This is a genomic window from Tengunoibacter tsumagoiensis (assembly GCF_003967535.1).
Taxonomy (GTDB): Bacteria; Chloroflexota; Ktedonobacteria; order Ktedonobacterales; family Ktedonobacteraceae; genus Tengunoibacter; species Tengunoibacter tsumagoiensis.
Window position 1 is genome coordinate 2,133,844 of record NZ_BIFR01000002.1, and the last position, 57,671, is coordinate 2,191,514.

Here is a 57,671-nt window from a genome sequence, read left to right on the forward strand (position 1 = left end):
ATCACCTTTGCGGGTGATGATGGTATGCTCAAAGGGCAAACGTATCGTGCCCGCATCGAACACCGTCTCTTTTGCGATCTTGCCAGCCATGAAGAGCGCACGAACGCGAGCCTGTGGCTACGCTTGAAAGCTCCCGATGAGCAGCACAAGTGGGCGTGGGGAGCATGGAGCGTCGAGATCCCCTTGCCAGAGGTGGTCTGCGGGTATCTCGATCAAGGAGCTACGACACAGGCACCGACCTTGCGCGAGGTGCGAGGCGATGACGGGCAACGTCTGGTCGTGCTCGATCTGATCCTCGAAGTTCCCGCAAAATACGTCTCCGATCTGGTACAGGAAAAACGAATTCTAGGTTTTGATTGGGGGGTGCGCTCGCTCATCACCGTCTCCATCCTCGAAAAGCCTGATGTCGATGGCGAGCCTCCCAGGCAGATGAGCCGTCCTGTGTTTCTTGATACTGGAGCCCTCGATGGCAAACAGGCGAGACTGCGCCGGGAAATCGATAGGCTCAAATCCTGTAAACAACGCTACGATACACTCATTGAACAGGCTCAGCAGGCGTCTAAGAAGCAGCGCATACCACTCCCCCCACACTTTGCAGAGTGGCAAACACGTACAGAGGGATACGAGAAGCGCATTGGGCAGTGTTGGGACATGTATGCCCGTCGGAACCAGGAAGTGGCCCACCTGGCGGCAAATCTGCTGATCCTGCTGGCGCTCCTCTTTGATTGCCGCATTATCTGTGGCGAGAACCTGACCACCCTCAAAACGATTGGACGGGGCAGAGGCGTGCGTGGGCGATTCCGCAACTGGCGGAACAACACGACGGTGCGGGGAGAATTGTGGCGCGTACTGAAATACAAGTGCTACCTTGCTGGGATACGGACGCGCACGGTGGAACCTCGCGGCACAACGCACACGTGCCCACGGTGTCACGAGCCCGCTCGAACGTTTGCCTCGCCAGCGTCAGCAGATCGGCGCAAGGCCATCGACTGGGGAGCGTGGCTGTGCTGTGAAAACCCGGCATGTGGCTGGAACGGGGCACGCGACTATGCAGCGAGCCTCAACATTGCCGCATTAGGCATCGCTTTTCTTCGGACCTATTGCGAAACCGGAACCTATCGAGGGTTTCGCATGACCTCTCAGGAGGTTAAGCCTTGCTCATACATTGGGCAAGGTGCGACACAACTGTTGCTGTCGCAGGGTTTCACCACCCGCCCTATCAAGGGCAAACACGTTTACTATGCTGGTTGGTCCTATTCCATTCGTCTTTGCACTTCTCATCCCGCAACAACGCTTGCCATTCTTTCAACCTCTCAACTCAGGAAGAATGTGCTCAGAAGTGCGTAATGTTCGCATAGTATCGTGTTTTGGCAACGGTTTCTAGCTATCGTATGGCTGCCAGAAAGAGAATTGCAGGGCAGTATACAGACTAGTTGTATCACAGTGATGAGGGTATAGTGGAGTGAAAGGGAGGGGAATGGATCACAGCAGGTGTTGTAACAGCGAGCCCTGCATGGCCTGGTAATAAACCGATACGTTATGCAGGGCTCGCTGTTACGATAGGTGCTGCAAGATGGGGGGACTTCTCTCTGAACACCAGTGCTTTTTTCTTCGCTTTACAGAAATTGGGACAGATTCTCCAATGTGGTCACTTCAATTCCGACAGCTGAGGCATATTCCTCACTACAGTGCATGCCGCAACGATTGATCCAGATACCACGCATACCACACCGTTGGGCTCCGATCATGTCTCGTGGTAAGCTATCGCCAACCATGACGGCCTCGGACGATGTGACTTTTAATCCATCCATGACAACCTGGAATACTTCACGCTCTGGCTTCCCAACTCCGACTTCGCCAGAAACAACAATCGTATCAAAATAGTGTTCTAACTGGATCTGAGCAACTTTTTCACGCTGCAAGTCTGGCGCACCATTGGTTAACATGCCAAGTTTATACTGTGGACGTAATTGCTGTAAGAGCGCCTCAACTTCTGGAAAAGTGGTGTATCGGCGACGCTCTTCACGGAAGATCGACGCCAGATGCTCAGCATTTGAACGACTCTCAATTCCCTGCTCGGCAAGGGCTGATAACCAGAGTTGGCGCTGGTAGACGGGAACCCATTGCGCGAGCGCACGCAAGTTTGGATCATCCCCCGCAAAATATCCCCACATTCCTTCTGACGCGCTAATCCCAATATTGTTGCAATATGCATACGTTGGAGCAGCCTTCCAAAGTTGTCTGGCATGTTGATAGGCAGCCTGCTCTAACTGCCTGGCATCAACCCCCCATTCGTTTTGGGCATAGGTCCCCGCCTTCACTAATGCTCGCTTCGTAGCCTCACTATCTTCGATCAGCGTCTCATCAAGATCAAATATAATCGCCGTTATTGTCATATTAGAGCCTGCTACCTGGCTTTCTTTTGCTAGCACGATTCAAGAGCATTCTTCGCTCGTACAGCGGCATAAGCTACCTGGCTTATAGCTACCCGAGAATCGTTGCACTTCTTTCTCGTTTGCAATCTGGTTCGCTGCGCAGAAAAAAATAATTTTTCTTTCTCGTGTGTGATCTGATCCGCTGCGCAGAAAGAATACCTCTTCCCTCTATAGTATGCCTCATAGACTCGTTTTTTAGCCTACCATGAACTATTCTCTAGAGCAATGGTACCTCTTCCCACAAATAACTGGACGATATGGATGCTTTCCTCGCTCTCCTCCCAAAACTAAATTTTGCAAAGTAGCTAATTATATGTTAGTATATAAGAAGAGAAGTCTCCTGACTACTACCTCCCTGTAGGTTCTCTCCTGAGAAGGCTTTCTCACATCTTTCTACTACTTAAAGGAGAAGCTCTTGCATCCAGAAACCCATCTCTGTCGACGCTATCAACAGGCGGCACATATGTTAAGCAAACGTTGGACCAGTCTGATTGTAAAGGCTTTGCTTGCTAGCCCTCTTCATTTTAATCAGATTGCGGAACAATTGGAGACAATTAGTGATCGCGTTCTGTCTGAGCGTCTTAAGGAATTAATTACTGAGGGCATTATTGAACGCAAGGTATATGCGGAGTGTCCCGTTCGCATTGAGTATGCTTTGACCACAAAAGGAAAGGATCTCGCGCCTATTATTGGCGAAATTGAAAGATGGAGCCAGCGTTGGATTGTGCTTCCAACAGAAGAGGTTCCATCAGCTGATCCTCTCCTGTTGGAAGAGATGAACCTGTGTGAATAGAAAAGGCACTCGGTTGCCTGTTCTATTGTACTGGTCTCTCTTGTCAATACAGTTGTTTGAAGATATCCTGGGTGGCAGCGGTGATATCCTCTGCATTCACAATCGCTGTGATGACAGCAATGCCAGCTGCACCAGCCTGTCTGACCTCATGAGTATTTGCAGCCGTAATGCCCCCAATAGCGATCAAGGGCGGAGTATACAATGGTGCTAATTCGCGTAAGAGTGCAAGGCCTATGGGTGCCCCTGCATCAGCCTTGGCTCGGGTTGCATAGATAGGTCCCACCCCTAAATAATCTGCCCCGCCTTCAACCGCGAGACGTGCTTCGTCTAAGCTCCCTACTGAGACACCCAGGATGCGTTCGTGACCCAATAATTGACGGGCAGATCCTACAGGCATATCTTCCTGTCCCACATGGGCTCCATCCGCATCAATTGCCAGCGCGACATCAATACGATCATTCACGATCAAGAGCGCTCCATATTCTTTTGTCAACGCACGTAAGGCCAGGCCTTCGGTTACAAGATCACGAGTGTTCGCATATTTATCTCGTAATTGGATCACTGTCGCGCCTCCAGCAAGCGCTGCACGAGCAACCGTGAGCATATCTCGTCCTCGTGACCAATCCCGATCAGTTAAGACATGCAAGATGAGCCGTTCTGCCAGACGCTCGAAGCTCATGCCTGCCTCACTCTCTGACTCTGCTGAAGCTGTTGAGCATCCAGATTCGCGACGGCATCTAAGAGATGAGATCGAAATGTCCCTGGTCCGCCAGCCTTCAATGCAGCGACCTCACCAGATACTCCCATGGCCACAAGAGCCGCTGTGGCAGCACGCAGTCCATCAGACTCTACAGCGAGAAAAGCTCCGACTAAGCTGGTGGACATACATCCACTCCCAGTAATTGATGCAAGCAACGGATGACCATTCTCAACTACTAATACACGTTGTCCATCGGTGATGACATCTGTGGCTCCCGTGATAGCTATGGTACATGAGAAAGTCTGCGCAGCCTGGCTCGCAACCAATGTACGGTCAGCGTTTAAAGAGATCGACTCTACCCCTCGCGTCTCTCCTGCAACACCTACCAATGCTCCAATCTCTGCTGCATTACCACGCACAACAGCTATCTGGAGCTCTTTCAGTAATCTCAATGCACTTTCGGTTCTTAATCGCGTGGCCCCAGCTCCAACTGGATCTAAGACAATTGGAATCCCTCTGGCGTTTGCCCGCTTTCCCGCCAGAAGCATGCTCTCTATCTGAGTTGGTGTGAGGGTGCCGATATTGAGAACGAGGGCTCCTGCTAATGAAACCATCTCTTCGACCTCTTCAGCCGCATGCGCCATTACCGGCAAAGCGCCAATTCCCAATGTTATATTAGCGGTATCGTTCATCACAACTAGGTTGGTAATGTGATGAACCAGTGGTTTGTGTGCGCGAATGCTCGTGACAAGTTCGCCAATCCAGGAGAATGGTGTGCTCATAAGACCTCTTTTCTTTTGAAGATAAAAAACAAGAAGGAAGTTTTCAACATATTATTCGTTGTGTGTTTGATCCCACAACCAGAAGTGATCAATCGGACCATGTCCCTGGCCAATACCAGGCGCATGCTGGATAGCTCCCGTGATGTATACTTTGGCTCGGCGCACTGCCTCTTCTACAGACCAGCCACGTGCCAGAAAGGCGGTAATAGCCGCCGAAAAAGTACAGCCGGTGCCGTGGGTGTGACGTGTGTTGATCCGCTTCGCGGGTAGCTCGATAAATTGTTGACCATCAAAGTAGAGATCTGTTGGCTGATCCTCGCTATGCCCACCTTTGATTACGACATGCCGTGGCCCCAATGCATAAATTGCCTGGGCGGCAACTTTCATCCCTGCCATGTCTGCAATTTTTACAAGTGAGAGCACTTCTGCTTCTGGAAGATTCGGGGTGACGACTTCAGCCAGCGGCAAAAGAACGGTTCGTAACGTCTCAATTGCCTCTGACTGAAGCAATGTTGAGCCGCCTTTGGCAACCATCACAGGATCAACCACTAACCGAAGCTGCCAGTGCTGCACACGCCTGGCAACAGCATTGATAATCTCAGAACTTGACAGCATCCCTGTCTTAGCCACATCGACTCCAATATCCTCCATGACGGCATCGATCTGAGCCTCAATGATCGGAATGGATTGCTCCTGAATGGCCCGCACACCCAGCGTATTCTGGGCCGTGATGGCTGTAATGGCGGAGATGCCATAGACGCCAAGCGCTGCAAAGGTCTTCAGATCCGCTTGTATTCCGGCTCCTCCACCCGAATCAGAGCCAGCGATAGTTAAGGCTCGAGCGATAGCAGGCCCCTGTAGATTCTCTGTCATAGTGTCTCCTGTACAGACTGTTGACGAAAACGCGTGCGCCCCAGGTAGTAGTAGAGTCCGCCGCTTACTAGCGCACCGACGATCCCACTGACATCCATGCCACCTAACATATGAGCCAGCGGTCCCTGCCAGGGCTGGGCTAACCACGGAAAAGGGGCGGAACTAATAAAAGGGATGGTAACCACAAAACCAATCAACCAGGAGCAGAGAGCAGGCCAGAAGATACCTGAGCGAAACCAGTAAGGACCAGCTGCTCCTCTTGTTAATCCTTCTACATCATAGCTCCCTTGATGCAAGAGAAAAAAATGTACTAATAAGACAGCTGCCCATGCAGGGACCCAGAGATAGGTTAAGAGCAGAAAATCTTCATAAAAGCCCAGAAAACTGGTAGTCAGTTCAGTGTACGTCTGAGCCTGGGTAAAATGGGAGAAAAACCCAATGCTATAGACACAGAGCGCTCCAATAATCCCACAGGCGAGCGCAGACCACCAGCGCTTTAATGGAATATCCATTGCCAGAGCAACAAGGCCAGCAGTATAGACATCAAAATAATTGGCCCAGATCTCTCCTAACACGACAAAGAGCAGAAAAGGGATCGTTAACCACTGTGGCGTTGCCATCGTAATAGCGCTCAAAAGATCGATATTCTGGGTATGAATAGTGGAAAAAAGCACTCCTGATATCCCCAGGATGATGGTCGTGCCCCCAATTCCCAGTGCAGACCAGCCTGCCAGCCGCGCCGATGATACGTTTGCTGGCTGATAACGCGAATAATCGCCTGCGAATGGAAGCCAGGAAGCAACCAGGGCATAGATATAGCTGGCTCCTAATACAATTGCAGCAATGCGCGGAAAACCATGAACGGTGGTCGGAAGATTCCAGCGTATCTGTGGTAAGAGGATGACAAAAAGGAGCAGGCAGAATGCGATAAAGAGAAGGGCTCCAAATTTCTCAAATAGAAAAACGGTTCGATGCCCATAAACAGCGACAACTATCGATAAAAACAGAATCAACGTGATCGAGCCCATTGCAACTTCCGTTGTTTTTGGGACGCCGAAGAGGCTTAGAAGCTGCACTAAGGCCCAGCCGCCAATAACACAATCGACGGCAAACCAGCCTACCGCCATAATCCAGGTAAACGCTGCTCCCAGATACGCTCCCCGATGTCCAAACACGGCTCGCGCAAAGAGCATCTGTGGCATTCCCGTCCTGGCTCCTGTGACGTTTAATAAACCATGCAATATAGCAGCAAGACTGGCCCCAATTATAATTGCAATGCAGCAATCGACTAAACCTAATTGTCCCTGGCCTACGACAAGGGCAGCAGGAGCCCCAATGACCAGAGCACCGGTAAACAGCGAAATATAATTCGACATGGCTCCAGACCAGACGAGAGCCAGTTCACGAGGCGATCCTTTTCTTGCTGTGAGTGGAACCGCCTCCAATCCAATGCGCTCAACTTTCAAAAATTCGGTGGAAGCATCTTCTTGCGATCCTACCAGGCTGGGAAGATCGTTTTGCATCAATCAATCCTTTCAGTATCCAGAAAAGAAGGAGACAACACAAAGGGCACCGGCGCATGGTGCCAGTGCCCTTGAAGACGCTTCTTGTGAAGTGTTGCTCCCTGCGCTGGCATTATCCAGTATCAGGTTCAGACGGTCGGTGACGAATCCTTAGGCCACCCTCTCAGCCTGGCTTACCCAAGCTCCCGTTGTTACAAGAGAATCGTATTAGCTTCTTGTGTGGTTATAGCATATTTTTATACCACTGTCTACTCTGCTACCTGGAGATCTTTCCCATGGAGAGATGAATGCAGCAAAAATGATCATAGCCCGAAAAAACCACCAATGGACGCGTCCAGGCTAGCGACAAATGGATGACGAAATGTCTGCTCTATGGACTAAAACTTTCATAAATGTTACAGTGCAAAAGCTACTTTGTCGATACTTTCAGGGCCTTACCCATAATGGGCTGGAAGATCGTATATCAATCAGGATTGCACAATTATCCTCAGCCGTTATGATCCATTTGAAAAAGAAAGCTTAGTTATGCCAAAACATATTGTTGTTGTCGGAGCAACTGGTGAAATCGGACAGGCTATTACTCGACGCCTGCTAGAGCGTGGAGAGCGTGTCACCATCGTCTCACGTGATCCCCAGGCGGCTCAACGTTTATTGCCAGGAGCTACAGCCTATCAACGCTGGCAGATGGATGAGGTTGCTCCATGGCAGGCAATTTTACAGGGGGCAGATGTGATTATGAACTTTGCTTCTGCACCTGTCTTTGCCCAGAAGTGGACCCCCGCTTATAGAGAACAGTTGAATACTATCCATATTCAAGGGACAAATATTATTGTTCGTGCCATGCAAACAATAGACAGGCCGCCAGCGGTCTTTATCAATGCCTCAGCAGTTGGTATCTATGGCTACTCTAAAGCGAGCAATGAACCCTTTAATGAGCAGGCCGTACCAGATGATGATGCGTTTACCAATGAATGCTTTTTATGGGAGAAAGCAGCCTTTGCAGCAGAGGCATTTGGAGTTCGCGTCGTGCTTCTGCGCACCAGCTTTGTGCTCGATTATCAGTTGGGAGGCCTACCACCTATGGCTCAAGCAACACGCAATTATGTAGGTGGCCCCATTTTGGGAGCTCATTGGACGCCCTGGATTCATATTAAAGATGTTCAAGGGCTTATTGAATTTGCGATGGATAATCAAAATGTGCGCGGTGGACTCAATCTCTGTGCCCCTGATGTCGTTTCACAACGTGATTTTCAAGCAACTTTATCCCGTGTCTTACATCGGCCAGCTCTCTTTGCTAAACCCTCCTGGCTCTTACGGCTTTTTATGGGCGAGGCCGCTACCATTCTTATTCACGGAAAACGTGTTATCCCTCAAAAAGCTCTCGATCTGGGCTACCAGTTTCGTTTTCCAACGCTAGAGGCGGCTCTGTACGATCTCCTCTCTGAAAACACTCGTCTTACCACCCCTCGCGAAGAGAGATAGTACTCTCTTTTCTTATTGCAAAAAGAAACTTAAGCTTGTATGATACAAAGATCAGAAGATCAATGCTTTTTCTTCTTTTCAAAAGTATCATGACATTGTTGAAAAAAGAGGAAATATGAACACAGCTAACTCTGAAGATAGTCCGTTGGCGGCCTCCCATTCCAGTCAAGAATCCAGTCTTCACGAGCCTACAGTAGAGACCCGGCTTCGCCTTGCTGGATTGATGAAAGATGTTGGACTGGCGCTCATTCAAAGTGAGCATCTCCAGGATATGGCCCAACGCTGTACAGAGGCTTTTGTTCATTATTTCGATGCAGCATTTGCACGCATCTGGGTCCTCAATCAGGCTACAGAGATCCTGGAACTGCAGGCCAGTTCAGGACTGTATACGCATCTGGACGGCCCCCATAGCCGTATTCCCGTTGGAATGTTCAAAATCGGCAAGATTGCTGCTGAGCGAAAACCTCATCTCACTAATGCGGTGATTGGCGATCCACGCGTCAGCGATCAAGCATGGGCCCGGCAAGAGGGTATGGTGGCTTTTGCGGGATATCCTTTGCTCGTCGACGATCAGGTCGTTGGCGTTATGGCCATGTTTGCTCGCCATCATCTCTCAGCCTCTGTGTTGGAGGCCATGGCCTCAACCGCCAATGCCGTTGCAGTAGGCATTGATCGCAAACGCTGGGAACTTGAGCGTCTCCATTTACTAGAGACCGCTGAGAAAGCTCGCGCCGATGCGGAACGCGAAAAACAACGCGCCACGGATATCCTCGAACGCATCAGTGATGCCTTCTTTGCACTGGACCGCAACTGGATTTTTACGTATCTTAATAAAAAATCTGAACCTCTTTTACAGCGACGCCGGGAAGAACTCCTGGGACACAATATCTGGGAAGAGTTTCCCGATGCAGTTGGGCTTAGTTTCTATACTCATTATCATCTGGCTCTCGAGCAACAGATAAATATTAATTTTGAGGAGTTCTATCCTCCCTTAAACACCTGGTTTGAGGTCCACGCCCATCCCGCTCCTGACGGCCTCTCAGTCTATTTTCACAATATTAACGATCGAAAGGCCATGGAACAGGAGCGCGAGCGGCTCTTTCAGATTGAGCAAGAGACCCGCTCTCAGGCTCAAATTGCTCTTGCGATTCGCAATCGCTTCCTCACCAGTATCTCCCATGATCTAAAAACTCCGCTCACAACGATGAAGGTAAATGTACAGCTCGCTCAACGCCAGCTCGCTCGCGTCCCCATTACGGATCCCAATCCTCTCAGCAAACGGCTAGGAGCAATTGAGGGGGCCACAAAAAAGATGACGGGGATGATTGAGGATCTTCTTGATCTTGCCCGGAACCAGACTGATCCAGCGATTGACCATGTCTTTCAATCACTGGATCTCCTCCCCCTGGTACATCAAGTGGTCGGTGAATTTCAAGATACCAGCAAACGCCATCAGATACTTATCATTGATAAGGTTGATACCTTGCCCATCAATGGAAATCCCGCCCGTATGGATCGTGTCTTGAGTAACCTGCTGAGTAACGCGATTAAATATAGTCCACAAGGTGGGCAGATTATTGTGGAATCAGATCGTCAGGCAGATGGTGAGACATGCTGGGGAATTATCAGCATCCAGGATCAAGGCATCGGGATTCCTCATGCCGAAATTCCATCTATCTTTCAGCCGTTTCAACGTGCAAGCAATGTGATCGACTCTATCCAGGGTACAGGAATCGGACTGGCCAGCGTGGTTCAAGTGCTTGAGCAGCATGGAGGATCAATCTCCATCCAGAGTGAGGAAGGCAAAGGCAGTACATTCACGATCCGCCTCCCTCTTCTTCTGGAAACAGCCATCTAGCTTCGCTTTTATCGACCTGCAAGCTGGCCGATCACAGGCGCGACAGCTCCTATATCTGCCACACGGAACTCGATAGAGGAGAAACCAAAGTGTTCACGCCGATAGTAAAGTTCCTCTACCATCTGATCAATTGTACCGATAAGCACATGGTTGCATTGTAAGGTCTGCTCCGGCGTCAATCCTAACTTTTGCCCTACACCATAAGCTACATGCTCACGATCATTGGTAACAACGGCGATAAAAATAGTATTGCTCAGTTCAATGTGCTCAAAACGTTCGCCAGCAGCTTCACGAATCCAGGTCAATTTTTCATCATTGTACTCATACAGACTACTTGTCCAGTTCAGACCATGCTCGTTATTTTTAGCAGCCAGGCCAATGACATCAGCCTCACGGGCAGCAAACGATAAGATCCGCTTGCCTCCTCCTCCCAGATACAGGGGTGGATACGGCTTCTGAACGCTTTTCACGACGACATCCAGGCCATCAAGAGTATAATGTTGACCAGCAAAATACAGCTTATCCGTTTGAAAGTAGGCCTTATACAGCTTTACAGACTCCTCAAAACGCGCTATGCGCACCCCAACACGATCAAATGGCAATCCAGCCTGCTTGTAATCTTCAGCCAGATACCCACACCCTAACCCAAACTGGAAACGCCCCTCAGAAAGTTGATCTAACATCGCAACCTGTCGATACAAAACTGCTGGATGATAGAAATCATTACAAAATACATGGCTGCCAATACGCAATGAAGTTGCATCAGCCACTGCCATCAATGTCGAGATCGGGTCACCAACAATACCAAATGATGAGGCCTCATCAAAATGATCTGTCATTAAAAATGTGCTGACTCCTACCTCTTCTGATTTTTTTGCCTGCGTGATCAATTCCTCACGCGAACGAGCTCCATTCGAAATACAAGAAAAGCGAAATGGGCGAATCTTAACCATAGCAATACCTTCCTGTTGTGAGTTTTTAAGAATAGGTCTTTGGAGCGGTGGTCGTCTCGGACAGCAAGAGACCATCCAACTCTTTTAAAATGAGATCTAAAGCCGTCCCTGTCGCATTCAATTTCAGCGGAACCTGTTCAACTTTTGCCTGTTGAAGCTGTTGTCTTACATATTCCATCTCTTTCTTCAAGTTCTCTAACTCTTTCTCAGAGACCAGCGCCTGCTGCCAACGTGGCTGCATCTGTTGCATTTGCCATTCCAGATGCCTCAACTTCTGATAACGAGACAGGAGCGTATTAAGAGATCCCCCAATCTGCCATAAAACATTGTCTGATGTCAGAGGAACACGTGCATCCAGGTCACCTTGAGCGATGCGGTTCTGTGTCTGTACTAATAAGTCAATACTGGCCTCGAGCTTTTGTTTTTCTAATGTGCTTGCGGTATGTTGCCTGGCAATGTCATGTTGCAGCTCTGCAATAACCTGTGCTCGATCAGCTCGCTTGACAGCATCCTGAGAGCTGCTCACCCATAAATAGGTCACAACTGCAACAATAATATGAAGGACAATCGGACGAGCAAGCACTTCAGGACCAGCCTTGGCAATTAAAGCCGTTAGATCAGAGGTGCGACTCTGTAAATAAAAGTCTGTCACAATGAAAAGGATATTTGCGCCAACAACGATAAAAACGCTCCTTGCTGGCAAGAGAGAGACTGCAAGGAGGTCTGATTGAATCATCATGTCATATAAAAAAACGGTATTAGTCCCTAAACCGCCAGGATACGTCAGAATGGCAATGGGAATTGCTACACTTACCACAGCAGTGACCAGCCCACCAGCAAAATTAACAGCACCTCTGTGATTCATAGCAAGCGCGATCATAAATAAACCTATTGCCAGCACGAGCACAAACAAAAGGGTATGATTTTGATAATAAGCTACTGGTACTGCCAGACCACCAACAACCAGAAGAATGTAAAAAAGCAACAAGCTGACCAGACGACCACGTCTCACAAGCTCTCTCTGCTCCACACTCATGTGCGAAGACGAACGTTTAGGAGCTGTAAAGTGATACCACCATTCCATATAGCTTTTTTTGGGGTCATTATTGAGATATCGAAGTGACCAATCTTGTTGCGATTGAGAATCTCTACTGTTCGAATTCAAAGGTAACACAATACTCCTCCATAATACTTGTACGTTCTTCAATTTCAAGCCAGACTATTACGCAGTTACTACCCCTAAAGTAGTCAGTTCTTGTAGGGTCGAGAGTACAACTGGTATCGCCAGACCACTTAAGGCAGCAATTTTTTCGACACTCCTCTGTCCGTCAATAAGCGCTAATACTTTGCGCGAATTCCTATCGACATATTGTAGACTCAGAGAAACTGTCCTTTTAGGAATAGGAAAAGCGGAGAAAGTATTGGCTTCATTAGCGGCATCTGAAGCTGCTGCTGATGTTTGGTACGATGACTGTAAAAGGTCCAGGCTCTGGCTTGATGATGAGGCAATGGCCTGTGGTTCATAAGTCCAACGTCTCTCTCCTACATTCATAATCCCTTGCAGAACCTGTAAGCCACTTCCATACGAACGTCCACTCTCTCCTTGCAAAAAACAAGCCACAACCTTTCCTCTTACCAGTTCTATTCTCACCAAACACACCTCTTGTTTCCCTAATACCTGAGGCGGAAGACTCGTCATCAGCCATCCAGTCTGCTGCAACTCTTCCAACATAGTAAGAAGTGTCTTGAGATCTAATCGATATTCACTCATGTCTTCCTACAATTCAACTCTGTGCTGCAAAATCTTGCGACTATTTGCCTTGCAAAATAAGCAAATGTTTCTTTCAAAGAAAGCATATGCTTATCACACTACTCTTTTATATATGCATATTTTTCTCTTTATCAGAGTAGCAAGGGCATAAATAAACATATCTATTCAATCATAACTGAATAATTATCCAGGGTCTATCCTTCCTAAAAATACCATTCTGCTACAGAAACGATTGAATTACCCAGAGAGACCGGCTTTAACAATGATTTTAAGATATTTCGCGCTTTTATTTTGCTATTGATACTGAAACTATAAGAAATTCAAACAAAAAAAGGTATAAAATCTTAATGAAAATTTTATACCTTTTCGCCAAAAGATAAGACTTCAGCTATTCATGGTCATTTGCTGCGTTGATCAGGGTAGTGGCAGGCTGGTTTCTTTCCATCAGTTATACACGCCTGCCTCCATACAAGGATACCTGACACACGATAAATACTTTATCTTATGCACTTACCCGTCAGTTAAACCTTGCCGAGAAGCTGAACGTGGCTCACGAACCGATGGATAGATCTCTAACACAGCAAAACCATCGCTCAAGTATGTATTTCCTTCTGCATCGACTGAAAAAATGTGCTGTCCCGCTAAACAGTAGTATTGAGGATTGCCGTCTCTATCACATCTTACTGTGGTCTCGGATTCAACATCAACGAGCAAGACGCCACAGCCTTGATCAAAAGCACAAATATGTAGCCCACCTGCCGTCGGACGCATAAAACACCCTCTTCTCTTCTTGACTCTACTATCGTGCTAAAAATTACCTCTCTTAGTAAGACGATTGAAAATGCAAAACGCAAAATTTGCGAGACCTCGCGACCAACATTCATTCGACATTGTTATTCACACATCGTTATTTGCATACAAAAAGAGCCTGATCAATACTGCGTATTATCGATCAGGCTCGCTATCATTGAAATGGCTCTTTTTTTACGTTACATTAGTCTTTCATTCAGTAAACCATGGAGCTGCGACTGTCTGCTCATTATCTTCAGGTACATATGCCACAAGGGCACTGGCCCTGTCATTGAGCCGAACAACCCAGAGGTTATCAGCCAGAGCATTTAACTGCTCTGCTTGCATTGCTGGTACATGCTCGGGAGCAATTCCATAAAAATTACAGGCTGCATTAAGAACTTCAATAGGTGGTTGTAGTGATTGCTTTTTCCAAAAGCCGAACAAATTCATACTGGTTTCCTTTGTTGATCCGAGGGAACACCAGGGAACTTCTTTGCTCGACTGAGCTTCATTGATCAATTAACCTGATATACCATTGATACTTTTTAACATTGATGCTTCCCCACTTTCCTTCCGGTCCATTCCGGAGCCTGTTCTACATGGATAATTCATAGGGCAGAGCCTCAAAATACGCTGGTGGTGATTGTCCACCACTCTCATCTTTGGAACGGGTTACCACGAAGAATAGTCACATTTCATCAGCACGTGCCATTTTTCTACAAAATGATCCTCTCTTCTTAACCTGAATGAGTACTTTTATGCTACCTGACACACGTGTTATCCGAAATGCTATCAACAATTATGCTATTCTGAATCCATATTTATACCTACTTTTAGGGGATTATTTAAGGACATCTGTATTTCCCTACGTTGAAGGAGATTATCTCTTGAAAAAGCAGACACGAGGGCCTGTGCTTGTTGTCATTGGTCTGATCTTGCTCGTTGTCATCTGTTCCACTTTTCTCTTTACTCGTCAGGCACGTGTGTCTCTTTCCAAACAACCAACCCCCACTGCCCAGGCTACGCAGGCAGGCTTACAAGTGGCTGAGAGACCAACTATTGCGCCTACACCTACACCTACACCAAGCCCAACACCTTTACCACCTACTCCAACGCCAAAACCAACTGCTCCAGTGGTCTCAGATAACCCCAGTTGGACCCTTATTTTGAGCGATGATTTCAATGGTACTACACTTGGTTCAAGCTGGGGTACCTACAATGGCCCTCATGGCGGTGGAAAAAGCTATTATGATCCCAGCGAGATCTCGGTGAGCAATGGGATGGTTCATATTCAAGCTGAACGGAAAACCACCAATGGATTGCTCTACACAACTGGTGGAATGGCTGCGTTTGGACTGAGTCAGGTCTATGGAAAGTATGAGATGCGTGTGAAACTCCCACATGGAAAAGGTCTTGATCCCTATGCGATCCTATGGCCAAAGTCAGATCAACCAAATACGGCTCAGGTGGATCTCTTTGAAAGTCCGCCAGTAGATAAAACGACTCTCTATTGCACGAACCACGGGGTCGATGGCACAAGCGGACAGGTGACAGCCAATGGGCAGTTTGCCGACGATTTCCATATCTTGACCTATGAGTGGCTTCCTAACAAGATTACATTTTCGGTCGATGGAGTGCTACAAGGCGCAATCACAAATCGCATTCCCGATTTTCCCATGTGGCTTGGACTTGCGATTAGTTCTGGCGATGCCTTTACTGGCGATCCCGATCCTACAACGGTCTTCCCTGTCACTATGGATATCGACTGGGTCCATATCTATAAATACAATGGCTGACCGATCCGCGGCTATATCACTCCTCGTATGAAAAAGTATCGTCTTGTGAAACGAATGTTCCCGCATTACATGCAATGCAGGAACATTCGCGCCACAAGGCGATTCTTTGCAAATGCCGGGTCGAATTTCATCCATTGTAATCACCCGCTCTATATGTTATAGTAATGAATAATATCATAAAAATGGCATAAGAATGTAATAGCATTACTTGCTTAATAGCTATTTATACATACTATATTGTAGATCCATTCAAAAAACGAACTGCTTCACATCCTTTATTTTATGTATTGAAGTGAAGATCGTTCTATGTAGTAGTTGGCTCTAAAAAAGTATCGTGTATTGAGCCAGATCACTCAATCTTTGCTTCCCTTGCAAACAAGAGTGTTGGCTGCGATAGACTCCTGGTAAGTGCTCAAGGATTGATGTACATAAAGGACATAGCTGATGTTTAATGTGATCGCAGGGCTTGTGATCTTATTGCTGGTACTGGTGGTGGTTGTATGGCGTCCACGTACACGCTGGACTCCGCATGGGCTTCCCGTTTTTATTCCTGCGGCCATAGGAGCTATAGTGGCTCTCACATTAGGGCTCGTGGGACTGACGATGCTTGGAACAATCGTGAGTCGCGTATGGGATGCCTCTTTTACTTTGATTGGTCTCTTTCTACTGGCAGCTGCCCTGGAGGCCAATCATTTTTTTGAATGGGCTGCTCTACGCCTGGCAAAGATTGCCGATGGCTCTTCATGGCGGCTCTATCTGCTCCTCTGTCTCCTGACAATAGGGGTAACCATTTTCCTCGGCAACGATGGGGCAATCCTGGGTATGACTGCGATTGTCGCGAAACTGGTGAAAACCATTTTCCCGACGCGTGAGCGACACTGGTGGCCCTATATCTTTGCAGCGGGGTTTCTGGCCGATTCATTTAGTGGCTTCCTGGTTCCTGATAATCTGACAAATATTATTGTTGCCAGCACGTATCACCTCCCTTTTGTTACCTTTATGGTTCAGATGGCCTTACCGATGGTTCTGGCTGCGGTCGTTGCGATCAGTTGCTTTGCAATTCGTTTTAATACAGTGTTATTGAAAGATAAGGTGAAATACGATAGTAGCATGTTGCTAAAGACGGGAAGTGTGTTAAAAGATCAACTTGTCTTTAAGGTTATCTGGATTGCGCTCACTGTGCTGATTCTGGGCCATCTTATCGTTGGAGGTGTGTTCCATCAGCCTGCCTCCTTTGTCGTTGTACCGGTCGCGGTGATTGTCCTCTTTTTTGTCCATTTTCGCAAGTTACGTCTGGCCCATGAGATCTTGTTTGCAGCTCCATGGGAGGTGTTGCTCTATGCGCTTGGCATGTTTGTTGTGATTACTGCTGCGATGACGCCAACGGTGATTACGTTGTTCCTCTCAATTCAACCTCTCCATAGTCTGATCATGGGTGAGAAGAGTGTGATCGGTCTCTTTACTACTGGTGGAATCTTAGCCGTTCTCTCGGCTGTGACGAATAATCTGCCTGCAACACTGGCTGGTGTCTTACTACTAGGCACCGTGGCTCATCCGCCGATGCTTGCCATCTATGCAGTGATCATAGGGGTAGATATTGGTCCTAAGCTCACACCTTATGGCTCTCTGGCGACTCTTCTATGGCTCGGTATTCTCAAACGAGAGGGCATTACGATCTCATGGGGCCGCTGCTTTAAAGAGAACTGGCTGATTACGGTTTTTGCTCTTACGGCTGCTCTGCTTGGCTTACTCCTGGTCATGCCCTGACGGTAGTGATGGTAGAGAGCCTGCCAGTGTAATGACAAGCTGGCTGAAATCTTTTCATCAGCCAGCTCTGGGGTCTTCGCTCTATTCGTGAGAGCACTCTTCCTGGAAGTTCCCCTCCTCTAGGTTTACGATTTGGAAGCCTGAAGAAGGGATGGATCAAACGCACGCCTTAAGGCGGCCAACTGATCTCGCTCGGCAGCCTTTGTTACCTGGGCGTTGGCGACCATTCTGAAGCCGTGATAGGCTCCAGGGTAGACATGCAGTTCCGTTGACACTCCTGCTCGCATCAGGCGGCGAGCATACTCCATGTCTTCCTCCAGAAACAGATCAAGAGCCCCGACGTTGATAAAGGTGGCAGGTAAGCCTTCCAGATGTTCTGCACGTGCAGCCGCCGCATAGGGCGAAACATTCGATTGTCCAGGCTCATGACCCAATAAGGAGGTCCAGCCAAAACGGTTGGCCTCTGGCGTCCAGATAAATTCCCCTGTATAGGGATGCGGGTTTGCCAGCGTACATGTGCGATCATCAAGCATAGGAGCCAGCAGGAGTTGAAAGGCCAGGGAAAACTCGCCACGATCGCGCGTCAGGAGCGCTAATGCAGCGGCCAGTCCTCCACCAGAACTGCTCCCACCAACCGCAATTCGCTGTGGATCGATCCCCAGTTCGTTAGCATGAGTAAAAATCCATTTCAAGGCTGCATAACAATCCTCGATCGGACCCGGATAGGGCGTCTCTGGAGCCAGGCGGTAATCGACCGAAACAGCGGCACACCCAACATTTGACACAATGCTTTTGACCATAAGGTCTTCCGCATCTGCTGAGCCCATAACATATCCCCCACCATGAATCCAGAGTAAGGTTGGGAGTGGTCCCTGCACCGAGGTGGGCAGGTAGACCAGTATCCGTACATTGGGCTCCCCTTCCAGGCCAGAAATGAACCGCTCACTGACAGAAAGTGCAGAGAATTGAGATACGTTCGCAGATGCTAGCGAAGCCATAACTGCCTTCTTCGCACTGGCACGTGTCTCTGCCAGACTTTCAGCAGTAAGCGCTGAAGCAGGAATATAGTTAAGAATAGCAACAAGCTCAGGATCAACAAGGTATTTCGTCGTGGTCACGTCTTTTTTCTTTCGTGTTTTTCATGGTCAATAACAGACAGCAGGCCAGATGACAACCTTGCTGTGGGTATGAGCACGAACTGACTATGCCATCTCGACCTTCAAGGCCTTTATAAATCTCATCTCTCTTGCAGGCTCTTGATTGAAAGCTTCTGCTCAACAAAAAAAATGCCCTGAAGAGTAGCAAATTGACTCAATTAGAGTATACTAAAAAGCAGCAATCTTGTTTTTCGTTGCAAAGATTTATGAACAAAGGCACATATACATATGAGTGGAATCGTGGTCGCTGTAAGTTGCAATCCCAAACACACCTTTACTAAGCCAAATCTAGAGAGAATCCGGCTTCTCGCTGGCCTGGGAGTAGAAGGTGATGCACATCTTGGTGAAACGGTCAAACACCGCTCGCGAGTAGCTCGTGATCCCAGTCAACCGAATCTACGTCAGGTCCATCTGATTCATGCTGAACTTCATGATGAACTTCGTGCATTCAACTTCAATATAGTACCAGGGCAGATGGGTGAGAACATTACTACACGTGGTATTGATCTGCTCGCACTTCCTACCGGGACGCGTCTGCATGTTGGTAACATGGCAATCATCGAGGTAACGGGCCTTCGCAATCCTTGCGTCCAATTAAACAACCTTCAGCCAGGTCTGATGGACGCAGTACTAGATCGGGACGAACATGGTGCTCTTATCCGCAAGGCTGGCATTATGGGCATTATCCTGACTGGAGGGGAAGTACAATCAGGAGATCCCATCATCATTGAATTACCCACGCCCCCCTATCGAAAGCTTGAGCCCGTCTGAATCATACTCCTACAACCTTATAAGATAGAGTTCGTCTTATGATTGAGCATTATTGCACGTAACTGACAATAATGTTAAGGGAAGTGAAATAGCTCACAGCCGGTGCCAATGCCAAAATAGAGAGACGAACGGGGTGCATCATCATGTAGCATCCTCCCTTGAAGGATGCTACAGATTTACGCACCTGCATAGGTCACAATCAGATCCGTAAGATAGCCAAGCAGGAAACCAACAAAGAGCCCCCACATAATGATCTGATTGGAAGTTGTCCGTTTGGCGACCGCCAGCAATTCAACAATGACATACAGAATTGAGCCAGCAGCCAGGGCCAGAAAGAGAATAAAGAGCAGATCCGACTGAAAAGCCATGCCAATCATGGTCCCCAGAAAAGTTGGACCACCACCAATCAGGCCCAGCAATAGAATGAATTTCCAGGAAACCTTCTCTGTGGAGGTGAGCGGACCCGCAATGCCAAAGCCTTCAGTCATATTGTGCAGCCCAAAACCAATAATTAAGATCGTTGCTAATGAGATCGCACCTGTGACTGCCGATTGACCAATCGCTAATCCTTCCGAGAAATTATGCAGGCCAATCCCCACTGCGATCATGAGGGAGAGCAACATGGGAGAGGGGACAGAGACAGATGGTATGACCGTCGCCGTAACGTTGGGGGCCTTGACCGTCTGTACACGCTCGCCTCTGGCTTCCATGGCAGCTTTACTGGCAACGGCACCAACGAGCACAGGCTCAACATCTGGCGTGCCTGTCTCCACAATCACTTGTTTTTTCGGCTTATAACGAGCAATGACATAGGAATTGAAATAGACAAGACCAAGTAAACCGATAAAGAAGCCCAGCACCATCAAGCCAACTTCAGCAAAAACAGTGGTAGCTCCCGTATGTTTATCGCGCAATGTCTCGATAGCGCTATTAATTGGCTCTGAACCTTTACTGACCACATCAAAAAAGAGGAAGACCAGAACGCCAGTTGCCAGCATATTGGCAAAGGTTTTCAATCTCTGAGGGGCTCTTTTTAAAAAAGCCAGGGGAAGACCCAGATAGATCGTAAAGCCAGCAAAAGCCCCAAGTAGGATGATTGTCCCAGTGGACATGACGACTATATCCTTTCAGCACATAGACTGCTTCAGAAGTGAATAGGCAGCACATGCACGACACCAGATGAGTATAGGAAATGCAGGTCGACCCTCCCAAACATTAGGGTCTACTAATGTTTGGGATTGTACCTGCTTCACGCTAAAAATGCAAGATGTCTTAGCGGAGAAACATTTAAAGTCCTGGGAAAAAATCTTTCTTGATCTGGCCTGGTCTGATATGCAGGTCTTTCAGTACCTGCTCACACCCCCGAACCATCTCTGGCGGACCAGAGATATAATACGTTCTCTCAGCAAGATCTGGAATCACCTGCTGAAGCATCTGAGCGTTAATACGACCAACAAAACCAGTCCAGTTGGCAGGAATCGCAGTGCTATCAGTTAATGTATACAGTATTTTGCTGCCGAGATCAATTGAGGCAGCTTGCAAAACATCTTTATAGGATACTGCAAAAACTGTACATCGGTGATCTTGCCATTCTTAATAATCGCTTTCACCTGCAGGTTTCCCCAGTGCGCGTCTGCCACACTTCCAGTGTATGACCCATCTTTATATTGAGTACTTGTTGTACTGGTATTGTTAGATGTTGTGGGCGGAGTTGCATCTGTAGAGCCTGCATTACTCGATGACCCGGGCGAATTAGCAGAGCCCGGAGAATCTGTTGAAGAGCTCGATGTGGAGGTGCTGGTTGGGACAATTGCAACTGAATCAGCATGATTAAACAGGAGACTATAGAGAATAAAGGCACCTATGATCAAGATCGCCACTGTTACTTTTTTCACCATGATCTGTATCCTCGTAAAAAAATGTAGCTCGCACTGAGTGAAGGAAGGCCGTCTGAGTGTAAGGTACGAATGTGATGATGCATACGAAATGAACCTTACGCATTACTTAGCTCAATCATATCCTGTTGATATCAAAAAAAAAATGAGATCCTGTAAATAAATTGTAAAGCTCCCCGAGACCTGCTGTCTTCAGACGTTACTGTCTAAAAACATGCTTCCAGTGAGTACACAGGCCCTTACCAGAGCTTGAGCTAATGAGGTTGATGGCTCTGTCGATAAAGAATACAAGGATATTGGTACATTGGCTGGAAAGGATCTGTTTTATGTACATATCTTTACGTTTTATAGGTTCATGAGAGCTACTTCTCTGCTGATAAGAAGTCTATGTATGGTGCATTTCCTTCTCTGGCCTCAGATTGCACAGGCTTCTCATGCTCCTACGTCTCAGTCATTGATGAGCTGGCCCACTTCGCGGCTCTTTCCACATTTCTGTTGCTTGAACTCGCTTAAAGTTATTACACTTACAAAGCTGCCAGCAGATCAGCGAACACTGTTTGTCTCTTTACAGGGACTGCTCAATCGTCAACAGACGCGCATCTATGTTCGTGAGGATGAGTTTGGGGGCTCTTCTGACTTCTGGCTTACACAGCTCCATGTTCCGTATAGCAATGTCGCTGATCCATTCAGTCTCTTCACAACCTACCATGATGAGATTTCTGGTCTGATTGTCACTGATCCACAACAACCAGCTACAATCAATCTGGCGACAACATTAGCGGGTCAGCGCAATGCACTCATTGTTTCTCCTCATCTTCTCCAGCAACGGATGCGTCTATTCCATCTACCAGTTCTCATGGATCTTCGCCTATTCCATTTCTCTTCGGCCTTCATGGTCTATCAGTATGCTTATAAACACTATTGGTCCCTCTCTAATCATCATCTCTTAGTAGGACTGAGCCCCTGGGAAGCTGGTCACTTGCGTGATTATGCCATCGCAACGCATGCAATGGTCATCTGGCTTGACCCTGGAGATCTGCTTCAACGGATACTTTTGCATTCATTCTTTGCAGCTATGCCCGCAGGAAGTTCATACCTGGGTTGGTGGAAGAATGAGCCTGCTGGAATTCGGTCTGCCTCCAGCTATGGTATCGCTACCTATGCAACCGATCTCGCCAGCAATCTCACTGTCCTGGGAGCGACCTCACTGGTCAGGCAGCGTTTTTTTCTATCGTCGCCGCTACGGCTACAACGAAAGATCTATATCTCTCTTTTTATGAGTGATGGAGACAATATCCAGATCGATCAACATAGACTGGTTCAGAAATGGAATGATCCAGAGCGTGGCCGCATTCCTCTTGGCTGGACCCTCAGTCCAGCCCTCGTCGATCTAGCGCCAGTCATTTTGAATTATTATCGAGAGACAGCAACCATTAATGATGATTTAGTTGCTGGCCCCTCTGGTATGGGCTATCTGTATCCTCATCTCCTGACCAACCATGCCCTCACTACCTATATGCTTCAGAGCCGATGGTATCTGGCAGAAGCAGGCTTTTCAATCGCAACTATCTGGGAGAATATCGCAACTTTTCCCACCTCAGTTGGGCAAGCCTATGCTCACTATACCGATCTACAAGGGATTACGGTACAGAATACGATCTCTATCAGCCAATCCACTCCAATCATTTATAACCATAAACTGGCCGCCTACCCGCTTCAGGGGGCATATCTCGCCAGCGCTACAGAGGTAGAGGCACTTATCCAACAGGTGGCAACCACTGATACGAATCTGGCTCCTCATTTTCTTGCAATTCAGGTTGATCTAAATAAGCCAGGGATTACTCCGACCTCTCTCTATCGCGTTCTGCAACATTTTCGCAGCAATGATCAGATCGTTTTTGTTCGTCCCAGCCAGTTCTTTCAACTCTTTAAAGCCAGCCTGCTCTGACAATACTGTATATAAATTTGAATCGCATCTCTTTGTTGGTACTAAATTGACGAAAAGATACAGCGTACCATATAATTAGCAATTATCGATCATCAGTAGCTTCAATGAACAACCAAAGAAAAAAGGTATGAATATCTACGAAATTCGTGCTAATTACGATGATAACTCAATTATCATGTATCAGGCCTATCCAAAATCGATTGCTCTTCCTGCTATCCAAACCAATCGATTTATCCCTCCTTTTTCATTGAACAGAATGACGTGGATCAAACCCTCTTTCTTATGGTTAATGGAAAGAAGTAATTGGGGGTTAAAATCTGGTCAGGAAATGATTCTCGCCATTCGCATCACGCGACAAGGATGGGAGGAGGCACTCTCGCAAGCTGTTTTGACATCGTATAATCCCCAGGTATATGCTCATTCTGACGAATGGAGCGCTCAGTTTGAGAAAGCTCTTGTGTATGTCCAATGGGATCCGGAAAGGACACTTCGTGGAAAAGCCCTTCCCGTTAACAGCATTCAGGTTGGCCTCAGCCGCCATATTATTCAAAAATATGTTAATGAATGGACCATTGAGATCCAGGATGCAACTCCTCTAGTGAGAAAAATCTATGGCTTGTTACAACAAGGGCAAGAAGCAAAAGCAAAGGGGTTTCTGCCAAAAGAACGTATTTACCCCCTCAATCAGGCACTTGCCCGGCAGATTGGCATGAAGTAGAACGCCTTTTTGAGAAAAATCAGATAGGGAAGAGGGAAGGCTCTATGAAGATCGCTATTCCTGATGATTATCAGGACGCTATACCTATGCTGGATTGTTTTGCGAAGCTGGCTGAACATGATGTTGTGAGCTATCACAATCATATCAGTGACCCGAAAATGCTGGCTGAACAACTGAGAGAGGCTGAAGCTCTTGTGCTCATCCGCGAACGCACACCTATTACAGAGGACTTACTGGCCTTGCTGCCAAAACTAACATTGATTGTACAAACCGGACGACAGGCTCCCCATCTCGATCTAGCTGCCTGCACTCGCCATGGAGTATCGGTTATCTATGCTACTCCCACAACTCCGTCTGTGTCATCATCTACAGCTGAGTTAACCTGGGGACTCATTCTGGCTGCTCTGCGTTTTATCCCTCAGGAGATAGCATCGATGAAGGCTGGCCAGTGGCAACACAAGCTCGGACGAACGCTCTATGGTAGTACACTGGGAATCTTTGGGTATGGGACGATTGGCAAAATGGTGGCAGGCTATGGAAGGGCGTTCGGAATGAAGGTCCTTGTCTGGGGACGTGAAGGGTCGCGAGACCGCGCTCGCTCTGATGGTTTTGAGGTTGCCACAGATCAAGAGGCGCTATTTACCCAATCTGATGTTCTGACCCTCCACATTACGTTGAAGGATGAGACTCGTGGCATTGTTTCACTCCAGGATCTACTGAAAATGAAATCGTCTGCACTCCTTGTAAACACGAGCCGCGCTGGTCTGATTGCTCCAGGAGCATTAGAGGAGGCGCTACGCGCTGGACGACCTGGATATGCTGCGGTCGATGTCTATGAGCATGAGCCAGTCAAAGATCATCCTTTGTTGCAGATGGAGAATGTGCTCTGCACTCCCCATATAGGGTACGTTGAGAAAGAAAGTTATGAACGCCTATTAGGAGCAGCCTTTGACCAGTTGGTCGCCTTTGCCAGTGGCAATAGGGATGCGGTCGCCAATCCAGAAACTCTCAAGCAGGTATAAATAAGGCTATTCATGCTATCTAGTTGTTTGTTCTGCGTGACCGTCTAGTTCAATACATCATATTTCCAGAGCTTCAAACGCTCATGATTGAGAAGAGAGAAAAAGTAGAGAGAGCAGCTCAATGATAACGTGAACTTTTGCGATAGGCTGCTGGACTCACGCCTGTATGACGGGCAAAAATACGCGAGAAATAAAACCGATTCCCAAAACCAACTTCGGCAGCAATCTGTTCAATGCTATGATTAGTGAATAATAGCTTCTGGCTTGCTACCTTCACACGTTGCTCTTGAATATAGTGGCCTGGCGTCATCCCCACACACTCGCGAAAACGACGCGCAAAATAATCTACTTGCATATGACAGAGACGCGCTAACTCATTGTTGAGGAGTTCTTCACCAAGATGAGCTTCAATATAGCGTAATGCTGGCTGAACTGGCTCCTGAGCCAGAGCCAGTTGTAAGCTGTGCTGAATACGTGTGGCTGACACATCTTGTAGATAAAGCGCCAGCCCTTCATAAATGAGCGCTTTAATGCGCATCTGCAGGACAAAATCCGGTGCATCTCTACACTGCATCTGCTCTTGAACACATCGAATCTGCTCCAACAAAAGTGGCTGTGGAACAAGGCAGAAAGGGTATCGGCAGTTGGCAAAAAGAGTAAATTATGCTATACTTTACTTGTTATCATTACAGGAGGTATCAGCAGTTGAAAGCGCAAAGCTTGTCATTCCCCATTCGGTTGCCCGAAGCCATACAGGCTGAGGCGTTGCGTTTGCTTGATGCTTCCCATGGTGCAATCAATGCCATTGTATGCGAGTTGTGGCCTCAACTTGATCTGTTTGCAGCTGATCGGCGAGGACCCGCCTGGAAGCAGGTCGAGAAACATCTTATTACTCGTAATGGGCATGGCAGCCGCCAGCAACGCAATGAATGGGAGAGCGCTGGCAGAATTCTCCGGGCCCAGGCCACTCGCAAGCAGATCTTTGAAACGGTGGTGCCTCTGCTCACCGATGCCTTGATCCGTCCCGCTGATGAGAAACGGCCTGCTCGCAAAGACCACCGCGCCATCAGTGATCAGGTTCGTGCTTTACGCACCCAACTCCGTGACGAGGGTGAGGATGTTGATGCCTTTATGGCGATGACCAATGTTTTGGAGCAGGCGTGCAACGTCTTTTTGCGAACCGGCACGTTCCCCCAAACCTATTCAGAGCTTCAACCCGTTCCCGTTCACTCCGCCGGACAGATCACCTTTGCGGGTGATGATGGTATGCTCAAAGGGCAAACGTATCGTGCCCGCATCGAACACCGTCTCTTTTGCGATCTTGCCAGCCATGAAGAGCGCACGAACGCGAGCCTGTGGCTACGCTTGAAAGCTCCCGATGAGCAGCACAAGTGGGCGTGGGGAGCATGGAGCGTCGAGATCCCCTTGCCAGAGGTGGTCTGCGGGTATCTCGATCAAGGAGCTACGACACAGGCACCGACCTTGCGCGAGGTGCGAGGCGATGACGGGCAACGTCTGGTCGTGCTCGATCTGATCCTCGAAGTTCCCGCAAAATACGTCTCCGATCTGGTACAGGAAAAACGAATTCTAGGTTTTGATTGGGGGGTGCGCTCGCTCATCACCGTCTCCATCCTCGAAAAGCCTGATGTCGATGGCGAGCCTCCCAGGCAGATGAGCCGTCCTGTGTTTCTTGATACTGGAGCCCTCGATGGCAAACAGGCGAGACTGCGCCGGGAAATCGATAGGCTCAAATCCTGTAAACAACGCTACGATACACTCATTGAACAGGCTCAGCAGGCGTCTAAGAAGCAGCGCATACCACTCCCCCCACACTTTGCAGAGTGGCAAACACGTACAGAGGGATACGAGAAGCGCATTGGGCAGTGTTGGGACATGTATGCCCGTCGGAACCAGGAAGTGGCCCACCTGGCGGCAAATCTGCTGATCCTGCTGGCGCTCCTCTTTGATTGCCGCATTATCTGTGGCGAGAACCTGACCACCCTCAAAACGATTGGACGGGGCAGAGGCGTGCGTGGGCGATTCCGCAACTGGCGGAACAACACGACGGTGCGGGGAGAATTGTGGCGCGTACTGAAATACAAGTGCTACCTTGCTGGGATACGGACTCGCACGGTGGAACCTCGCGGCACAACGCACACGTGCCCACGGTGTCACGAGCCCGCTCGAACATTTGCCTCGCCAGCGTCAGCAGATCGGCGCAAGGCCATCGACTGGGGAGCGTGGCTGTGCTGTGAAAACCCGGCATGTGGCTGGAACGGGGCACGCGACTATGCAGCGAGCCTCAACATTGCCGCATTAGGCATCGCTTTTCTTCGGACCTATTGCGAAACCGGAACCTATCGAGGGTTTCGCATGACCTCTCAGGAGGTTAAGCCTTGCTCATACATTGGGCAAGGTGCGACACAACTGTTGCTGTCGCAGGGTTTCACTACCCGCCCTATCAAGGGCAAACACGTTTACTATGCTGGTTGGTCCTATTCCATTCGTCTTTGCACTTCTCATCCCGCAACAACGCTTGCCATTCTTTCAACCTCTCAACTCAGGAAGAATGTGCTCAGAAGTGCGTAATGTTCGCATAGTATCGTGTTTTGGCAACGGTTCCCAAAGAGTTCTTTCAGGGCAATCTGCGGCAGACCAATGACATCAAAGTGCACAAAAACTTCGCGCACATCACAGTTCGTATGAGAATTGTACCGTACGCCTGCTGGAATAAAAAAAAGCTGCTCTGGCTCGAGCAGATAGCGTTCTTTATTCACGTGCTCCACCACAGCCCCACTTTTATCATGAATATACAGACGCCAGAAACTATCCTGTACATCCTGCAACCGCCACCAGGTTGGCTCGAGCGTTGCTATCTGACAGGTCAACAGACGTACATGAGCTACATCCAACATAGTGCTCAACCTACTCCATGCTTAAAAATAGTCAGAATCAGACACAAGTGAAACGGTTTTCAGTATACCATCTCACTCAGCAGTCTGGTACGCTTAGAGCAGTTGTTGCAAACATGTTGCAATAATCATTTTACTTCATGTACTATTTTATACAGGAGATATATGCGATGAGCAAACTTCGTCAGCAGATCCTTATTCTCCATTTAAAGAGCTCGGATCTGGCATCAAAAACGATTGCCTGGGCTTGTTACGATGGTGCCCTGTCTGCTTCTGAGCGTCAGATGCAATCCGGAGATTCTGTCACACCTCCCTATTCGTCTGTTCTGGAAGCAATGCAAGATGGATGGTTTGTGATCCAGCTACCCGCTCTCCCCACCTATCTTCCTGGCCACGAACATGAAACAAATAATCTTCCTTATGAGTATGTACTGGAAAGAAAGGTAGAGATCAATGAGTAGTGTAGAGTTGCACCATCTTTTGACCGCTCAACAGATGGCTCAGTTTGTAACCAATGGCTTTCTAGTCCTTGACCAGCTTGTCCCTCAAGAATTGAATGAAGCCATTCTTGCCGATCAGAAAAAATGGTTGAATGCTGGCTATAACTTCTGGAAGACTTCGAGCAGCCTACAACAGGCCTTTGATCTCCCACAAGTTAAAGGAGCCATCCAGAGCTTTGTTGGTGTCAATCCCGGCTATGATCATTCCTATCTCCATATTGTCAAACCTCATCACCTTGATGCTCAAGCATGGCATGCCGACTCAATTATCGATGTACGCCCCTTTGCCTTTGATATCCAGGCCTTCTACTTTACCCATGATACGCCTGCAGAGATGGGCCCGACACTGGTTCTTCCAGGCTCACATCTACGCAAAGTAAACACGGGCAGTATTGAGCGCTACAAAAACATCATTGGGCAGCGTCAGCTAGTTGCACGCGCTGGAACAATCGCCTTTCTGCATCATGCCATCTGGCACTGCGCTCAACCAAACTTTACTGATACCACACGTTATGTCTTCAAATTACGGCTACGTCCAGGCCAGGAACAGCGTGGTCTCTTTAACACGGAAGGATATAATAGTCCAGAAGTTGCATCTATCATCGAACATGGCTATCAAGACTGGCAGGGCAATGAGGGACGCCTTGAACATGTCCAACGCGCTAAACTCTGGCGCTATGTAACAGGCGACAATACCATCGATTTTTCCTTTGAGGGAGCTCTCACACGTATGTCTATCCACTAAACCTGACGAAGCATTCAAGGAGAGACAAACGTTATTCACCCATTATTTATCCCTATCCGTCTCGAAATAATGCTTCTCCAGCTTGTGGCGACATTCTCTACAAGCTGGACAGCCTCTCCTATTGGCAGATCAGACACATGTAAGCATAGCTGTCCCTGCGTATTGTCACAACCACTATAATGATAGTCTAACATGCCAATCTATGAAGGCTGAGACTCATTCAGTCCATAGTTCGTCAAATAAGTATAATAGTTCTGCAAATGACAACTTTCCTCAACAGAAGGCGGTTTATGTAGCGCGTCATGCTCGTGTTATAGGCAAACCAATTCGACACACATGTATGACTACAGGTTCGACAATATATATATAACTACAGGAATACCATATGTATCAGATGAGAAGGCCTGCAATTCATAACGTGCAGGTAGGGAATCAGCGCATAAGCTATCAAACATTGGGAGATGGAGACCCGGTCATCCTGGTTCATGGCCTCTCGGGCTCTTTACTCTGGTGGAGCCGCAATATTCAAGACCTGGCTCAGGATCACCGCGTCTATCTGGTTGATCTTCCAGGCTTTGGCTCGATGCGTCGTGTAAGCACACGCTTTACTATCATGAAGGCAGCTCAATGGCTGCTTGCATGGATGGAGACAGTCAATATACAGAAAGCAGATTTTATAGGACACTCTATGGGAGGCTATATCTGTATCTGGATTGCAGCCCATCATCCTGCATTGGTCTCGCGTCTGGTTCTGGTCTCACCCGCAGTACTATCGGAAATACGAAAGATCTGGGGGTATGCTATTCCGCTTCTCTCTACCATTGCCTATCTTCAACGAGATTTCTTTTTTATCTTGATATATGACGCTCTCAGAGCTGGACCATTAACCCTGTTACAAGCAACATATGACCTGCTATCCGTCGATGCGCAGGAAGAGATAGCCAGGATCTCAGTACCAACGCTTCTTATCTGGGGAGAAAACGATACATTGGTTCCCCCATCAATCGGGCATACCTTGCATACAAAGCTTGCCAGTTCTCGCCTGGTCATCTTACACAATGCCAGCCATATAAGTATGTATGACCAACCTGCCCAATTCAATGCCCTGGTCAAAGCATTTTTCAATGGAGAAGGTGCAGGGTGACAGAACACGCTACGCTCAACCAATTATGAATACCATACCATACACACCTGAGACCTTTATCATCCATCATTGGCTGGACATCAATAATCGCCTCTCTGTTATCACAATCCCCAAAACTCATCGGCACAATCTGCAACCTCTGCAAAGCTTTTTGTATTCTACGTTATAGATACGAAGATAAAGAGAGCGAAAAGGAAGATATGCAGCCAGAAAACTTACCAGGCACTGGTTCTTTGCAAAACGAACAGCTAGCGGATCTGCTAGAATTGCTGGCTAATGATCTGGATCGCTATTTTCATCAACTTGTTTTGCATACGCAACACAGGCTTTATATCTTTGTCTTGCGTCAGACGGGAAGCCCCCAGGATGCAGAGGATATTGTACAGGAAGCTTTTATCCGCGCCTATCACGCGCTTGCCAACTATTCGCCTGAGCGGATCCGTGTCATGCAGCTACAGGCATGGCTTTACAAAATTACGCTTCACATCGTGTATCGTCAAAGTAGCAATAGTGCCCGCCTCCAGTGTATGCCGCTTGATCTATCCGAAGAGAGTGCGCTTCTCACTATAGAAGATGCTGAATACCAGCAACCTGAAAAGGCACTGGAGGGACGAGAAAACTTACACGAATTGGAGGCACTGATCTCTCAGCTTCCAGAACAATATCGGGTGGCTGTCAATTGCTACTATGTTGCGGACTTAAGCTATCGCGAGATTGCTGATCTCCTCCATCAACCACTAGGTACCATCAAATCAAACGTGCACCGTGGAATACAACTTTTACGCAAAATAGCATTATCAACTCAGGTAAGAGGCCAATATGCACAATAAAGAGAATGAGCAGCACAAAAATGTACCAGGAGAGAATCACGAAGGTGCTATCGAGGTACCTTCTACGCTCCTGCCCAATGTGCTCCACCATCTTGGGCTTACATCTGAGCAACAAACAGCCAGCCAGAACTCCTCTGTTGAGAGTCTCCTTGCTACCTTACAAGACAGTTCGTGGGAGAAGCGGGCCGCTGCGGTACGTGCCCTGGGGACGTGCAACGTGGCTATTCCTATGAATGCTTTTTTGTCGGTTCTTCATGATGAGGATGCAACCGTACGTGCGACAGCAGTACATACGATTGGAACTATGGAACGGCGGGCTCCTCTTCACTGGTTGGTAGAAGCATTGCATGACTCAGATTGGCATGTACGTGAGGTAGCAGTCCTGGCACTTGGGAAACAGAAGGAACGTATCCCCAACGAACTGATTATGATAGCCCTGCATGATGCAGATGAAATGGTCCGACAAACCGCCAGATCTGTCTTACATGACCAGACAAAGAGAATACACGAGCAAAATTGGGAGAAAATATCTATGCAAAAAGAACAATATGATACCTCTCTGCGAAAAAACAGACAGACCGTCAAGGAAAAAGAAAAGGAAGCACAACCAGAGTATAATGGTGCAATCTTTGAATATAGCAGCCATTTTGCTGCCTCGCGGAGCGTAAAAGAGCAGGCTCAGGTCTATACTACCCATGAATATACACCAGTACAACACCGTCAGTCTCAGCCAGAAACGGAGTCTTATCTCTACTCAGCATTTCCTTTACGGGGCGAAAAGATTACCAGCCATCGTTTACGACGTAAATCGCATAAAGGTTGGTGGGCTGCGCTTATAGTGACAGCCATTTTCTGTCTGGAATTAGGCCGTTTAAGTACACTGGTCGTACCATCATTCCAATCTGGTATCTTCGCCAGCCCAACCTCTATGCATGTTTCAGCTATGCCTACGCCTGGACCACCCGTTGTAACTGGACCACCCGTTGTATTAATAACCAATCCGTTTCCTTTTGCACCAGATGCATACGCTTCTATTATGCAAAGTGAGCTCTCGAAGGATCTCGATCTTACCCCAACACAAATTCAAGTAAATGTGCGGGCTACAAGAGGAGATATAGATGCGGTTGCTGCCAAACAAAATCTGCCTGATTCCCAATTACATGACATAGAATTGAATATGCTTCAGGCTACTCTTACTGCCGCTGTTAATAATAAAGATATTAATCAACAGGATGCTGACCAATTAATGCAGAATTTTCACGATGACTCTATACTTAGAGATATGGCCACGCTTACACTACTCTACCCTGAGAGTAGCATTCATTCTATGGTGCCCCCGTCTTCCAGATAAGCGCTACGTTTCAATTCGTCCTGGTTTGAAAAAAGCAAACTTACTGCTTACTATAGGAAATAAAGAGAGGTTAGTTACGGTTATAACTAATCTCTCTCAACTGTGAAGGGCGTATCGGGTTCAGCTAATGATAGCCTGACGTTATCTCACTCACGGATACTCCGGGCTGGCAATGGACGAACCAATGGACTCATGATGGGTAATTCTTTTTTGCCACGCGGAAGGCGCTGGCGAACAAGGTAATCTGGGGCATTCGCCAGGTCGTTCTTCTCCAATGTAATGTCATCACCAAAGCGATTGAAGAAGGAGAGCTCAAAATTGGGCGTCTCACCAAGCGCACCATGAGGGCAGACCTCAACACAGTCTCCACAGAAGATACAACGATCAAGTGCAAAGGCGTAACGGGCCAGATGACGTTCTGCCATCATTAATGAACCTGTTGGGCAGACCTGTACACAGGCTCCACATGAGACACAGTCTGTCTCATGTAAGCTCACGTTAAATGGTGTTGAAACGATCGTGTCAAAACCCTTGCCAAACATTCCATAACAGTTGGGGCCGATCACATCATGGCAGACACGGACACATTGCGTACAGTTAATGCATTTATTAGGATCGCGCAAGATAAAACTGTGGGATAGATCTGTATCGTAATCATGATAGTCGCGAGCCTCACCAGCATGAAAACGATTATCAGCCAGGCCATGTTCAATACTGTATTTCTGCAGATCACATTGACCCGCAGCAGGACAGGCACATTGTAGGCAGCGTGCTGCCTCGCGTTGCGCCTGCTCCTGAAGGTATCCCATCTCAATAAGTTGGAAGTTCCGCTTACGCTCCTCGTATGGTAGCATAGGCATCTTGACTTTAGGCTCAACAGGCTTGTAAGGTACGATATCAAAGAGATCTGGCCGACGTTCCTCAAGCTCTAAACGCCGGGCAACCTCATTCATATCCTCGCCCATGAGATAACTATGAATTGAGCGTGCATTCAGTTTTCCCTGGGCAACACATTCAATAATGGTTTTCGCACCCATCTGACAGTCACCACCCGCAAAGATACCTTCTCGATCGGTCATAAAGTTGTGTGAGTTGGTCTGAATGGTGCCCCATTTCGTCCATCTGACTCCTGATTGTTCGCTGAGAACCCGGGTATCTGGTTTCTGCCCATAGGCTGGAATAATGGTCGTACAGGGAATCACATATTCTGATCCCTCAATCGGCACTGGACGGCGACGGCCACTCGCATCAGGTTGACCTAATTTATTACGTAAAAACTCAAGCCCTTTGACCTTATTATTTTCGGTTATGACTCTGGTGGCCTGCGAATAAAGGATAACCTCTGCACCCTCGGCCTCTCCATCCTCCACTTCTTCAGGGGTTGCGGTCATTTCACTCCGTCCACGCCGATAGACGGTATGGACTCTGGCACCCAGGCGTGTCGAGGTTCTCGTACAATCAAAGGTGGTAAATCCACCGCCCAGGACAACTACTTCATCTTTTTCAGTCACTGGCACCGAGTTACCAACAACCTTATCTCCCAGGAATGCAATAGCATTGATGACGCCTTCTGCATCTTCTCCAGGAGCTCCCAGCGGGTTACTGGTCCAGGCTCCGATTGCTAGATAGACTGCATCAAACCCCTGCGCAAGGAGATCGTCAATCTCAAAGTCGCGTCCTAGTTTAACGTTTGTTTGTAGATCAACTCCCAAGTGCCAGACATGCTCAAATTCACGATCCATCATGTCTTTCGGCAGACGATACTCAGGAATACCATAGCGCAGCATGCCACCAGCCTGAGGCTGCATTTCAAAGACTTTGCAATAGTGTCCGCGTAGCGCCAGATAATAGGCACAGGTTAATCCCGATGGCCCTCCCCCAATTATGGCGACTTTCTTGCCAGTTGGTGGGTCCTGCACATAGGGGACGGGAGGATTAAGAAGGTTGCTCTCAGCAGCATGCCCATGCATACGGCAGATTGCAATCTCCTCATCTACCAGTGCACGCCGACATGCATGTTGGCAGGGAGCAGGGCAGGTCAGGCCAAGAATATACGGAAATGGTAAGACTTCTTTTACCAATCGCGTAGCTTCTGTCATCGCTCCTTGTGCAATCAGTTCCAGGTAACCAGGAATATCAATATGTGTGGGGCAATCAACCTGACAGGGAGGCTGGCAGTAGGCGTTATGATCGGAAAGCATCATTTCTAGATTCGTGCGACGAATGTGGAAGAGATCATCAGAGTTCGTTGTGATCACCATTCCTGGCTCTGCCGCAGTATTACAAGAAGGTAAAGGGCGTTCGATGCCTTCGATATGGACCAGACACATGCGACATGCGGAGGTTGGCTCAAGTTTTTCATCGTTACAAAGGTTAGGGATATCGCGAATACCATGATCAATCGCAACGCTCAGGATCGTCTGACCTTCATATGCCTGCATAACCTTTCCATCGAGGGTGATGGAAAAACTAGCATGACCAATGTCGTTACGATGCATTAAAGACGGCTGAATCAAAGGAGATACATGATCTCGAACAGATATGGCCATAGATTTCCTCTCAATTACAAGCCTGGTTAGTACTGAGACATCTTATAAGATTATTATTGACGAATTGACCTTCTTGATGAAGGGGGAGTCTTGCCAAAATAGCTCATACTAACTTGCATTTCTATAGACCGTACTCATTTAGGGCTCATCGTGTATAGTTAAATACTAGCAAAGCTGGGAAGCCATTTACAAGGTTCGCTGAGACTTCTCTGTTCATGGGTGATCTCATACATATATTCTTAACCTATATTAAGGATAGACACGAACTTTGTTGTTGAGCTTTTACCGGGATGACCCTTTTCAGGCTACACGACGACCTTTATGCAATACAGCTTATAGCGGACTCACGTTCCCAGCTACGAAAGGAGGGAGAAGAAAAAAACTTCTTTTCTCTCCTCCCCGATAAAGGACTGCGTTTTAAGCAGGTTGCAAGGATAGAGGAACCCTCTGAGGCCCAAAGATAAGGAGGCTTGGTGTCTGTCGTAGGGGTTCTTTGTGCAGAATGTGAATATGCTGGAACTTGCTCAAGAGCTTGCCAAGGGCTAGTTTTATTTCGAGGCGAGCAAGGGGAGCACCAATGCAAAAATGTATCCCTTGCCCAAAGGATTGATGACGATTTGGCGTACGTCCACAATCAAATCGTTCTGGCTCGTGAAAATGCCGCTCATCAAAGTTCGCTGAGAGCCGGTTGACCTGTACATGATCTCCTTTACGCACAATGTGATCATAAAGTCTTAGATCGGTCTGCGCAATCCTCCCTTCTATCAGACCATTGGGACCTGCACGAAATGGACCCATATACCGAAGGATCTCTTCAACCGCGGTAGGCAATAGTTCGGGATGGCGCTGGAGACGGGTCAATTCTTCTGGATGCTCATCAAAACAGAGCATGGCGTTGCCTAAAACATTGGTAGTAGTAATGTTTCCAGCAATAAGAAGTGTGAAACAGAAGCCCATCACGTCTTCATACTCCAGACCCTTTCCATCAACCTCCGCTGCAATCAAACGGCTCAAGATATCGGTGCCGCCAGGATTCCGATAACGCTCATCAATGGCTCGGGCAAAGTGTTCTCTCAAGCCAAGATTTGCCACTTCGGATTCTGAAGTCATATTAATAATCGCATCGGTCCATCTCTTATAGGTTGGCCATTCCTCATGCGGCAACCCCAACATACGGGCAATCACAATAACAGGCAGAGGATTGGCAAAATCAGACATCCAATCTATTTCATCACGTGCACAAAGAGATTCTAGAAGGGTATCCACAATCTCTTCTATCTGCGGCGTCATCTCTACTACAGTACGTGCGGAGAAGGCCAATGTAATCAATGAACGCATCTGTTTATGCCGTGGCGGGTCCATCTCAACAATACTACTCCCATTTCCGCCTGGAACGGTGCCCTCTGAAGAAAAAGTTGCGTAATCGCTCTGAACACGTACTACATCTTCATAGCGAAAAACAATCCAGTTTGCACTATCTTCATCCCAAATAATCGGTGACGATGTGCGCATCTCCTGAGACCATTGACGCAATTTACACTGATATTCGAGCGGTGGAAGCGTTAGATCGGTAACAAATGCAGGAAGTTTCACACTCTATCTCCTTTGTCTTCAGCTACCTACAAAGAATATGCTCGACTCTTTGACTGTGTAGTCTAACCCATCACTTATCTACCATGAAGAACACTATACAAAGGAACGCAATAGCATTTTGATCCCAATGATGATCAATACCGATCATTCATCCTATTTTCGTCTGATAAGCACCACTTCTGTCAATAGGAGCATATATTGATACAATGACCAGTATTAATGCATATAAAAATAATCTTATATCTCAATTTTTTTTGATTCAGGGGATGAAAGGCTTTGCAGAACATCACCATACTCACATATCAGCATAAGCATGCACTGATAATATAGATACAAATCATCAACATAATTATTTCCGCTATCGGTACTAATTGATTGTATAGACGACTATTTACGTTTCCTGTGCTTGCATTTCAGCCAATTTTATCGTAAGACTGTATCATAGTAGTAGTATGCCCAGGTCTGTGACCGTAGCTGAACTCTCAAGTTATTGAAAAGAGATCCAAATACACAAAAATGAGATGTTATTTTACAGGGTAGATGAAGATCAGGAGAGGATAAAATGAGTGAAGGATTCTTCTCACGTGGGTTCCGGGGTCGCCGTCCCCAGAGCAACCAGGATGCACGAATTCCACCTGGACAATACCTTGAACGTGGATTTCCTGTTCTTTCAGCCGGACCAACACCAGGGACTTCTCTAGCAACCTGGGACTTTTCTCTCTTTCAAGAGAATGAGCCACTCAAACGCTGGACCTGGGATGAATTTCGTACACTGCCACGTGAGTCGGTGACAAAGGATATTCACTGTGTGACCAAGTGGTCCAAGTTCGATACGAATTGGGAGGGCGTCTCCCTGGATACATTGCTGGGACAGGTCAATTACCAGGCCAACTATGTCATCGCTTTTTCTGATGGCGGGTATACAACGAACCTTCCACTGGAAGATGTGCTTGGTGGAAAGGCATGGGTAGTGTATACATATGATGGACAACCTCTAGCACCTGAACATGGTGGGCCTGCGCGCCTACTGGTTCCCCATCTTTACTTTTGGAAGAGCGCCAAATGGGTCCGAGGCCTCCGCCTGTCCGATACGGATGAGCCCGGCTTCTGGGAGTCGCTTGGCTACCACAATCATGGAGACCCATGGAAAGAAGAACGCTACCAGGGCGACTGATCTGGCAACGTGGAGAAATCATTGCAACGCGCAAAGAAACAGAGCGGACGCAAAGCATTACTATCGCTCTTCCTGGCTGGATGGGGCATCGACCCGGTCAACATGTGGATGTACGACTTACCGCTGAAGATGGCTATCAAGTCGAACGAAGCTACTCGATTGCTTCTCCTCCCGAGGAGAAGAACCAACTAATCCTTACTATCGAGCGACTGGATGATGGAGAGGTATCGCCCTATCTTGTCGATGAGCTCCGTATTGGTGATCAACTGGAACTACGGGGACCGATCGGAGGATATTTCGTCTGGGAAGTTCAGATGGGTGGGCCTCTTTTGCTTATCGCTGGAGGTTCTGGAATTGTTCCTCTCATGGCGATGATCCGTCATGCTATCGCTAATGGAGGAGTGGTTCCGATTCGATTGCTCTTTTCGTCTCGCTCGGAGCAGGATATCATCTATCACGATGAACTGTCACAACTGGTCAGCAGCACCCACAATTTGGAGGTCATCTATACGCTGACCCGCGAACAGCCACAGGGATGGACGGGATATCATCGCAGGGTCGATAGCACTATGCTGCGTGAGGTCGCGTGGTTAACCACACAACAACCTTTGACGTTCATCTGTGGCCCCACATCATTCGTTGAGGCTGCAGCTACCAGCCTTGTGGAATTAGGGTACCCACCGGAACGTGTGAAGACTGAACGCTTCGGAGCAACAGGAGATGGATAATGGAGATAGAGAATAGATTGGATGGGAATGCTGCGGGTGGCATCTTACAGGCGATCTTCCCTTTTGATATGACGCTTGCTCAAGCCACCTGTACTGGCTGCGGAATAACCACTATCATTGGAACATTGGCAGTCTACATGCATAAGATGGGGACAATTGTACGCTGCCCCTCCTGTGATCATGCACTTATTCGCGTTGCATTAGTGAAAGATCATTACTGGCTGGATATGCGCGGAGTCCGTGTCCTTCAGATTGCATCACCAGGAATCTGATGCTATGATTGGCCAGAGAAGCCATTCAGCCTTTGTAGGAATGGTGTGCGGAACCTGCCATATATCTGCCAATATAGAAAGTGGCATAAAATGGTCTTGTGCACACTGATAGGTTTTTCATGCCTTCCAATTAAGCGTTTTGATCATATAGGACTTGTAGATCTCCGTCTACAAGTCCTTTTTATGCCTTCAAAATTGTAAATTTCACGAAAATTAAGGTAATTTTTTGATTAATACTACAACGATATCTATAATTTTTGGGAATCTATCTATAGAACGTTTGTTAGTTGTTCCGATGATAGCAAAAGGATTATAATAATGCTATCATCGGTATTACTATGTATAGTACTGAAAATAGTATATCCACCTTTGCTGAAAAAGCCCAATTGGAACGCTCTTATCTTAACTCAAGCAGACCAGATAAACATATAACGAGATAGAACACGTCCCAGTATGGCGTTGACAGGAGTTTCTCTATGCAGCGATCAGGTCCTATTCTTACGGTTGGAAGCCTCAATATGGATCATATTGTACAGGTACCGCGCCTACCTGTGCCGGGTGAAACATTATTTAGCACTGATTCCCTACGACTTGTCCCCGGTGGCAAAGGCGCAAATCAGGCGGTCGCAATGGCACGCCTGGGTGCTCGTGTTCAGATGGGAGGGCGCGTTGGACACGATTCTATTGGTGAAGGCCTGCTGACAGCTTTACGCAACGATGGAGTCGATGATTCGCTTATCATTATTGACGAACAGGCTACAAGCGGAGTGGCCTTTATTTTTCTTTCGCCTCATGGAGAGAACGCCATTGTGGTCGCACCTGGAGCGAATATGCATGTTGGGCAGGATCAAGCACAGATGCGCCATATTCTGGCTGCTTTGCCAACCGCACAGGCTCTTATTCTGCAGCTAGAGATTCCTCTTGAGACCGCCATACATCTGATCTCAGCTAGCTATCAGGCGCAGGTTCCTGTTGTGCTTAACCTTGCGCCAGCCCAGCCTCTCCCATTAGAAACACTGCGACAACTTGAAGTACTGGTGGTCAATGAGACAGAAGCAGTGCTCATCAGCGATGCCCTGAATGGCTCTACATCTCAGTCGCCTACACCCCAGACGCTTGATGAGGCTCGTCAGCTAGCAACAAAGCTATGCGAGATTGGCATTCGTCATGTTGTCATCACCCTGGGATCGCAAGGAGCACTCCTCGTATACAAAAATGAGGAAGGGCAGATACGCTACGTGCATCAGACCCCTCCTAAAGTCCAGGTAATCGACACAACTGCGGCAGGCGACTGCTTTACTGGAGCATTAACGGTCGCTATCACAGAAGGTCAGACGCCAGCCGAGGCTCTGCGCTTTGCAGTCTATGCAAGTGCATTAAAAGTTACCCGCTTTGGCGCACAATCTGGCTTGCCCACACGCCTTGAGGTAGATACGCTCCTTCAATCTCACTAAGAAGCACAGTCAACCAGCCATACAGGTTCTGGTAAGTAGCCCTCCATGCGTAGATTATCCTTGCATGGAGGGCTACTTACCAGAACCTTCGCTTATAACCTTCTCTAAAAAAGATGCTTTTCATTCTTGCCAGTGTATTATAAACGCTTCTGCCTTATTCAGAACGTAACGCAACGATCGGGTCGAGCTGCGAAGCTCGTTGTGCTGGATAGAAGCCAAAGATCACGCCAACGGCAACGGAAAAACCAAAGGCTAAGAGTACAGCCACTGGACTGAGCGCGAATGGGGTTGCCATCACGGTTGCAATGATTAGTGATCCTGCAACACCGATGATAATACCAACAATACCTCCTAGAGCACTCAGCATTAAGGATTCGATCAAAAATTGCATCATCACATCGCCTGGACGCGCACCAATCGCGATGCGAATGCCAATCTCACGTGTCCGTTCTGTGACTGAGACAAGCATGATGTTCATGATACCAATCCCACCTACGACTAAGGAGATACCTGCAACAGCAATCAAGAGCGCAAAGAGTGACTGCGAGGTTGCCTGTGCTGTTGCCAGTACGGTTGCTTGATTCTGGATCAAGAAATCGTCGTTTGCTGGATTAGCAATATTGTGGGCCTGCTCCATACGTACCTGGACTGCCGATTGGGCATCCGTCATATGTGAGGAGTCATCAACCAGAACATCAATGGAGTTAACGGAACTTGAGCCTGTCAACTTCTTCTGGGCAACGCTGAACGGGATATAAATGACATCATCGGCATCCTGAAAAGAACTGCTGGCACCTTTCGAGGCCAGCACACCACCGACCGTAAAAGGGATACTGTTGATACGAATCTCTTTTCCAAGCGGGTCAACCCCCAATGGAGCAAAGAGATTGTCAGCAACCGTCTGACCAATAACAGCAACAGCAGTAGTGTTCTGCTCATCTGCATCGGCAAAAAAATTTCCTTCCTGCATCTTCCAGCTATTGATCTGTTGATAAGCTGGATAGACACCCTGAACAGAGGTAGACCAGTTTTGAGACTGATAGACAATCTGCTCATTCACTGTGACAACAGGGCTGATGGCAGAGACATACTGAACTGATGCCAGGGCATCTGCATCAGACTGCTTAAGGGTCGAGGAGGTCCCTTGAGCCTGACGCACGCCGCCTGTTGCAGAAGCACTACCAGCTCGAATTACTAACTCATAGGGATTGAGCGAGGAGAGCCTCTGATTGATCAGAGCAGCATTACTCTGACTGGTTGAGACCATCATAATCACGGCTGCAACACCGATAATAATACCCAGGGAGGTAAGCAGTGAGCGCATCTTATTGGCACGTACAGCAACCAGAGCGCTTCTAAAGCTCTGATAGAATGCCATCATCCCTCGTCGTCTCTGCAATTTTCCTGGCTTCTTCCTTTTAGCAGACGCTTTAGCAAGCATCTCTTGCTGATGACGACGCTCTTGCTCTACCGATCTTTGCTCATCTGCTTGCTCCTCAATATTCTGCGTTGAGCTCATTGGATGGCTTCCTTTCCGCTGGCGGTAGATAGCTCAGCCAGTTGTGTCAACGCAGAGAGAGGATGAGGATTGCTCCGATCTTCGCGCACTTTGCCATCTCGCAGGACAACTGTACGGTGACAATACTGAGCAATATCTGGCTCGTGCGTGACCAGGACAACGGTCATCCCACTCTGATTTAGCTTTTGTAACACCATCATAATCTGAACGCTTGTCTTTGTATCCAGATTACCTGTTGGTTCATCGGCCAGGATCATGGCTGGTCGCGTCACCAGCGCTCGTGCAATGGCGACGCGCTGTTGCTGACCACCAGACATCTCCATCGGGCGGTGATTAGCTCGCGCCTCCAGACCAACCAGTTTCAATGCCCAGAGCGCTCGTTTTTCACGTTCCTCGCGAGAGATACCCGCATAGATCAGAGGTAGTTCAACATTGGCCTGAGCCGTCATCCAGGTCAATAGATTAAAACTTTGAAACACAAATCCAATCTTCTGATTGCGCACGTCAGCCAACTGAGCTTTACTCATTGAGCTAACCGCAATAGTATCCAGATAATAGTTGCCACCCGAGGGACGATCCAGGCATCCGAGCAGATTCATCAGCGTTGACTTGCCAGAACCAGATGGTCCCATAATTGCAATCAGCTCACCGCTATGAATGCGGAGGTCCACGCCTCGCAGCGCCCAGACCTGATTCTTCCCCATCTGATAGACTCTGGACAACTTTTCCAATTGAATAATAGGTTTTTCTGTTCTCTGATCAACTCTTTGGATAGCTGAACCTTCTTGCTTAAGCATACCTAGTTTCCTCCGTTGCCACCAGCGCCGCGGCCACCATTACCACCTCCAAATCCTCCGCCAAATCCTCCGCCACCACCGCCAAACCCACCTCGTCCACCAGCATTTGTGCCTGTACGAGGAGAGGTGGTCGTACCACCTGTTTGACCAGTCACTATCTGATCGCCTTCTTTCAAGCCGGACAAGACCTCTACTGAGCTATTACTTGTCAAACCAACAGTGATCGGTACTGGAACCAGTTTGCCATCCTTCAATTCCATAACGACACGGGTATTGCCTGTTACAGCACCTGTTGTAGAACCAGTATTGTTGGTTGAACTACTACTGGCAGCAGCCTGCAAGGCGTTTCTATAATCGGTGCGATTGATCTCACCATTTTGTAGAGCAGTCGTTGGAAAAGAGAGGGCAGAGGCCGGAATAATCAAGGTGTTCAGACGCTGCGCGGTGGTGATATCAACGGTCGCTGTCATACCAGGGAATAACTGAATGGTATTGACGCTGCTCATATCAACGGCTAGCTGAACAGGATAGGTCACAACGCTCGAACTGCTCTGACCCAGAATATCAATCGAGGTCACAGTCGCCCGAAGGGTGGTCGATGGATAGGCCGAAACGGTAAACTGGGCCACCTGGCCAACTTTGATACTGGTAATATCGCTCTCATTGATTGAAGCATTAATCACGTATTTGCTGACATCTACTAGTGTCATAAAGGCTGAGCTACTACTGGCGCTCCCTTGCCCACTTCCACTACTTCCAGTAGAGACCGATCCATTCGATGAGACGTTTTCGCCAACGGTGCCATTGACGGTTGCTACAGTCGCATCTCCAGGAGCAGTCAATGTGTCAGTTGTGGTTGGAGGATTATTACCATAGCCATTGACGGTCTGCGTTACCGTGATCTTCGCCAATGTCTGTCCGGCGGTTACATGATCACCAACTTTTACGTCTACCTCAGAAATCTGGCCCGCCGCAGGAAAATTCATAATATATTGCGCGTTCGGAGCAAGAGGGCCACTGGTTGAGACTTTGACACTCAGATTACCACTTTGTACGGTTGACTGGATATACTGAATTGCAGGCGTCCGGTTTAGCAAATAATAGGAGATACTGGCCGCAATCAGGGCCAGGACCAGCACTACAATGAGTACAATCGCCCAGATTGGAAAACGTCGTCGTGGTGGAAGCACAATTTCATCAGCGTCATCAAAATCAAATTGATCTGCTTCTAGCAAGGGTTGTAGCTCTTCTACTTGCTCAGCCATCGTTATCTACTCCAATTACTACTAGTACTAATTTTTTGGGATCATTTCTTTGCTTTTTTGAAGCAGCCAGCATTCCGTCGACGGGCCACTGGCAAACAATACTCAGGAGTTCTTGGCAGATGCTGGGGTATTTGTTACGATCGTAATCGTTGTAGCAGCAGTTGATGTACCAACAACGGATACATTCTGACCAATCTGCAATGCACTGGCGGTCACTGTCTGCGTCTGAATGATCTGTGTCTTGCTGGTTAAGGTCAGCAAATAACTGTTGTTGCTTGCATCGTCTACAACAAGAGTGGTACCACTTACTTGAGCTACTGTACCAAACAGGCGATTGCCATTTCCGTTGCCAGCGCCGCCATTCTGTCTACCGCCACCAAAACCTCCATTTGCTCCTGGAGTACCTGCACGTTGCGGGCGACATGAGTTGTTACGATTATTGCCATTCTGGCCACCGCTACCCGCACCACCATTCTGACCACCTGTTCCGCGCCCAAATCCCCCTCCGCCCAGACCAGATGTCAAAAGAATTGTATCGGCGGTATAGGTGCTACCATCCGAGCTTGGAGTCACTGCGACAGTCACAAATGATCCATTCGTGAGTGCGCTTGTTGCGGCCAGCGTTTGCTGCGTAATAACTGTCTGACTGGAAAGGGTCATCGTCACATTTGAGCCGTCTTGCTTTGTGATCACCAGCGAATCAGTACCAATACTCTTCACAGTCCCGCTTGCACGTGTAATAGTTGTATTTCTTGGGGTACATGTGGCAGTAGCCGTCCCCGTACTGGAGCTATCTTGAGTAGCGACTGAACCACATCCGCTCAAAGTAGCTAATACAGCTATGCTTACAACTCCAGTTGCCAGGAATTTATGAGAACGATTACTAAACATTGAAAATTTGTCTCCTCACAAATTACTAACATCATCTATATAAGGATTTTTCTCTTCCTTATCTTTACAGCCTTCTGTAATAAGGATCAATTCTCGAAAGATCCATTCCAGGTTAATGTCTGTAAAGCTTGCAAGAGAGAAGATTCCTTCTTGCAAGAATATACCATGAACAACTGGATAAATTGTCAATTAACTGTAAATTGTTTGAAAATTTTGTTGAGCTTTACTGAGCTCGAGTAAACCTGCATCTGACTGTCTACAGTTTAGTCTGGAAAAATCCCTTTAAATGTCATCCAGGGATGAACCTCAGAGACCAGTCGACCGGCCTGTACAGCCGGGTCCGCATCTGAAAGAGCCTGCGCTTCCTCTAATGAAGCGGTGCGGAAGATCCCGCATCCGCGCAGGTATCCATTGTCGATCAATGGCCCATTAATGATCAATTTGCCTTCTGCTCGCAATTTTTGCCCATAAGCAAGATGAGCAGATTGTAATTGTTCGAGCTCAGGCGTCTCCTCTGGTGTCCAGTTTGGTCCTCGTTTGAGCAGGCGTAAATAGTAGACAATCATATTCTCGGGGATGTCGAACATATGCTGTAGATCCTTTCCATTATCTATCAATGGAACCTTTTTCAATTGAAGAATAGAGTCTCGAGAGCTCAATATAATAAGCTATGCTCCCATTTACAAAGCTGAAGAATGACGAAGCGATCCATTACTTTAAAATTCTTAACATCTGATCGCGACGCTATACTTCCAATGATATAGACCTCTCATCATGCTATGGTTACTTTGCTCCTTCTCTATAATAAGCATCAGTAATACATAATTCTACAATATTTCATCATCTTCAACTTACAAATAGGCCATTCATTACTAAAAAAGACCATTTTAAAGGGGGGCTCCTTTCTTTTAAGAAAAGAACTCCCCTTTAAAATGGTCAGTACTGTTACTGAACTAAGAAATCGTCCGCATAAACATTCCCTTGACCATACCAACCATGAATATAAATAGTTGCGCTGGTCTGGGTGGCTCCAGTGGTAAAGGTGACACTCAACAAGGTATAGCTGGTGCTACTGGTCCAGTTTGAGGCACCACTTTGTATGCCTAGATAAGCATAGGGCCCATTCACATAGGCTGACAGCGTATAGGTATGATTAGGTTGTACAGCAATAGTCTGGTCACATTCGCCAGTGGTCGAGCTAGTGGGCGTGACCTGTAAGGCATGACTTCCACTATGTACAGATGAAGAAACAACGGTATCATTGCTATCACAACTCCAACCTGAAAGAGTCCCGTTCTCAAAACCTGGATTGGTAACCAGATTTCCTGGTGTTGGTGTTGGCGTGTTGGTTGGGTTAGGCGTCGGTGTTGGCGTATTGGTTGGCGTTGGTGTTGGCGTATTGGTTGGAATTGGTGTTGGCGTGTTGGTCGGGTTGGGAGTAGGGGTCTTCGTTGGCGTTGGCGTTGGACTACCTCCACTTGAATTGCCCAGACCACTCGAGATGGCATTCACAAAGCTACCAGTCGAGTCATCACCATCAAGAGACCAGGAGAATGCTCCTCCCAGACCTTTGTTGTTAATATAATTCATCTTTGTGGCAACAGTGCCCAAATCATCATAGTTCCAGAAGGTCGAGCCATTATACCACCAGTTCACACCCGTTACCGAATTATGATAGGGAGTATAACCAGTGAGATTCTTCAGGACTTTGTAGTCCTCAACGCCTGCTTCATACGTACCAGGAGCAGCTTGCATAGAGGAGCTACTCTGATAGAGTCCATTATTGCTGTTGGGAACATTTGTCCAGCCACGTCCATAGATAGGCATTCCCATCACCAATTTGCTCGCAGGAATACCTGCCGCTAGATAGTCGGTAACTGCGTGATCAATACTATAGGTGTTGGCGGGCGGACTCGATGGATCAGCCGGATCAGCATACAATGGCGCATTAAAATCTGTAGGACCAGTAGCGTTCCACGCTCCATGCATATCATATGCCATGAGATCAATCCAGCTCAGATACTGGCTAATCTGGTTGAGCTGAAGATACTGGTATTTATCCTGTCCAGCAGGTGCCGCAACCGTCAACAGATACTGTTTACCAGTCTGGGTGCTGGTCTGGTTGAGCTGCGTGCGAAACTCTTTCAGCAAGTTTGTATAGTTCTGCGTGTCCTGAGGGCCATAAGGATTGCCATTACCTGGTGAATTGGGATATTCCCAGTCAATATCAATCCCATCAAAGATCCCAGCCATCGTTCCAGCACCAGCCTGATTGCCCAGGATATATTGATCAATACAGGAATGAACGAAAGAAGAGACGTTCTGGGACGAAGCGGCAGCGGAAAAATTGGTTGACAAGGTCCATCCCCCAATAGAGATGAAGATCTTGATATTGGGATATAGTGCCTTAAGCTCTTTTAGCTGGTTAAAGTTGCCTGCCAGTGGCTGATTCCAGGTATCAGCAACACCATTAACCGCTTGATCAGCCGTAAAGGTCTTCTGGTAATCTGCATAAGCATCATCAGAAGCACATTGATAGCTGCTACTGATGTTCGCAAATGCATACATCACAGCATTTAACTTCGAGGCACTGCCGCTGGTAACAATATTTTTGACCAGGTAGTTGCGCTGATAAATTCCCCACTGTGTAAAGTAGGCCGCATTGATCTTATTACTGGTCGCAAGAGGTGCAGCGCTGGCTGTGTGGACATTCGATTGAGCGTGGGTAGCATAGGTCATCCAGAACGAGGCCACCAGGGTAAATACCATGCAAGCAAGTGCAAAGAACCGAACCAGAGTATGACGCTTCATCAGGCATCCCTCCTAGAATACATACTGAGTCACTAACTATTCACTATTGCTTGTCAGAGATTAAAGACGTACACGGCGGGGGAACTCCAGGTTTCACGAGCTCTTTTAGCCACAAAACAGGGCTGCGCAATCTGTAGAGAGATAGATGATTGTTGCGCACACATGGCTCTCCATCAGGAACATACATCATATGGTCTAGACGACCGTATCTTCTATCGTCCCTTTTTGCGCTCAACAGCATCCAGTACCTCAGGCATAGAGAGCGTATACATTAGTAAGCGGGTGTTTCTTAACTGTACCTTTTTTTTTCTGCGTTGTCAAGTCATCTAGACCACTATACATGAATTGTGTATACGATGAGAGGTTTTCTTCATGAGAAATCCCCCCATGACGCAAAAGTTTGCATAACGGGGGGATTTCTTTTCAGCTGACAGCTCTTATACGATTCTTACTACTCTGCAATAACCTCATCAATGTAACACCAGCGCCAGTCTTCTCCGGGCTCGATCGATTGGATAACTGGATGATTGGTGGCATGAAAATGTTTGGTTGCATGTTTATTCTTTGACGAATCACAACAACCAACATGTCCGCATTCCAGACAGAGCCGCAAATGGACCCAGCTATCGCCTGTTCGCAAACATTCCTCACAGCCAGAGGAATGTGGTGTCGCTGTCCCCGCATGGCTGATGTGTGTACACACTTTATTCATAATCCTATTCTTTCATTCCTTCTTTTCTCACTCGAGAGGATACACATAATTTCATTATATGGTTTACGACGAATAAAGCACAAACAAAACAATTCCTTCTCTGCTTTCCTTCGATTGTGGGTATAGGTATCTGAGGAAGGTGTGCTCAGATCTTTTTTATGGTCTAGCACGTGTAAAAAGAAGCAATTCTAGACCTTTTAAAATTTCATTGGCTATCAAATAGTTTTTTAGCAATGCCTGCGTCCAAAAATCATTGCAAACAACCTGTTGCTAAGTTTACATCTGGAGGAAAAAACGATGAGTCAACAACCATATCAGCCTGAGTCAGTTCGACGCCAATCTAATCCATATGAGGATGCAACCGTTCAGAATGTTCAGTATGGCAATGCCGCCTCTGTACATAACGAGCGCCAACGCTACATTGATCCACAGGGAAACCAGGTTGAACGACGAGAAGAGATAGTAGTAGACAAGAATCAGCGCAATGCAAATATTCGCTATTGGATTAAATCGATCGTCTACTTTCTGCTGGCTGTGTTTGAGGTGATTATGGCGCTACGCCTCCTCTTCCGTTTCCTTGGTGCAAATCAGAGCAACGCCTTTATCTCTTTCTTATATGATCTGAGCCACCTCTTTGTGGGAGCCTTTAACGGCATCTTCAATGATCAGACCATCGGTAATACTGGCGTTTTTGAGGTCTCAACCGTCATTGCCATGCTGGTCTATGCACTTATTGCCTGGGGTCTGGTCTCGTTGGGACGCGTCATCTTTGCCTCTACACTGTCTGATCGACAGACGACCTTTACACGTCGTAGTCGTCAGGTCTAAACAAGCTCCCTCTGATTAAAGGAGGATAGCAAGCTGTTATCCTCCTTACTCATCACTCGGGCTAATGAACAAGGGTATAAGCAACCACCCAGTCTATCGAAAGGTACCCCGTACCGGTTGGCACATCACATGCAGGGCCAGGAAGGCTCGATTCCGTCTGAATAACCCAATGCATTGGCGTGTTAGGAATACGACTTGTGGATATACCAATCGTTTGACCATCCAGGATAAAGTGAATCTGATTCGGATACCACTCAGTACTCACTGTATGCCAGGATGGGTAGGTTGCAATCGTACTAAAAGCTGCCTGGTCATTGGCAGCTCTGCCATTTTGATGATGTACAAAACCACCAATCGTTGAGGTCAGGTCGCCCTCTGGAAAATCTACTTCTCCATCATGCGGCCAATTCTCACTGTTAGGCCACAAGAGCCATGCGGTCTTAAAACCTGGAACTGGATCAGATTTGAAGCGGATAGTATACTTACCAAACAGATGGTTTCCAGGCAACACTGGCAGAATTGCCGCCGCCATCCGTATCCCATTTTCTTCGTGTAAGTACAGGCTGAGCAGGCTATTCTTTACACTTACAACCTTAGAGGGATAGTAGCGCGAAGATTTCCCAGCCTGGCCTGCTGTGTCCGGGGTACCATCCGGATAGACAGTAAATTTATGTCCATAGACACTCCCAGGAAATTGGCCGATCGGCACATCAATATTGAAATCTTCAGCAAAAACTTGATGCCATCCTGGCAGATCGCCAATAGGCATCGCCTGACCGGAAACGGTTTCATCACTCATTGAGAAGCCTCCTTCGTCTCTACCCAGTGCCTCCATGGAGCAATACTAACAATTAACTTCAGAACATACATTTTTTTATTTTGTATGCTCGTTTGCGTCTTTCTCGGAAAACAATGGATCCATGAAAGACAACAAATACGCCTGGATAAGCAGAAACTTCTCTCGGGCTCTTTGACCAGATCTGCAACAGAGATTGACTGTTTTTAACAGAAAAGGTTTTTATTTTATGTAAAAATATGTGAATTAAAAATATATGCATTCAGCTGGCTATATTTTTTAACACGTCTGGTAACCATCAATACCTATAAAAATTTAATATAGAATCAGATATATATTTGCCTTCAATATAATAGTAAGCGCTTCTGGCAATCTTTTCAATAGGTAATTATTTCTATATGATAAATAAGTAGACATTCTGCTAAAGATGAGATGCGTTCTTTTTTTCTCCACAGAGTCTTATTCAGTAAAAGGGCAACGGTCCTTTCTCTGTCCTTGCCATCCAGAAGTTTGAATGTTATACAATGGATTGTGAAGAACGATATAGTGTCGCGATACAAACAGTTTCATGGCACCTCTGGTTTTTTCTTCATCAGAAAGGATTTTTTTTATGACTATGAAATATGGAGTCATTGTTCCCCAGGGCTGGAAAATGGATCTGGTTGGCATTGCCGATCCGGTCGATGCATATGAGACTATGACTCATGTCGCTAAAACGGCTGAAGAGCAGGGCTTTCACTCTATCTGGCTCTATGATCATTTCCATACGGTCCCTACTCCTACACAAGAGGTCACATTTGAGTGCTGGACCAGCACAGCTGCTCTGGCTCGTGATACCAAACGCGTTCGGATTGGGCAGATTGTGACTTGCAATAGCTATCGTAATCCAGCCTTGCTGGCAAAGATGGCCAGTACGGTTGATGTGCTCAGTCATGGTCGCCTGGATTTTGGCATCGGGGCAGGCTGGTATGAGCATGAATATAAAGCCTATGGCTATCCCTATCCAGATGCGCCTGAACGTTTGCGCCAGTTACGCGATGCTCTTCAGGTTATTCGGGCTATGTGGACACAAGAAGAAGCTGTCTTTGAGGGAAAATATTTTCAGGTTAAGGGGGCTATCAATCAACCAAAAGGTGTTCAAAAGCCTCATATCCCCATCTTGATTGGTGGGAGTGGCGAAAAGGTAACGCTCAAGCTGGTTGCTCAATATGGCGATGCCTGTAATCTTGGCGGCGATATCCCCAATATTAAACATAAACTGGCTGTCCTCAAGGATCATTGCTCGAATCTGGGACGTGATTATGAAAGTATCCGACGTACAGTTATTATTGATGATTGTGCAGTGGGCGAGACTGAAGAGGCTGCTGTTGCAAAGTTAAAACCCGATCAGCGTGCAGATCTGGCAAATTTCCGCACTCGTGCTATTGTCGGGACTCCTGCTCAAGTACGCGAACGTTTGGCCGAATATGAGGAAGCTGGCATTCAGGAACTCATTATCCGCTTTGCAGACGCTGCAACACTGGAATCACAGGGGCTCTTTGCTCGAGAGTTTGTACGCTTATAGTGTCAGTACCAGATGGAGAAAATCTCCATCTGGCCTCTTTGCCGATAAACATTATTTCGTAAGATATTGCTCAATTGCTGCAATAGAGGGGGCAAAGAAATATCCTCCCCCCGTTGGCGTGATCCAGTTCTCGGCCTTTAGCGTCTCATCTCTGCCAGATAAGGGCAATGAAACTTCTCTCTTTCCTTCTTTGACTTGACCAAGCAGAAGGTCTACACCAGATCCTTCAACTGGTGAATCGGGATTGTTGATCCACTCACGCATGATAAATTCGAATTGCTCTTCAATTGAGGTCTGATAAGCTATAAAGAGAAGGCCGCGATCAACTTCATCTACGAGAGGAGCCTTAATCGTCGAAGCTGACGCTGGTCCGTACGCGATACCACGACGTAATAATCGATGCGTCTGGGTCTCCTGCTGATTAAACGCCTGCTCCAGGCCGCTATGAGAACTCGCCAGAGCACGCCCCGTTGGGGTGCTATCTTCACGTGGATAGGCCTTGCGAATATGACCAAAGAATGGACAGAGTGCCCCTGTTGGATCTCCAGTCCATGCCTGTGCTGGCCGATCGGAGGCTGTTCCTGGCGCAGGAACGGCAAAGGTAAAATCATTGTTGAGGCAATCGTCCTCGCCAATCTGGAGATTATCCTTCAAAGGGGCTCTTACAATTGGAGCTCCACTCGTCCAACGCCCCAACACTTTTGCTCCCAATAGTTCTGGCGCGATCTTTAATCGCTGGCTCTCTTGCTGCAAAAATTGATGAAAAGTTCCTACATTCTGGCGCAGACGACGAAAAACGAGGAAAGATCCGTTCGTTGCCCATTCTGGACCAGCCTGACTGATCGGTCCAGGCATTTCGCGATCAAGTTCACGAGCCTGATTTGGATAGCCAAAGACAAATGCTCCCGGCCAGAGCCGCTGTTGACCTGGCTTTCCCTGGCTACTATCCTGGGGATTCTGCCGTGGCGTGAGCAGATCATTGGGATCGTCCGAGACATATCCCCTTACTCCCGGTTGCGAGATACCATCTTGAAAACCAAAATGCTCGTGGCCTGCAAGTGCTCCAGAAAGGGCCGCTCCGCTCTCTTGATACAACAAACGCACGCCTGAAGGCTGTTGAGCGTCAATCTCTGCCCTCAATTGTTGTACTTCCTCTTGCAGATCAGCCTGATCATCACCTTGTATAATCAAGAGAATATCGGCTTCGTTGTCTGGCCCACCAATCACCCAATGCTGTGGAGACCCAACCCCTTGTACAGGATCATTTAAAAGCGAAGCTTGCTGAGCAAGCCCTTTCTTAAATGAGTTGTCCTGAAAATCCTGCTGAACAAGATCCCCAGACGGCAGTCCTCGCGTTAATTGTCTCAATGCGAAATAGGAAAAAGCAACGTTAAGCCATGTTACCTTCAAGGTGGATGCTTCCTTGCCCCGCCGCGCACGCAATTGCTTAAATAAACGATTAAAGGTCAGAACCTCTTCCGCAGTCGCAATTGTTGGACTCAGCTTGCGCAACCAGGCTTTACACTTCGCGACATCCTCAATTTTCAAGAAAAGGAGAGCTGCATAGTCCTTGGAAAAGCCTGGAAGGATATTCCCTTGAATCTGCTCAACTGCTAAACGAGGTTCTTGATTCTGATTCATAAATTTCTCTCTCTTCTACAGGTTTCTTTTTAAAAGACGCACGATCAATTGGATTTTAACTGATCAGATCTTCTCCTGGCAGAAAAGAACCCTGCATGTACGCCAAAAAGGGCCTTGCTGGCTATCATAGCTACGATAGCCAGCAAGGCCCTTTTAGAACAAGATCGAGTCTAGGATAGGGTAAAGGTAGCCGTAGCTTCGTCAATTTTCTCTGACGGTTGAGCCAGGAAATCCAGGGTAAAACTGGTGGCATCAGCCGGGACAAGGAACGCAACTGTTCCTTTAGTGCCTGTCGAGTTGGCTGCAATTGAGCCGCTAAGACTACTATCAACAGCCTTGGGAGCTTGCGATTCGCCGCCAGCTTTCAGACGGAAATTGTCGGTAGGAAAGGGGAAGAATGCATCAGAAGTGCTATTGTCAGCCTGTAAGTCAATGAGAATATATTTTTTCCCTTTATCGGCCTGATGGTCAGCATAGCTGAAGGAAGAGGTCGCCTTAAGCAACTTCCAATCAATCTTATAATGGAGGGTTGCGTTTGGGCTCACACTCTTATCTTGATATTTACTGAGATTTGGATGAGCACTTAAGGGGATCAGGAACTGATATTCGGTCGCTGTCCCAAACTGGACAACTAATGAAGAAAGCGTTTGCTGAGAAGGAACAGGGAAATCAATCCAATTCGTTCGTGCTACACCCTGACTAATGGGAGTGCTGTCCTGCTCTTTATTAGGGGTAACAGTTGTATTATTGGGCAAAATCAAACGTATAGAATCGGAATAGAAGATAAAAGCGGTGTCTGCGTAGGTGTTCTCCTCTTTTAGATTAATACGGACATGCTGAGGAGCACTCGAGTCGTCATCATCAGAAAAAGTGCTTTTCTGTTCTACGGAGAGGAGCGTGTATTTAACACTGGCATAGGTAAATGTCACACCCTGCCCACTATCGGTTCCAGATGAAGTCGTAGTGCTGGTTGGAACTACCGTACCTGTCTGTGTTGTAGCAGTTTTCGTTGCTGTTGTGGCTGGTGGCAGACCCGTCGTTCCACCAGTGGTATCTGTTCCACAGGCGGTAAAAAGTAAAGCCAACCCAAAGATTGATAGAAAGGCCATTGTATGACCACTCAGTTTGAATACTTTCATTTTTAGTGCTCTTCCTCTAGTTTTTTACTTCTTCATTTATTTTTACAATCATCACTCACCACAACCACACTCATACTATACCTGATATGGAAGAGGTACTCTATGAAGCTCTATACTATATTTTAGTGTAGTAGCACACAGTATTGTTCGCGAATAACTATGGGAGGGGCTCGGCCAGAAGGAGAGAAAGTACTCAAATCAGCATGAGTTACCTGATCTTTCACCCTTCTGGCCTTATCTCTGTAACGCCAGATGTTTTTGTTTCGTAACTGAACGATCCTTACCTTATGCCGTTCAATGCAATGGTTAGCCCGCCAGCCATTGCGTGACAATCTGCTTGCGCTGGCCGGTTGGGCCCGTCTGCGCCTCATATTCACGAGCCAGAAAATCTTCATATGCATGATCAAAACAGTCATTGGCAGCAGCTTCTGACCAACCCAACCTGGTATGAATAATCTGGCATAAATGAGGCCTCAAAGCCTGATTATAGGCTCGATCATCGTCATAACTTCCTGTTCGATCCCATTGCCCTGGATCACAAAGCGCATCATAGCAACCAAGTGCCATAAGCATAACTGCCCGCCTGAGATGGGCCAGGCTCCAGGTCACCCCTATGACTCCTGAAAAATCGCCTCGAAAGCCAAGCTCATAGGCAAGATAATCTTCATAAAAGAGGCAGTAATTTTCATTAAAAAAAGTATTAACTTCCACATTGACCTGGCGCTGAAAAGCAGCAAAGAGGGCCTGGGTAACATTGGAACATTGCCAGCGACGCACCGCACGCGGCAGGAGAAGCCGCCGATCTTCAAACCACCATTGCAGTTCTTTTTGAGGCCAGGGATTACAAGGTTGCGGTAAAAACTCTGTCAACATGCTACATAGATCTGGAATGGCTTCTTCATCTCCCATCTCGCTGAGACAGAGTGTACTACACCAGCGCTCCTGGGGCGAGCTGCTTCGCATACCAGACGCTACTATCTGCCGGGCTTCTGGCAGACTACTGGCCGCAATGATGCATAGAGCAACGCAACGATCCAGCCTGTCACCTGTCTGAAGAACATTTAAGCAGCTTTCAGGCTGACATCCACCCCAACGTTGCTGAAATCGCTCCATCTCGCTCGCATACTCTTCCATATGCACAAGCCAGAATGCCTGCTCATTGAGACGCGCTTCATTCTTTGTCGCCCCTACTGTGTCTTGCCAGTTTAACCAATGAAACACACCACACCACCCCTTCTAAAAAACCTGAAAGAACATACCTCTTATTTATCGACACATTCTCATTCATAGACAAACTCTTCTTATGCTACCAAAGAAAATGGCTCAATGCATAAAAAAACTGGAAAAAATCTGGCTGGACCCTACCTTATGTTCCACCTTTGGTGCTATACTTGTTATTGCAAATCATTTGCAATAACAAGTATTCGTCAATTGCTCATGAATAAATCCACAAACACCTATATACCCATAAGCGTCTGAAGTTTCTGCCCGAAGGAGAGGTGCAATGCATATTCCAGATGGATATTTAAGTCCCGTCTTCTCATTAGGAGCTGGTCTGGCTACCGTTCCAGTATGGGGAGTTGCCGTTAATAAAGTCCAAAAAGTGCTCAATAACCGTACGGTTCCATTGCTAGCCATCTTTTCGGCCTTCTCATTTACGATTATGATGTTTAATATTCCTGTTCCAGGTGGTACCACAGCGCATGCTGTCGGTGGAACGATGATCGCTATTGTGCTTGGCCCCTGGGCTGCTGTTATTGGAGTAAGTATTGCACTCATTATACAGGCACTTTTCTTTGGAGATGGTGGGGTGCTGGCAATCTTTGCCAATTGCTTGAATATGGGGATTATACTGCCTTTTGTGGGGTATTTTAGTTATAAGCTTATTGCTGGTCGCGCCGCGCTTCTCTCTACACGGCGCGTCTGGGCTGCGGGTATTGGCTCTTATCTAGGAATAACGATGTCTGCTCTTGCAGTTGGCATCGAATTAGGGCTACAACCTCTGCTCTTTCATACTGCAAATGGACAGGCTCTCTATAGCCCCTACGCCTTAAATGTGGCGGTTCCTACGATGCTTCTCTCTCATTCTCTTGGTGCATCAATTGTAGAAGCTCTTGTAACGGCAATGGGAATCGGCTATATCCAGAAAAATTATCCCGGCTATCTCTCTTCACTACGCTCAGTTGTCAGTGGTGAGGCACTCGAGGTGGGTGAGCCTCAACGCATTCCAACCTGGCAATTTATGCTTCTGGGAGGGCTGACTGCTATTGCTCTGCTCTTTATTACCGGGCTACTCACTGGTAAAGGGCAGGTAAGCCATCTCTTCGGTGCTGATTGGAATCTAGTCGATTGGTCTGCCGTTGGAATGATGCTCCTCATTATCGCAGGGATTGCGCTGGTACTTATTCCTCTTGCCTGGTATCTATTGCCGAGAAACATTCGTCGTGCTGGAACCTTCCTGGTCACCTTTGCAATTCTTGCCCCTTTAGGTCTGATTGCTCCTGGCTTTGCCTTTGGTGAAGGCAGTGCAACGGATGTTAAGCAGGCGTTTGGGTATATTCCGCAGGGGCTTAAACAGTTCTCGACGCTCTGGAGCGCTCCTTTTGGTGGCTATAATCTGAATGCTCCGTTCTTTACTGATCCTGGTGCGCCTCTCTGGCGGCAGGCAATCGGCTATGAGATGAGTGGGATCATTGGCATTCTGCTCATTGGAGCCCTTCTTCTGATCTCGCTTACCCTCTTAAGACGTAGCAGACAGTCATCAATCTCTTCGTCTCAATCAGTAGAACAGAGGAGAGGTAGCAAAGCGTCATGGTAGCTGCAACAAAAAGCTCTCAATTTCAGATAGGCTGGCTGGAGAAAACGCTCTCTGGCATCTCCAGTTCTATCGAACAGGCTGTTTTTACTGAAGAGCATAGCCATAAAAACGGGTGGCTTCAACGAATCGATCCGCGAGCCAAGTTGGGGATGTTCCTCTGTTTTGTGCTTGCGGCCAGTCTCTCGCGCTCATTCTTTGCTCTTCTCATCTGCTATCTCGTTCTGCTTCTGGCCGCACGAGCCAGCCTCATCCCATTTGACTTTTTTGTCCGCCGCGTCTGGATCGGCATTCCCTTTTTTGCTGGGATTGTGATGCTCCCAGCAATCTTCTTTACCAATGGGCCACGTCTCTTCGATCTTCCAATTGGTCTCTACCATTTTGGCCCTTCAATCGAAAGTATCTGGAGTGGCTGCATTTTTATTCTACGTGTTGGCGTCTCGGTCTCGTTGGCAGTGCTGTTGATCTTGACAACCCCCTGGGCCGATCTGCTCAAAAGTTTGCAGGCGCTCCGCGTCCCAGCAGTGTTTACGCTCTTGCTTTCAATGACGTATCGCTATATCTTTCTGTTTCTCCATACTGCTAATGGCATGTTTGAAGCGCGC

General features: G+C 47.5%; 53 protein-coding genes (2 of these 53 only partly in view). 24 read left to right on the top strand and 29 right to left on the bottom strand.

Annotation, left to right across the window (positions count from 1 at the left end; all coding sequences use genetic code 11):
* Nucleotides 1–1,347 carry the 3' portion of a zinc ribbon domain-containing protein gene (locus tag EL628_RS28620; protein WP_245994523.1) on the top strand. Its footprint begins 537 nt before the window's first position, so the window shows 1,347 of its 1,884 coding nt (coding positions 538–1,884); the start codon falls outside the window, past its left edge; it ends in the stop codon at nt 1,345–1,347.
* 269 nt (nt 1,348–1,616) lie between these two features.
* On the opposite strand, the gene EL628_RS28625 is transcribed toward EL628_RS28620, so the two are convergent.
* On the bottom strand, nt 1,617–2,432 hold the full coding sequence (locus EL628_RS28625; RefSeq protein ID WP_126583386.1) for an HAD family hydrolase: 816 nt from the start codon (nt 2,430–2,432) through the stop codon (nt 1,617–1,619).
* A gap of 418 nt (nt 2,433–2,850) precedes the next feature.
* On the opposite strand from EL628_RS28625, the gene EL628_RS28630 reads away from it, so the two are divergent.
* Entirely contained in the window at nt 2,851–3,228 is a 378-nt protein-coding gene (locus tag EL628_RS28630; protein ID WP_245994526.1) for a winged helix-turn-helix transcriptional regulator, read from the top strand.
* Nucleotides 3,229–3,271: 43 nt separating this feature from the next.
* Here the strand turns inward: EL628_RS28630 and thiE are convergent, their stop codons facing one another.
* From thiE to EL628_RS28650, 4 genes are read right to left on the bottom strand one after another with little or no spacing between them, the layout of a single operon-like run.
* Complete coding sequence (gene thiE / locus EL628_RS28635; protein WP_126583387.1) at nt 3,272–3,907, bottom strand: thiamine phosphate synthase; 636 nt, start codon at nt 3,905–3,907, stop codon at nt 3,272–3,274.
* Nucleotides 3,904–4,710, bottom strand: a complete 807-nt coding sequence (gene thiM / locus EL628_RS28640; protein ID WP_126583388.1) for a hydroxyethylthiazole kinase — start codon at nt 4,708–4,710, stop codon at nt 3,904–3,906. Before thiM ends, thiE begins: the two co-directional genes overlap by 4 nt.
* 51 nt (nt 4,711–4,761) lie before the next feature.
* Entirely contained in the window at nt 4,762–5,583 is an 822-nt protein-coding gene (thiD, locus tag EL628_RS28645) for a bifunctional hydroxymethylpyrimidine kinase/phosphomethylpyrimidine kinase (RefSeq protein WP_126583389.1), read from the bottom strand.
* Nucleotides 5,580–7,106 (bottom strand): purine-cytosine permease family protein, encoded by a 1,527-nt coding sequence (locus EL628_RS28650; RefSeq protein ID WP_126583390.1) that lies wholly within the window; start codon nt 7,104–7,106, stop codon nt 5,580–5,582. The genes thiD and EL628_RS28650 overlap by 4 nt, the downstream gene beginning before the upstream one ends.
* Before the next feature lie 525 nt (nt 7,107–7,631).
* On the opposite strand from EL628_RS28650, the gene EL628_RS28655 reads away from it, so the two are divergent.
* Both EL628_RS28655 and EL628_RS28660 read left to right on the top strand, forming a co-directional pair.
* Nucleotides 7,632–8,588, top strand: coding sequence for a TIGR01777 family oxidoreductase (locus tag EL628_RS28655; RefSeq protein ID WP_126583391.1), 957 nt, complete (start codon nt 7,632–7,634; stop codon nt 8,586–8,588).
* Nucleotides 8,589–8,703: 115 nt separating this feature from the next.
* Entirely contained in the window at nt 8,704–10,446 is a 1,743-nt protein-coding gene (locus tag EL628_RS28660; protein ID WP_126583392.1) for a sensor histidine kinase, read from the top strand.
* A gap of 8 nt (nt 10,447–10,454) precedes the next feature.
* On the opposite strand, the gene EL628_RS28665 is transcribed toward EL628_RS28660, so the two are convergent.
* The 5 genes from EL628_RS28665 to EL628_RS28685 form a co-directional block, all read right to left on the bottom strand.
* Complete coding sequence (locus EL628_RS28665; RefSeq protein WP_161975856.1) at nt 10,455–11,399, bottom strand: TIGR03621 family F420-dependent LLM class oxidoreductase; 945 nt, start codon at nt 11,397–11,399, stop codon at nt 10,455–10,457.
* A 25-nt stretch (nt 11,400–11,424) separates the two neighbouring features.
* Nucleotides 11,425–12,411, bottom strand: a complete 987-nt coding sequence (locus tag EL628_RS28670) for a methyl-accepting chemotaxis protein (RefSeq protein WP_161975857.1) — start codon at nt 12,409–12,411, stop codon at nt 11,425–11,427.
* 210 nt (nt 12,412–12,621) lie between these two features.
* Nucleotides 12,622–13,170 carry a hypothetical protein gene (locus EL628_RS28675; RefSeq protein ID WP_126583395.1) on the bottom strand — a complete coding sequence of 183 codons (549 nt, stop codon included), beginning with the start codon at nt 13,168–13,170 and terminating at the stop codon, nt 12,622–12,624.
* A gap of 510 nt (nt 13,171–13,680) precedes the next feature.
* Nucleotides 13,681–13,941 carry a hypothetical protein gene (locus EL628_RS28680; protein WP_126583396.1) on the bottom strand — a complete coding sequence of 87 codons (261 nt, stop codon included), beginning with the start codon at nt 13,939–13,941 and terminating at the stop codon, nt 13,681–13,683.
* Nucleotides 13,942–14,172: 231 nt separating this feature from the next.
* A complete protein-coding gene (locus tag EL628_RS28685; RefSeq protein WP_126583397.1) occupies nt 14,173–14,412 on the bottom strand; it encodes a hypothetical protein in 240 nt (79 codons plus the stop codon).
* Between the two features lie 437 nt (nt 14,413–14,849).
* Between EL628_RS28685 and EL628_RS28695 the strand changes: the two genes are divergently transcribed.
* The gene (locus tag EL628_RS28695; RefSeq protein ID WP_161975858.1) at nt 14,850–15,758 is read left to right on the top strand and encodes a glycoside hydrolase family 16 protein; all 909 of its coding nucleotides are present in this window, start codon (nt 14,850–14,852) and stop codon (nt 15,756–15,758) included.
* A 444-nt stretch (nt 15,759–16,202) separates the two neighbouring features.
* The gene (locus EL628_RS28700) at nt 16,203–17,525 is read left to right on the top strand and encodes an ArsB/NhaD family transporter (protein WP_126583400.1); all 1,323 of its coding nucleotides are present in this window, start codon (nt 16,203–16,205) and stop codon (nt 17,523–17,525) included.
* 125 nt (nt 17,526–17,650) lie between these two features.
* On the opposite strand, the gene EL628_RS28705 is transcribed toward EL628_RS28700, so the two are convergent.
* Nucleotides 17,651–18,643 carry an alpha/beta hydrolase gene (locus tag EL628_RS28705; RefSeq protein ID WP_126583401.1) on the bottom strand — a complete coding sequence of 331 codons (993 nt, stop codon included), beginning with the start codon at nt 18,641–18,643 and terminating at the stop codon, nt 17,651–17,653.
* Nucleotides 18,644–18,910: 267 nt separating this feature from the next.
* On the opposite strand from EL628_RS28705, the gene EL628_RS28710 reads away from it, so the two are divergent.
* Nucleotides 18,911–19,453: an MOSC domain-containing protein gene (locus EL628_RS28710; RefSeq protein ID WP_126583402.1), complete on the top strand. Its 543-nt coding sequence runs from the start codon at nt 18,911–18,913 to the stop codon at nt 19,451–19,453.
* Nucleotides 19,454–19,629: 176 nt separating this feature from the next.
* Here EL628_RS28710 and EL628_RS28715 read toward each other — a convergent pair whose 3' ends face one another.
* The 3 genes from EL628_RS28715 to EL628_RS28725 form a co-directional block, all read right to left on the bottom strand.
* Nucleotides 19,630–20,565 (bottom strand): ZIP family metal transporter, encoded by a 936-nt coding sequence (locus EL628_RS28715; RefSeq protein WP_126583403.1) that lies wholly within the window; start codon nt 20,563–20,565, stop codon nt 19,630–19,632.
* A 175-nt stretch (nt 20,566–20,740) separates the two neighbouring features.
* Nucleotides 20,741–20,995, bottom strand: a complete 255-nt coding sequence (locus tag EL628_RS28720) for a ferredoxin reductase domain-containing protein (protein ID WP_126583404.1) — start codon at nt 20,993–20,995, stop codon at nt 20,741–20,743.
* Complete coding sequence (locus EL628_RS28725) at nt 20,947–21,351, bottom strand: hypothetical protein (protein ID WP_126583405.1); 405 nt, start codon at nt 21,349–21,351, stop codon at nt 20,947–20,949. Before EL628_RS28725 ends, EL628_RS28720 begins: the two co-directional genes overlap by 49 nt.
* Nucleotides 21,352–21,739: 388 nt before the next feature.
* Between EL628_RS28725 and EL628_RS28730 the strand changes: the two genes are divergently transcribed.
* The 3 genes from EL628_RS28730 (at nt 21,740) to EL628_RS28740 (ending at nt 25,036) form a co-directional block, all read left to right on the top strand.
* Nucleotides 21,740–23,296: a GxGYxYP domain-containing protein gene (locus tag EL628_RS28730; RefSeq protein WP_161975859.1), complete on the top strand. Its 1,557-nt coding sequence runs from the start codon at nt 21,740–21,742 to the stop codon at nt 23,294–23,296.
* Between the two features lie 127 nt (nt 23,297–23,423).
* Entirely contained in the window at nt 23,424–24,014 is a 591-nt protein-coding gene (locus EL628_RS28735) for a DUF4291 domain-containing protein (protein ID WP_126583407.1), read from the top strand.
* Nucleotides 24,015–24,058: 44 nt separating this feature from the next.
* Complete coding sequence (locus EL628_RS28740) at nt 24,059–25,036, top strand: D-2-hydroxyacid dehydrogenase family protein (protein WP_126583408.1); 978 nt, start codon at nt 24,059–24,061, stop codon at nt 25,034–25,036.
* A 118-nt stretch (nt 25,037–25,154) separates the two neighbouring features.
* Here EL628_RS28740 and EL628_RS28745 read toward each other — a convergent pair whose 3' ends face one another.
* Complete coding sequence (locus EL628_RS28745) at nt 25,155–25,610, bottom strand: helix-turn-helix domain-containing protein (RefSeq protein ID WP_126583409.1); 456 nt, start codon at nt 25,608–25,610, stop codon at nt 25,155–25,157.
* 131 nt (nt 25,611–25,741) lie between these two features.
* Here EL628_RS28745 and EL628_RS28750 point away from each other — a divergent pair, with 131 nt between their 5' ends.
* On the top strand, nt 25,742–27,625 hold the full coding sequence (locus EL628_RS28750; protein WP_245994523.1) for a zinc ribbon domain-containing protein: 1,884 nt from the start codon (nt 25,742–25,744) through the stop codon (nt 27,623–27,625).
* Here EL628_RS28750 and EL628_RS28755 read toward each other — a convergent pair.
* A complete protein-coding gene (locus tag EL628_RS28755) occupies nt 27,592–27,951 on the bottom strand; it encodes a hypothetical protein (RefSeq protein ID WP_126583411.1) in 360 nt (119 codons plus the stop codon). The genes EL628_RS28750 and EL628_RS28755 overlap by 34 nt on opposite strands.
* Nucleotides 27,952–28,118: 167 nt before the next feature.
* On the opposite strand from EL628_RS28755, the gene EL628_RS28760 reads away from it, so the two are divergent.
* From EL628_RS28760 to EL628_RS28780, 5 genes are all read left to right on the top strand, one after another.
* On the top strand, nt 28,119–28,409 hold the full coding sequence (locus tag EL628_RS28760) for a hypothetical protein (RefSeq protein WP_126583412.1): 291 nt from the start codon (nt 28,119–28,121) through the stop codon (nt 28,407–28,409).
* Nucleotides 28,402–29,193, top strand: a complete 792-nt coding sequence (locus EL628_RS28765; RefSeq protein ID WP_126583413.1) for a phytanoyl-CoA dioxygenase family protein — start codon at nt 28,402–28,404, stop codon at nt 29,191–29,193. The genes EL628_RS28760 and EL628_RS28765 overlap by 8 nt, the downstream gene beginning before the upstream one ends.
* Nucleotides 29,194–29,578: 385 nt before the next feature.
* Nucleotides 29,579–30,337, top strand: coding sequence for an alpha/beta fold hydrolase (locus EL628_RS28770; protein ID WP_126583414.1), 759 nt, complete (start codon nt 29,579–29,581; stop codon nt 30,335–30,337).
* A 200-nt stretch (nt 30,338–30,537) separates the two neighbouring features.
* On the top strand, nt 30,538–31,167 hold the full coding sequence (locus EL628_RS28775; RefSeq protein ID WP_126583415.1) for an RNA polymerase sigma factor: 630 nt from the start codon (nt 30,538–30,540) through the stop codon (nt 31,165–31,167).
* Entirely contained in the window at nt 31,157–32,518 is a 1,362-nt protein-coding gene (locus tag EL628_RS28780) for a HEAT repeat domain-containing protein (protein WP_126583416.1), read from the top strand. The genes EL628_RS28775 and EL628_RS28780 overlap by 11 nt, the downstream gene beginning before the upstream one ends.
* 146 nt (nt 32,519–32,664) lie before the next feature.
* On the opposite strand, the gene EL628_RS28785 is transcribed toward EL628_RS28780, so the two are convergent.
* Nucleotides 32,665–35,067, bottom strand: coding sequence for an FAD-dependent oxidoreductase (locus EL628_RS28785; RefSeq protein ID WP_126583417.1), 2,403 nt, complete (start codon nt 35,065–35,067; stop codon nt 32,665–32,667).
* Between the two features lie 417 nt (nt 35,068–35,484).
* The gene (locus EL628_RS28790; protein WP_126583418.1) at nt 35,485–36,660 is read right to left on the bottom strand and encodes a cytochrome P450; all 1,176 of its coding nucleotides are present in this window, start codon (nt 36,658–36,660) and stop codon (nt 35,485–35,487) included.
* Between the two features lie 562 nt (nt 36,661–37,222).
* Between EL628_RS28790 and EL628_RS28795 the strand changes: the two genes are divergently transcribed.
* The 4 genes from EL628_RS28795 to EL628_RS28810 all read left to right on the top strand — a co-directional run bounded on the left by EL628_RS28795 (nt 37,223) and on the right by EL628_RS28810 (nt 40,288).
* Nucleotides 37,223–37,834: a sulfite oxidase-like oxidoreductase gene (locus tag EL628_RS28795; RefSeq protein ID WP_126583419.1), complete on the top strand. Its 612-nt coding sequence runs from the start codon at nt 37,223–37,225 to the stop codon at nt 37,832–37,834.
* Nucleotides 37,804–38,562, top strand: coding sequence for a ferredoxin reductase (locus EL628_RS28800; protein WP_126583420.1), 759 nt, complete (start codon nt 37,804–37,806; stop codon nt 38,560–38,562). The genes EL628_RS28795 and EL628_RS28800 overlap by 31 nt, the downstream gene beginning before the upstream one ends.
* Nucleotides 38,562–38,834, top strand: a complete 273-nt coding sequence (locus EL628_RS28805; protein ID WP_245994528.1) for a DUF6510 family protein — start codon at nt 38,562–38,564, stop codon at nt 38,832–38,834. The genes EL628_RS28800 and EL628_RS28805 overlap by 1 nt, the downstream gene beginning before the upstream one ends.
* 476 nt (nt 38,835–39,310) lie before the next feature.
* On the top strand, nt 39,311–40,288 hold the full coding sequence (locus tag EL628_RS28810) for a ribokinase (RefSeq protein WP_126583421.1): 978 nt from the start codon (nt 39,311–39,313) through the stop codon (nt 40,286–40,288).
* A gap of 154 nt (nt 40,289–40,442) precedes the next feature.
* Here EL628_RS28810 and EL628_RS28815 read toward each other — a convergent pair whose 3' ends face one another.
* From EL628_RS28815 to EL628_RS28845, 7 genes are all read right to left on the bottom strand, one after another.
* Nucleotides 40,443–41,807, bottom strand: coding sequence for an ABC transporter permease (locus EL628_RS28815; RefSeq protein WP_126583422.1), 1,365 nt, complete (start codon nt 41,805–41,807; stop codon nt 40,443–40,445).
* Nucleotides 41,804–42,604 carry an ABC transporter ATP-binding protein gene (locus tag EL628_RS28820; RefSeq protein ID WP_126583423.1) on the bottom strand — a complete coding sequence of 267 codons (801 nt, stop codon included), beginning with the start codon at nt 42,602–42,604 and terminating at the stop codon, nt 41,804–41,806. Before EL628_RS28820 ends, EL628_RS28815 begins: the two co-directional genes overlap by 4 nt.
* 2 nt (nt 42,605–42,606) lie before the next feature.
* On the bottom strand, nt 42,607–43,869 hold the full coding sequence (locus tag EL628_RS28825) for an efflux RND transporter periplasmic adaptor subunit (protein WP_126583424.1): 1,263 nt from the start codon (nt 43,867–43,869) through the stop codon (nt 42,607–42,609).
* Nucleotides 43,870–43,971: 102 nt separating this feature from the next.
* Nucleotides 43,972–44,760 (bottom strand): DUF5666 domain-containing protein, encoded by a 789-nt coding sequence (locus EL628_RS28830; protein WP_126583425.1) that lies wholly within the window; start codon nt 44,758–44,760, stop codon nt 43,972–43,974.
* A 263-nt stretch (nt 44,761–45,023) separates the two neighbouring features.
* A complete protein-coding gene (locus EL628_RS28835) occupies nt 45,024–45,347 on the bottom strand; it encodes a YciI family protein (RefSeq protein ID WP_126583426.1) in 324 nt (107 codons plus the stop codon).
* 358 nt (nt 45,348–45,705) lie between these two features.
* Entirely contained in the window at nt 45,706–47,571 is a 1,866-nt protein-coding gene (locus EL628_RS30710) for a glycosyl hydrolase family 18 protein (protein ID WP_126583427.1), read from the bottom strand.
* Between the two features lie 451 nt (nt 47,572–48,022).
* Nucleotides 48,023–48,283 carry a UBP-type zinc finger domain-containing protein gene (locus EL628_RS28845; RefSeq protein ID WP_126583428.1) on the bottom strand — a complete coding sequence of 87 codons (261 nt, stop codon included), beginning with the start codon at nt 48,281–48,283 and terminating at the stop codon, nt 48,023–48,025.
* A gap of 297 nt (nt 48,284–48,580) precedes the next feature.
* On the opposite strand from EL628_RS28845, the gene EL628_RS30250 reads away from it, so the two are divergent.
* A complete protein-coding gene (locus EL628_RS30250) occupies nt 48,581–49,111 on the top strand; it encodes a hypothetical protein (protein WP_174719980.1) in 531 nt (176 codons plus the stop codon).
* Nucleotides 49,112–49,172: 61 nt separating this feature from the next.
* Here EL628_RS30250 and EL628_RS28855 read toward each other — a convergent pair whose 3' ends face one another.
* Nucleotides 49,173–49,910 carry a glycoside hydrolase family 16 protein gene (locus EL628_RS28855; protein ID WP_218029019.1) on the bottom strand — a complete coding sequence of 246 codons (738 nt, stop codon included), beginning with the start codon at nt 49,908–49,910 and terminating at the stop codon, nt 49,173–49,175.
* Between the two features lie 607 nt (nt 49,911–50,517).
* On the opposite strand from EL628_RS28855, the gene EL628_RS28860 reads away from it, so the two are divergent.
* Complete coding sequence (locus EL628_RS28860; RefSeq protein WP_126583429.1) at nt 50,518–51,471, top strand: LLM class F420-dependent oxidoreductase; 954 nt, start codon at nt 50,518–50,520, stop codon at nt 51,469–51,471.
* A gap of 51 nt (nt 51,472–51,522) precedes the next feature.
* Here the strand turns inward: EL628_RS28860 and EL628_RS28865 are convergent, their stop codons facing one another.
* From EL628_RS28865 to EL628_RS28875, 3 genes are all read right to left on the bottom strand, one after another.
* Nucleotides 51,523–53,112 (bottom strand): Dyp-type peroxidase, encoded by a 1,590-nt coding sequence (locus EL628_RS28865; protein ID WP_126583430.1) that lies wholly within the window; start codon nt 53,110–53,112, stop codon nt 51,523–51,525.
* Nucleotides 53,113–53,282: 170 nt separating this feature from the next.
* The gene (locus tag EL628_RS28870; protein WP_126583431.1) at nt 53,283–54,251 is read right to left on the bottom strand and encodes a DUF4352 domain-containing protein; all 969 of its coding nucleotides are present in this window, start codon (nt 54,249–54,251) and stop codon (nt 53,283–53,285) included.
* A 306-nt stretch (nt 54,252–54,557) separates the two neighbouring features.
* Entirely contained in the window at nt 54,558–55,472 is a 915-nt protein-coding gene (locus tag EL628_RS28875) for a HEAT repeat domain-containing protein (protein WP_126583432.1), read from the bottom strand.
* 283 nt (nt 55,473–55,755) lie between these two features.
* On the opposite strand from EL628_RS28875, the gene cbiM reads away from it, so the two are divergent.
* Nucleotides 55,756–57,069: a cobalt transporter CbiM gene (gene cbiM, locus EL628_RS30445; protein ID WP_218029020.1), complete on the top strand. Its 1,314-nt coding sequence runs from the start codon at nt 55,756–55,758 to the stop codon at nt 57,067–57,069.
* Nucleotides 57,063–57,671, top strand: the 5' portion of a protein-coding gene (gene cbiQ / locus EL628_RS28885; RefSeq protein WP_126583433.1) for a cobalt ECF transporter T component CbiQ. The gene runs 249 nt beyond the window's last position; only the first 609 of its 858 coding nucleotides appear in the window; its start codon is at nt 57,063–57,065; its stop codon lies off the right edge, out of view. Before cbiM ends, cbiQ begins: the two co-directional genes overlap by 7 nt.

Excerpts from the sequence above, each read along its gene's own strand:
- thiE (WP_126583387.1), bottom strand. The coding sequence starts at position 3,907 with ATGAGCTTCGAGCGTCTGGCAGAACGGCTCATCTTGCATGTCTTAACT.
- thiM (WP_126583388.1), bottom strand. The coding sequence starts at position 4,710 with ATGAGCACACCATTCTCCTGGATTGGCGAACTTGTCACGAGCATTCGC.
- thiD (WP_126583389.1), bottom strand. The coding sequence starts at position 5,583 with ATGACAGAGAATCTACAGGGGCCTGCTATCGCTCGAGCCTTAACTATC.
- EL628_RS28650 (WP_126583390.1), bottom strand. The coding sequence starts at position 7,106 with ATGCAAAACGATCTTCCCAGCCTGGTAGGATCGCAAGAAGATGCTTCC.
- EL628_RS28655 (WP_126583391.1), top strand. The coding sequence starts at position 7,632 with ATGCCAAAACATATTGTTGTTGTCGGAGCAACTGGTGAAATCGGACAG.
- EL628_RS28660 (WP_126583392.1), top strand. The coding sequence starts at position 8,704 with ATGAACACAGCTAACTCTGAAGATAGTCCGTTGGCGGCCTCCCATTCC.
- EL628_RS28665 (WP_161975856.1), bottom strand. The coding sequence starts at position 11,399 with ATGGTTAAGATTCGCCCATTTCGCTTTTCTTGTATTTCGAATGGAGCT.
- EL628_RS28675 (WP_126583395.1), bottom strand. The coding sequence starts at position 13,170 with ATGAGTGAATATCGATTAGATCTCAAGACACTTCTTACTATGTTGGAA.
- EL628_RS28680 (WP_126583396.1), bottom strand. The coding sequence starts at position 13,941 with ATGCGTCCGACGGCAGGTGGGCTACATATTTGTGCTTTTGATCAAGGC.
- EL628_RS28685 (WP_126583397.1), bottom strand. The coding sequence starts at position 14,412 with ATGAATTTGTTCGGCTTTTGGAAAAAGCAATCACTACAACCACCTATT.
- EL628_RS28700 (WP_126583400.1), top strand. The coding sequence starts at position 16,203 with ATGTTTAATGTGATCGCAGGGCTTGTGATCTTATTGCTGGTACTGGTG.
- EL628_RS28710 (WP_126583402.1), top strand. The coding sequence starts at position 18,911 with ATGAGTGGAATCGTGGTCGCTGTAAGTTGCAATCCCAAACACACCTTT.
- EL628_RS28715 (WP_126583403.1), bottom strand. The coding sequence starts at position 20,565 with ATGTCCACTGGGACAATCATCCTACTTGGGGCTTTTGCTGGCTTTACG.
- EL628_RS28725 (WP_126583405.1), bottom strand. The coding sequence starts at position 21,351 with ATGGTGAAAAAAGTAACAGTGGCGATCTTGATCATAGGTGCCTTTATT.
- EL628_RS28730 (WP_161975859.1), top strand. The coding sequence starts at position 21,740 with ATGGTGCATTTCCTTCTCTGGCCTCAGATTGCACAGGCTTCTCATGCT.
- EL628_RS28735 (WP_126583407.1), top strand. The coding sequence starts at position 23,424 with ATGAATATCTACGAAATTCGTGCTAATTACGATGATAACTCAATTATC.
- EL628_RS28740 (WP_126583408.1), top strand. The coding sequence starts at position 24,059 with ATGAAGATCGCTATTCCTGATGATTATCAGGACGCTATACCTATGCTG.
- EL628_RS28745 (WP_126583409.1), bottom strand. The coding sequence starts at position 25,610 with ATGCAGTGTAGAGATGCACCGGATTTTGTCCTGCAGATGCGCATTAAA.
- EL628_RS28755 (WP_126583411.1), bottom strand. The coding sequence starts at position 27,951 with ATGTTGGATGTAGCTCATGTACGTCTGTTGACCTGTCAGATAGCAACG.
- EL628_RS28760 (WP_126583412.1), top strand. The coding sequence starts at position 28,119 with ATGAGCAAACTTCGTCAGCAGATCCTTATTCTCCATTTAAAGAGCTCG.
- EL628_RS28765 (WP_126583413.1), top strand. The coding sequence starts at position 28,402 with ATGAGTAGTGTAGAGTTGCACCATCTTTTGACCGCTCAACAGATGGCT.
- EL628_RS28770 (WP_126583414.1), top strand. The coding sequence starts at position 29,579 with ATGTATCAGATGAGAAGGCCTGCAATTCATAACGTGCAGGTAGGGAAT.
- EL628_RS28775 (WP_126583415.1), top strand. The coding sequence starts at position 30,538 with ATGCAGCCAGAAAACTTACCAGGCACTGGTTCTTTGCAAAACGAACAG.
- EL628_RS28780 (WP_126583416.1), top strand. The coding sequence starts at position 31,157 with ATGCACAATAAAGAGAATGAGCAGCACAAAAATGTACCAGGAGAGAAT.
- EL628_RS28785 (WP_126583417.1), bottom strand. The coding sequence starts at position 35,067 with ATGGCCATATCTGTTCGAGATCATGTATCTCCTTTGATTCAGCCGTCT.
- EL628_RS28795 (WP_126583419.1), top strand. The coding sequence starts at position 37,223 with ATGAGTGAAGGATTCTTCTCACGTGGGTTCCGGGGTCGCCGTCCCCAG.
- EL628_RS28800 (WP_126583420.1), top strand. The coding sequence starts at position 37,804 with ATGGAAAGAAGAACGCTACCAGGGCGACTGATCTGGCAACGTGGAGAA.
- EL628_RS28805 (WP_245994528.1), top strand. The coding sequence starts at position 38,562 with ATGGAGATAGAGAATAGATTGGATGGGAATGCTGCGGGTGGCATCTTA.
- EL628_RS28810 (WP_126583421.1), top strand. The coding sequence starts at position 39,311 with ATGCAGCGATCAGGTCCTATTCTTACGGTTGGAAGCCTCAATATGGAT.
- EL628_RS28815 (WP_126583422.1), bottom strand. The coding sequence starts at position 41,807 with ATGAGCTCAACGCAGAATATTGAGGAGCAAGCAGATGAGCAAAGATCG.
- EL628_RS28820 (WP_126583423.1), bottom strand. The coding sequence starts at position 42,604 with ATGCTTAAGCAAGAAGGTTCAGCTATCCAAAGAGTTGATCAGAGAACA.
- EL628_RS28825 (WP_126583424.1), bottom strand. The coding sequence starts at position 43,869 with ATGGCTGAGCAAGTAGAAGAGCTACAACCCTTGCTAGAAGCAGATCAA.
- EL628_RS28830 (WP_126583425.1), bottom strand. The coding sequence starts at position 44,760 with ATGTTTAGTAATCGTTCTCATAAATTCCTGGCAACTGGAGTTGTAAGC.
- EL628_RS28835 (WP_126583426.1), bottom strand. The coding sequence starts at position 45,347 with ATGTTCGACATCCCCGAGAATATGATTGTCTACTATTTACGCCTGCTC.
- EL628_RS30710 (WP_126583427.1), bottom strand. The coding sequence starts at position 47,571 with ATGAAGCGTCATACTCTGGTTCGGTTCTTTGCACTTGCTTGCATGGTA.
- EL628_RS28845 (WP_126583428.1), bottom strand. The coding sequence starts at position 48,283 with ATGAATAAAGTGTGTACACACATCAGCCATGCGGGGACAGCGACACCA.
- EL628_RS30250 (WP_174719980.1), top strand. The coding sequence starts at position 48,581 with ATGAGTCAACAACCATATCAGCCTGAGTCAGTTCGACGCCAATCTAAT.
- EL628_RS28855 (WP_218029019.1), bottom strand. The coding sequence starts at position 49,910 with ATGAGTGATGAAACCGTTTCCGGTCAGGCGATGCCTATTGGCGATCTG.
- EL628_RS28860 (WP_126583429.1), top strand. The coding sequence starts at position 50,518 with ATGACTATGAAATATGGAGTCATTGTTCCCCAGGGCTGGAAAATGGAT.
- EL628_RS28865 (WP_126583430.1), bottom strand. The coding sequence starts at position 53,112 with ATGAATCAGAATCAAGAACCTCGTTTAGCAGTTGAGCAGATTCAAGGG.
- EL628_RS28870 (WP_126583431.1), bottom strand. The coding sequence starts at position 54,251 with ATGAAAGTATTCAAACTGAGTGGTCATACAATGGCCTTTCTATCAATC.
- cbiM (WP_218029020.1), top strand. The coding sequence starts at position 55,756 with ATGCATATTCCAGATGGATATTTAAGTCCCGTCTTCTCATTAGGAGCT.